The organism is Streptomyces cyaneofuscatus, from assembly GCF_042718795.1.
GTDB classification, from domain to species: Bacteria; Actinomycetota; Actinomycetes; order Streptomycetales; family Streptomycetaceae; genus Streptomyces; species Streptomyces cyaneofuscatus_A.
The window spans coordinates 1-56111 of the sequence record NZ_JBHXOX010000002.1 but is presented as its reverse complement, the minus strand read 5'-3'; the positions used below and the strand labels follow the sequence as shown (position 1 = coordinate 56111).

Genomic DNA, 56111 nt, shown 5'->3' with positions numbered 1-56111 from the left:
CGATGATCTCCCAGCTCCGGTCGGTGGCGTACTGCGGCGGGACGGTGAGCCGGGTGACCGGCCCCGCGCTCGGCATGACCCGCTTCACCGGGACGGTGCTCCTGTCTCCCTCGCTGTCCGGGTCGGAGCCGAAGGCGGCCAGGAGGAGGAGCAGGGCGAGGAAGACGACCCCGCCGACCAGGGCCAGCCGCACGACCTTCTGTCTCATGGCTCCCCCGATGGACCTCATGGCTCCCCCGATGGACCTCATGGCTCCCCCGATGGGCCGAACCCGGTCTCGTGCCGTGCGCCGCGCGCCTTGTACCTCTTCGTACCGCTTCCCGATCTCGCGCGGGCCAGCGTAGCAACCACCTTCCGACCGCGTGGAGTTCGCGGAAAACCTGTTCCGGACCGGTGACGCGGACCCGCCGCGGGGACCCCGTACCCCTCCCCGCCCGGGCCGGGCGGAATGCGCCCGAGGCTTCCCCCGCCGCCTACACTTCCCCGGTGAACGTCACCCTCCCCACCGCCCAGTCCCTGCGCGCGGCCCTGGCCGGGCTGCTCGACGGGCTGCCGCCGAAGCAGGCCGCGCAGGCCGTCGACCGGCTGATCGCCAGCTACCGCGGGGAGACCCCGACCGACGCCCCGATCCTCCGGGACCGCTCCGACGTCGTCGCGTACGCCGCGTACCGGATGCCCGCCACCTTCGAAGCCGTACGGTCCGCCCTCGACGCCCTGGCCAAGGCCGCGCCCGACTGGTCCCCGGCCACCCACACCGACGTCGGCGGCGGCACGGGAGCGGCGAGCTGGGCGGTGGCCGGGGCCTGGGAGGGGGCGGCGACCACCGTCCTGGACTGGGCCGAGCCCGCCCTCGCGCTGGGCCGCGAACTGGCCGAGGCGTCCGGGGTGCCGGCCCTGCGGGAGGCCCGCTGGGAGCGGGCCCGGATCGGTGCGGCGCTGGAACTGGCACCGGCGGACCTGGTCACCGTCAGCTACGTACTCAAGGAGCTGACCGCGCGGTCCAGGACCGAGCTGGTCGACGCGGCCGCCTCCGCCGGGCAGGCCGTGGTGATCGTGGAGCCCGGCACACCCGACGGGTACGGGCGGATCATCGAGGCCCGGGACCGGCTGATCGCCGCCGGGCTGCGCATCGCCGCACCCTGCCCGCACGACGACGCCTGCCCGATCGCACCGGGCACCGACTGGTGCCACTTCTCGGCCCGGGTCAGCCGCTCCTCGCTGCACCGGCAGGTCAAGGGCGGCTCGCTCAGCCACGAGGACGAGAAGTTCGGTTACGTCGTCGCCACCCGCTTCCCCGCCACCCCGGCGCCCGCCCGGATCACCCGCAAGCCGCAGCTCCGCAAGGGCCAGGTCCTGCTGGAGCTCTGCACCCGCGACGAGGGCCTGTCCCGCTCCACGGTCACCAAACGGCACGGCGAGCTGTACCGGGCGGCCAGGGACATCGCCTGGGGCGATCCCTGGCCGCCGGAGGGCACCGCCTAGGAGGCCGGGTCGCGGAGCGGAACCAGCCGGCTCAGGCCGCCGCCTCCCGCGTCCTCCTTCCGCAGCCCCGGGGCGGCGCGCCGGATCCGCTCGGCGATCGGATCCGGCGCGAGCACATGGTCGGGGGCCGCCGGAACATGCGTTCCGTCCCACAGCGCGATCGAATCCCAGTCACCGGGATCGGAGATTCCGCGCCGGTCGACGATGACGGCCCGGGTCGGCACGGGCAGCCGGGTCGCGGCGGCCATGACGGCCGACTCGACGCGCTGTGCCTCGTCGGGGCGGAGGCCGTCCAGCCACAGCGTCTGCGTCTCACGGCCGACCGGTACGGCCTCGTACGTGTCGACCACATTGGTGTCCGCCGTCAGCCACCAATTGAACGTGAGCGTGGCGAAGCGCCGCCCGATCAGGACGCCCAACTCCTCCTGGCTCATGAGGACGTCGTCACCTTCGATGTCGAGCACCACGGCCGCGTTCTTGTTCGGATGGATGAGCTTGAGCCCGAACTCCGAGAAAAGCTCCACCTGTTCGGCGAAGACCGCGGTGGTCACGTCCTGCCGGTACCACTGGATGAATCCGTCAGCCATGGCTAACAGCTCGGCAGGGTGAAGATGTGGACATTCTCTTCTCCAAAGGCCTTCTTGGCCTGTTTGATGGCTGATTCCGGGGTGTTGTCAGCCAGATAGTAGATGGCTTTGACGCCTGCCTGGTCGGCCGCGTACTTGTTGATCTGGAGTGCCCTTCCGAACCTCGACGGGTTCCTGGCCTTGGCGCCGCCGCCGACGAAGATGTATTCGCCGTTCGGTCCGATGACGTCGAGACCGCTCGACCCCACGTTGGGCATGACGATTTCGATGTCCTGCCCCTTGTCGTTCTTGGCGAGTGTTCCACCGACCAGCTTCGCGATGAACTCCTCCCGCTTGGGACCCACACCGCCGGAGTCATGGCCGCCGCCGTCCGCCTTGGCGAACGCCTGGAACGCGCCGGCCGCCGCCGGTGCCGATATCAGCGCCGAACTCCGCGCCACGGAAGCGCTTTTCTTCTTCTCGTCCGTCACACAGGCCGGAAGCTTCTTCCACGCCTTGTCGAGGATCTCCTCGCTCTTGTCGACCAGCTTCCGCGCCTTGGCCGACTTGTCGAGGAACGCGCCGATGCCCCGGATCGCCTTGCTGATCTTCGGAATGCTCCCGGCGATCTTGGCCGCCTTGCCGATCGGCAGCGCCGTGACGATCGCCCACAGACAGGTCGGGATGTCCGGGTCCTCGACACACGCGATGATGTCCCCGGCGACCATCTCGACGAGGAGTTCGGCGCCGTTCTCCAGCAGGTAGTCGAGAAGGTCCTCGCCCGCGAGGCATGCGCGGTTCGGTGGAGCGAAAGCCGCTCCACCGATCCCCTCCGGGATGCGTGCCGGTCAAACTGGTCACCGAACCCTAACCGGAGATCGCCGGAATGACCAATGTGTGGATCAAGAGGGTTCACGTCAATGCAAAGGATTCCGGCCGCATGTGACGCGGCGTCCGCGAATGGACGCCGTATTCCTCAGGGAAACGGCGTCCATTCGCGGTGGAGAAGTGACGGGGCGCTTCCCCGGTCGGAGCGATTCCCCCGGAGCGGGCTGCTTCCCCGGCCGGGGCGCTCGCGCCTACCCCCGCAGCTCCTGCGTGCAGCACTTCACGCTGCCGCCGCCCTTGAGCAGCTCACCCAGGTCCATCGGGACCGGCTCGAAGCCCCGGTCCCGCAGCGGGTCCAGCAGCCCCGTCGCCGCCTGGGGCAGCAGGACGTGGCGGCCGTCGCTGACCGAGTTCAGGCCCAACGCCGCCGCGTCCGCCTCCCCGGCGAGCAGCGCGTCCGGGAAGAGCCGGCGCAGCACGGCCCGGCTGCCGGGGGAGAAGGCGTCCGGGTAGTACATGATCTCGTCGCCCGCCGCGTCCAGCACGCACAGCGCGGTGTCCAGGTGGTAGTAGCGCGGGTCTACCAGATCGAGGCCGATGACCGGCAGCCCGAAGAACTCCTGGGCTTCGTCGTGCGAGAGCGGGCTGGAGCGGAAACCGCGCCCGGCCAGGAGGTAGGAGGCGGTGACCGCGAAGTCCCCCTCGCCCTCGTTGACGTGGTCCGGCTCCCGGATGTCGGTGAAGCCGTTCTCCCGGAACCACTCGCGGTGGGCCTCGGCCTCCTCGAACCGCTCCCGGTAGGCGAACAGGGCGCCGAGCACCCGCCCGTCGATCACCGTGGCGCCGTTGGCCGCGAAGACCATGTCCGGCAGGTCCGGGCGGGGGGTGAGCAGCTCGACGGTGTGGCCGAGGGCGCGGTAGCGGTCGCGCAGGTCCTCCCACTGGGTCTGGGCCAGCGGCAGGTCGACGGGTTTGGACGGGTCCATCCACGGGTTGATGGAGTAGGTGACCCGGAAGTGCGTCGGGGCGCACATCAGGTAGCGACGAGGGGTGGCGTCACGGTTCAACTGGGTCTCCTCGCGAACGGCGGCCGGGCCGCGGAACGGTGGGATACGCACGGTCTGCGCGTGAGCCCATGGTGCGCCGTGCGGGCGAGATCCGCAGTGGACCGATCGGGTGGTTCACCGGATCATCCTGTCGCGGCCGTCTCCTGGCCCCCCGCGTACGGATTCCCTGCCCCCGCGTACGGATTCGGGCAAGACGATACGTATCGGCTTGTCCGGCGCTAGATTGGCCGGATGGCACCCCACAAGGCACCCGACTCCAGCCGCCGCAGCGACCGCTCCCGCCGGGCCATCTACGACGCCGCCCTGGCCCTCGTCGGCGAGAGCGGCTACCGGCGTACGACGATCGAGGGTATCGCCGCCCGCGCCGGGGTCGGCAAGCAGACGATCTACCGCTGGTGGCCCTCCAAGGCGGCCGTCCTGATGGAGGCCTTCCTGGACCTGGCCGCCCGGGCGGCCGAGGAGGCGGGCCCGCAGGCGGACGGCGGCGCGGACCCGCAGGCCGGCGCCGCCGAGTACGGCATCCCCGACACCGGCGACCTGGCCGCCGACCTCAAGCTCGTCCTCCGGGCCACCGTCGACGAGCTGAACGACCCGCTGATGGAGGCCCCCACCCGGGCACTGACCGCCGAGGGCATCGTCGACGCGAAGCTGGGCGCCGAATTCGTCGAGAAGCTGCTCGACCCGCAGCTCGCGTTGTATGTCACACGGCTGGAGGCCGCGAAGGAGGCCGGACAGCTCCGCCCCGACGCCGATCCGCGCATCGCCCTGGAGCTCCTGATCGCGCCACTGACCCACCGCTGGCTCTTGCGGACCCTCCCGCTCACCCATGCGTACGCCGACACGATCGTCGACTACGCCCTCGGCGGGCTGACTCCGCGACCTTGATCTTTATCCGTTATGTGGCGACATCGGGCGTGATGGTGCTCACTCGGTGCAGTGGTACACGGCCCCGCTGGTGAACTCTGGCCACCCCCGTCGCCAGATGGTGCGACGATGGAGAGGCAACGCTGAGGTGAAATGCTGAGGTGAGGGGATAGATGGGCGCCGATTCCGGCCGTTTCCGCGGCACAGAGAGCAGGATCTCCCAGTGGCTGCGGCGACGTCCCACATCACCGGGGGCCGAAGCCGAGGAGACGGCCAGAGTGGCGCTGCTCCTGGCGGTCGCCGACGCGGGCATGCCCATCGCCCCCGCCGCCCACCCCCTCGGATACCGGTGTTCGTGCGAACGCATCGGCTGTCCCACCCCCGCCCGGCACCCCATCTCCTTCGCCTGGCAGACGCAGTCGACCACCGACCGTGCCCAGATCGAGCGCTGGGCCGGCAGCCAGCCGCTGGCCAACTTCATCACCGCGACCGGCATGATCCACGACGTGCTGGACGTCCCGCTCACCGCCGGCCGCAGCGCCCTGGAGCGTCTTCTCGCGGCGGGCATCGACGTCGGCCCGGTCGCCCAGTCCGGCGAGGACCGGATGCTCTTCTTCACCGCCACCCGCGGCACCCCCGAGGACGAGGACGAGTGGTGGCCCTGCGAGCTGGACTGCCACCCCGAGACCATGGACGCCCACCCGGGCCTGCGCTGGCACTGCCGCGGCAGCTACGTCCTGCTGCCGCCCGCCCGGCTCCCCGGTGAGTTCGACGTCCACTGGGTGCGCGGCCCCGAGCACGAGCTGCCCGACCCGCTGACCCTGCTGGAGACGCTCACCGACGCCTGCGCGCGCTATGCGGGCAGCGCCGAGCAGAGCGAGCTGGACCACGACTCGATCGCCTGGCCGCTGAGCCGTTGAGCGGTTACGAAGGTTGAGCGGTTACGAAGAGGGAGGGCCCGGGATTCAGGCCCTCCCCGTCCCGCTCTCTACGCGCCTTTCGCCGCCACCAGACCCGGCAGCCGGTTCAGCAGCCGTACCCGGCCGCCGCCCGAGCCCGCGGTCTCGCCGCGCGCCGGCACATGGACAAGCTGGCTGGAGATCCGCTCCTTGGTGAGGCTGTTGGTGACCTCGCCGGTCATCAGCGCCTTCACATCCGCGTTGACCTCCGGCTTCAGCCCCTTCGCCGTGACCTGCCGCTCGAAGTGCTTGCTGCTGAAGAAGACCAGCGCCCCGCCGTCCTCGGTGCGCAGCCCGAGCGGCCCGAACGTGGAGCCGGTCAGCGGCTGGTCGACGTACTGGTACGAGAACCCGGCCCGCCGGGTCGTCCGGCGCGCCTCGCGCCACTGCGAGGTCGCCGTGCTCGGGGCGAAGACGTCCGGGGTGCCCTTCTGCAGGTACTCGGTGTACGCGATGCTCAAGTCGGCCGGAGACACGGTCAGTTCACCGCTCTGCGGGTCCACCGGCGTGGCGAGCCCGTCCTTGTCCCGGGTGAACTCCGGCACCTGGGACGGCGGGACGACCCCGAGATAGGACGCCTTCCACAGCGCGCCGGGGCCACTGCGTACGAACACGACCAGCCAGCGGGTGTCCAGCTTCCCGCCGTCCGTGTCCCGGTTGGAGTCGGTGTCCGCCAGGAACCAGCGCGGCCAGCCTGCCTTCTTCGGGATGACGTAGGTGGCGTCCGTCAACTCCAGCGGTTTGTGCGCCTTGTTGCCGCCGGGGCTGTACGTCTGCCGCGCCTTCAGCCCGGCCTGGTTGATCGCCCCGAGCGACCCCGTCACCCGGTCGGCGTCCAGCGCCGGATCGTACGCCTTGTCCGCCGCGTTGTAGGCGGTGATGAAGTCCGTCAGGGCCTGGGCGGCCTCGGACTCCGTCGCCCCCGGCAGCACCGCCAGCTCGCCGTGCACGGTCACACAGCCGCTCGCGGTCACGCACAGCACCGTGGCCGTCGCGAGCGCCGCCGTCAGCCGACCCACCCCAGGGACTCTCGTCATTCGTTGCTTCTGCGCCTTCCGCATCCGTCGCCCGCACTGACCGTCGAAACCCTACCGGGGCGGCGAACGGCGTGCGGGCGCGGTCCGGATACAGCGTCCGCACCGTGACCCGGCGCCCCGGAGACCGGAGTTCAGGCCGGACGGCGTACGGGAACGACCAGCGGGGCCCCCGTACGCGGATGGGGGAACACCTCGACCGGCTGCCGGTACACCTCGCCGAGCAGCTCCCCGTCGAAGATCTCCCGAGGCGGCCCCACCACCGCGATCCGCCCCTCGTGCAGGACGGCCACCCGGTCCGCGTACGCCGCTGCCAGCCCCAGATCGTGCAGGACCACCACCACCGCGTCCCCGGCGGCGGCCCGCTCCCGGCAGATCCGCAGCACCAGCTCCTGGTGGCGCAGGTCCAGGGCGGCCGTCGGCTCGTCCAGCAGCATCAGCGGGGCCCGTTGCGCCAGCACCCGGGCCAGCGCCACCCGGGCCCGCTCACCGCCGGACAGCTCGGAGAACGGGCGGGCGGCGAACCGGGTCACCTCGGTGGCCGCCATCGCCGCCGCCACGGCCGTATCGTCCTCGTCCTCCAGCTCCGTACCGGCCCAGGGCGCCCGCCCCATCCGTACGACGTCCTCCACCGGGAAGGGGAAGGAGAGCACGGCGGACTGCGGCAGCACCGAGCGGCGCAGGGCCAGTTCGGGCGCGGTCCAGGCGGTCGCCGGGCGGCCGCCGATGAGGACCTCGCCGCTCCCGGGGGCCAGGTCGGCGGCGAGCGCGGCCAGGAGCGTCGACTTGCCGGCCCCGTTCGGCCCGACCAGCGCCACCACCTCACCCGCGTGCGCGGTCAGGTCGACGGCATCCAGCACCTGCCGCCCGCCCAGCCGCACCGAGACCCCCACGGCCTCGACGGCGGCGGAGCCGGGGGCGACGGGCGAAGGCAGCTCCCGGCTCCGTACCGCGAACAGGTCTCTCAGCGTCCTCATGCCCAACCACCTTGCTTACGACGGGTCCTGCGCAGCAGCCAGAAGAAGAACGGGCTGCCGAAGAGCGCGGTCAGCACCCCGAGCGGCAGCTCGGCGGGGGCGGCCACGGTCCGGGCCGCGAGGTCGCCCGCCACCAGCACCAGCGCACCGCCGAGCGCGCTCCCGGGGACGAGGAAGCGGTGTCCGGGGCCGTTCGCCATCCGCAGCAGGTGCGGCACGAGCAGCCCGACGAACGAGATGATCCCGGCGACGGCCACGGCGGCGGCCGTCAGCAGCGCCACCACCAGCACCAGCGTGATCCGCAGCCGCTCCACGTCCACACCCAGGTGGCGGGCGGGCCGCTCACCGAGGGCCAGCAGGTCCAGCTTGCGGGCGTAGAAGGGGGCGATGAGCAGGCCGGCCAGGGCGCACGGCAGGACGGCCAGCACCTTGGGCCAGGTCGCCTGGGAGAGCGAGCCGAGCTGCCAGAAGGTGATCTGGGTGATCTGCGCGTTGTCCGCGAAGAAGATGAACAGCCCGATCAGGGCGCCCGCGAAGGCGTTGACGGCGATACCGGTGAGGATCAGCGTCACGACTTCGGTCCGGCCGCCCGAGCGCGAGAGCGTGTAGACGAGCAGCACGGTGGCGAGACCGGAGATGAACGCGAAGACGGTGATCGTCCAGTTGCCGAAGAACGTCAGCCCCAACGCGATCGAGGCGACCGCGCCGACCGCCGCGCCCGCCGAGATCCCGATGACACCGGGCTCGGCCAGCGGGTTGCCGAACACGCCCTGCATCAGGGCGCCCGCGCAGCCGAGCGAGGCGCCGACGAGCAGCGCGAGGACGACGCGGGGGAGCCGGACGTTCCACAGGACGCTCTCGCCGACCCGGTCCAGCGGCTGCCCGCCGAGCCCGATCCGGTGCTGGAGCGAGGAGAGGACGTCCCCGATGGGGATGGAGTACGCGCCGATGGCGGCGGAGAGCAGACAGCCGGCGAGCAGGGCGAGCGAGAGCCCGACCGTGAGGACGAACGCCTTGCTGCGGGGCGACTTGGGGGCGGCGGCCTTCAGGTCGGCCGCACCGGGCCCGGGGGCCTCCTTGGCTGGTGCGGCCTCGGCCCCCGGGCCCGTGGACTCCGGGTTCGCGGCCCCCGGGTTCGCGGACTCCGGGCCCGCAGACTTCGGGCCCGCAGACTTCGGGCCCGTGGACTCCGGCTCCCCGGTGCGTTCCTCGTACGAGGTGGTCACTGGCCCTTGCCGCCCTTCGGGTACAGCTGCTCGACGATCTCGGCGAGCACCCGGTCGGTGCGCGGGCCGTAGTTCAGCAGCACGCCGTCGTCGATCGAGACGACCCGGCGGTCCATCCCGGCGGGCGTCTCCGCGATGCCGGGGATCTTCACCAGACCGTCCATGCCGCCCACCGAGTCGAGCCCCTTGCTCATCAGCAGGATCGCGTCGGGCGCGGCCTTGGCGAGCGCCTCGCTGGTGATGGCGGTGAAGTCCTTGTCCAGCCCGGACATCTTGCCGGCGTCGACCGCGCCCGCCGCCTCCAGCAGCGAACTCGCCCCCGACTCCGCGCCGCCCAGCAGATAGACGGAGGCCGAACCGCGCAGGTAGAGGAAGGCCACCCGGGGCTTCTTGCCGTCCGCGTGGTCCGGGATGGTCTTCTGCACGGCGGCGATCCGGGACTCGGTCCGCTTCTTCAGCTCGGTGCCGGCCGCCGGTACGCCGAGCACCTCGGCGACCGTGTCGATCCGGCGGCCGACGTCGTCCAGTCCCTTGGCGGGCTCGACGACGACCAGCGGGATGCCCGCGTCGCGGATCTGGTCGATCGCCTCGCTCGGTCCGGTCGTGGTGTCGGCGAGGACGACGGTCGGCTTCAGCGAGAGCACGCTCTCCGCCGAGACGTCGTGGGCGCGGGTCACCACCGGGAGCTTCTCGGCCTGTTCGAAGGTGGCGGTGATGTCCCGGGCGACGACCTGCTTGCCGAAGCCGAGGGTGAAGACGATCTCGCTCAGCGATCCGGTCAGCGGCACGATCCGGTCGGTGGAGTCGACCGTGACCTTCGTACCGTCCGCCGAGTCCACCGTCACCGGCAGCTTCGGCGCGGGAGCGGCGGCCAGCGGCTCGACCCGGTCCGCGTCGGCGGAGCTCGTGGCGCCCTTCGTCCCCGCCGATGCGGAATCGTTGCCTCCGCCGCAGCCCGTCAGCAGCAGGGCGAGGGCCATCGCGGCAGTGAGGGCGGCGCCCGCCCGGCCGCGGACCGGCCGACGGCCGAAGGCCTGCCCGCTGCCCGGGCCCTGAGGGCCTCTCGGGGCGAAGTCCTGCGTGATGCGCACTGGGCACCGTCCTGTCGTTCTGCGGCCTGCGATGGGTGATGAGTGGGTGGAGCGGCGGGTCGTTCGGATGTGACGGATGTGTCAGTTGTGTGGAGATGGCGGAGGGGTTCCGGCACGGGCTGCGAATACCTTAGGTTAGCCTTACCTGCACTTCCAGCCCTCGGAGGGGTCCCTCATGCTGTCGTCCAGATCCGCCCGCGCGCTCGCCGTCGCGCTCCTCGCGGTGCTGCTGGGAGCCCTGCTCCCCGCCACCACCGCGCAAGCGGCCAGCCGTACGGTGCAGGGCGGACGGCTGGACTGGGGCATCAAGTCCTCCTTCCAGAGCTACGTCACCGGCCCCATCGCCCAGGGCAGTTGGAGCCTCACCGGCGGCGCCGCCACGGTCGGCGGCAGCCAGTTCCGCTTCCACTCCGCGAACGGCTCCTACGACCCGGCGACCGGCGCCCTCAGCTCCGGCTTCTCCGGCGGGGTCCACTTCACCGGCCACAAGAAGGCCGACGGGACCAACGAGCTGGACCTCGTCATCAGTCGCCCCACCATCAAGATCAACGGCGGCAGCGGCACGCTCTTCGCCGACATGGTCAGCAAGGAGCGGGGGACCGGCAAGGTCAGCAACCGCTCCCAGGTGCCGCTCGCCACGCTCGGCCTCGGCGGCATCAACATGAAGGGCGGCTCCACGCCCATCGCCCTCACCAACGTCCCCACGACGCTGACCGCGCAGGGCGCGTCCGCCTTCGCCGGCTACTACACCGCCGGTACGCCGCTCGACCCGATCAGCCTCTCCGTGGACAGCAACGCCCCGGCCGAGCAGCCGAAGCCGGCCCCGTCCGAGACGAAGGACGAGGGCGCCAAGAAGGGCGAGGACGAGAAGGAGAAGGAGAAGGACGCCGAGAAGGCCAAGGACAAGGAGAGGGCGGGCCGCTTCGAGGACGCCGCCGTCGACTGGGGCGTCCGCCGCACCTTCCGCGAGTACGTCACCGGCTCCATCGGCCAGGGCAAGTGGACGCTCGCCGACGGCGCCCAGGACGGCGGGGCGCTCTTCCGCTTCCCGCAGGGCAAGGGCACGTACGACGCGAAGAAGCAGACGCTGGACGCGGACTTCGGCGGCAGCATCCACTTCACCGGCGCCCACGACCTCGACCTCAAGTTCGCCGGTGTCACGGTCGCCGTGACCAAGGGCGAGGGCACCCTGTCGGCCGACGTCACGAGCGCGGGCACCACCCGCGAGGACGTCCCGCTGATCACCTTCGCCGCCAAGGACTTCGCGCCGAAGGAGGGCCTCGCCGTCCTCACGGAGGCGCCCGCCACGCTCACCGAGGACGGGGCCAAGGCGTTCGGCTCCATGTACAAGGCGGGCACGGAGATGGACCCCGTCTCGCTCGCCGTCGCCGTGGACGGCAAGGCCGAGCTGCCCCCGCTGCCCGACCTCGGCAGCGAGCCGACGGCCGCCGCCGAGCCCACCGCGAAGGCCTCGGCCGAGCCCTCCGCCGCACCGGCCGCCGCCGCTTCCGATTCGGGCTCGGGCGCCGGTACGTACGCCGCGATCGGCGGCGGTCTGCTGCTGCTCGCCGCGGCCGTGACGTTCTTCGCGCTGCGCCGCCGCAAGGCCGGCCAGGCCCCCGACGCCGCCTCCCCGGGCTCCGACGCCACCTCTACGGGCCCCGACGCCCCCCAGACCTCCTGACGGCGCCCCTCATGAGCGCTTTACGGTTTCTCATCCCCTCCCCCCACGCCTCCCTTCCTCCCCCGTTGCCTTAGGAGACCCACCGACATGGCAGCAACTCGCCGCCCCATAGCCCTCGCAGCAGCCGTCGCCACGGCTGCCGCTCTGGGCGCGACCTTCGCCCTCCCGGCCTTCGCGGCCGACGGCGCCCGCGCCGAAACCGCGGCTGACGCTGCCGCCGCGGCCGGTGCTCCCGCTGCGGCCGGCGCCCCCGCCGCAGCCGGTGCTCCCGCACCGTCCGTCTTCAAGCTGGAGTCGGGGACCCTGGACTGGGGCCTCTACCACGGCTGGCGCGACATGATCGGCAAGATGAAGGGCACCGCCACCCTGGCCGACGGCGTTACCCAGAACGCGGACGGCACGTACAAGTTCCCCTTGGACAAGGGGGAGTACGACCTCGGCAGCCACGGCGTGACGTCCTCCTTCAAGGGCAGCGTGCACTACGAGGCGCACGGCGGGATCCTGGACATCAAGCTGTCCGACGTCAAGGTCGTCACGGTCGGCAAGACCGGGAAGATCACCGTCGATGTCACCACCAAGTCCCCGGGCAAGGAGCCCGTGGTCAGCAACGACCTGGCGATGGTCACGCTCGACCTCAGCGGTGTCGACCCCACCAACGGTGCCGAGGGCATGAAGTACGCGGACATCCCGACCGCCTTCACCAAGGAGGGCGGCGCGGTCTTCGTCCACTACACCGAAGGCATGCCCGCCGACCCGGCCACGCTGGCCGTCAAGCCGGCCAAGCCTCCGGTCGAGCCGCCGCCGCCCGTCGACCCCCCGGTCGACCCGCCGGTGAAGCCCCCGGTCAAGCCGCCTGTGGACCCGCCGGTCAAGCCCCCGGTGAAGCCGGCCCCCGGCGAGGCCGCCAAGCCCACCAGCGGCCCGGTCGTCGACGGCACCCTGGACTGGGGCCTCAAGAAGTCATTCCGCTCGTACGTCGTCGGCCCCATCGCGCGCGGCAAGGTCGAGACGAGCGACGGCGCCACCGCCAACGCCGACGGCTACCGCTTCACCAAGGCCACCGGCCGGCTCGACGCCGAGAAGAACAGCCTCGACGCCCAGTTCCAGGGCAAGGTGCGCTTCCTCGGCCACGAGACCGCCGGTGCCTACAAGCTGGACCTCTCCCTCAGCAACCTGAAGATCGACATCCAGGGCACCACGGGCAAGCTCATCGCCGACGTCTCCAGCAAGGACATGACGTCCGGCGAGGTCGACACCTCCACCGCCCTGCCCTTCGCCGACCTGAAGGTGCCCGCGGGCGCGCTCACCGCCAAGGAGGGCATCGTCACCCTCAAGGGCATCCCGGTGACGCTCACCGAGGAGGGCGCCGAGGCCTTCATCGGCCAGTACGACAAGGGCGACGAGCTGGACGCCCTGAGCGCCGCCGTCTCGCTCGACAAGGACGCCACGCTGCCCCCGGGCGGCTCGACGGGCGGTTCGACGGACTACGAGAACTGCGCCGCGGCCGAGGCGGCCGGCGTGACGCCCATCAAGAAGGGCGAGCCCGGCTACGCGGCCCACCTCGACGGTGACGGCGACGGCGTGGCCTGCGAGTCCGGCGAGTCCGGCGGCTCGGGCTCCACCGGCGGTTCCACCACGGGCGGTTCCACCACCGGCGGCGGCACGGTCGGCGGTTCGACCACCGGGGGCTCCACCACCGGCGGTTCGGTCGGCGGCTCCGGCGCCCTGGCCGCCACCGGCTCCGACGTCCCCACCGGCGTCCTGATCGGCGCCTCCGGCCTCGTCGTGGCGGCCGGTGCCGGCCTCGTGGTCGCGGCGCGCCGCCGCCGTGGCGCCACCGCCTGATCAACTCCGCACCAGCCGCGGGGCCGTATCCACCGGGTACGGCCCCGCGGCCGTTCCCCGGTGGTGCTTGAATGCGCACGTGAACGACTACGACGTACCCCGGGGCATCGACGTCCTGCGGGTGTTCTGCGGACCCGACGGACGCCACGGCAACGCCCTCGGCGTCGTACGCGACGGACTCAGCCACCCCGACGAGGCGTCGCGGCAGCAGCTCGCCCGGCAACTGGGCTTCAGCGAGACCGTGTTCGTCGACGACCCGGAGCGCGGCCGGGTGGACATCCACACCCCCGGCCTCCGGCTGCCGTTCGCCGGGCACCCGCTGGTCGGCGCCGCCTGGCTGCTGGACCTGGAGGTCCTGGAACTGGCCGTCGGGGACGTGTTCGCCCGCCAGGACGGGGAGTTCACCTGGATCACCGCCCGCCCCGAGTGGGCCCCGCCGCGCACGTTCCAGCAGTACGCGAGCGCGGACGAGGTGGAGGCACTGCCGGGACCGCCGCCCGGGGAGGGCTGGCTCTACACCTGGGCCTGGGAGGACGAGGCCGCCGGACGGGTCCGCGCGCGGGCCTTCCCGAGGCGCGGGGAGGGCGTCGAGGAGGACGAGGCGACGGGCGCGGCGGCCCTGCTGCTGAGCGCACACCTCGGCCGGGCCCTGAACATCACACAAGGACGCGGCTCCCAGATCCTCACAGCACCCGCGCCGGACGGCACGGTGGAGGTAGGGGGCCGCGTCCTGATGGCCGTCCGGGGCTGACCCCGGACGGCCTCGCAAGCAGTACGACGTACGGCAGGAATTACGCGCTGAGCGGGAACACCTCGCCCAGCTCCCGGAAGACCGCGGTGTTCAGCGCGAAGGCGCGCTTGCACTCCTCGACGATCCGCTGCTTCTCCAGGTCGTCCGCGTTCACCCCGTCCAGCAGCTCCCGGTAGCCCCGCTTGAAGGCGGCCGGGTTGGTGATCTCCTCGAAGACGTAGAACCGCACGCCGTCGCCCTTGCGCTCGAAGCCCCAGGTCTTCTCCGCCTTGTCGCGGATGATCTGGCCGCCGGAGAGGTCGCCGAGGTAACGGGTGTAGTGGTGCGCTATGTAGCCGGCGGGCCAGGTGCGCGCGCACTCGGTCACCCGGGCGGCGTACGCGGCGGTCGCCGGCAGCGGCTCCAGGCCCTCGCGCCAGTCCTCCCCGCGCAGGTGCGCCAGGTCGCGCTCCAGCGCGGTGGAGCGCATCAGCTCGGGCTGGATGAAGGGCCCGGCTACCGGGTCGTTCCGCAGGGCCTCCGCGCCCTCCTCCAGTGCCTGGTAGACGAACCACAGCTGCTCGGTGTAGCGCGTGTACGCGTCGACACCCAGCCGCCCGCCGAGCAGGTCACCCATGAAGGTCGAGGTCTCGGCCTCGGTGTGCTGTTCGTGCGACGCGGTGCGGATGAGCGTCGAGAAGGGAGTGACGGTGGCGGTTGCGTCCAAGGCGGGCCTCCGGGGACCGAGGGGGACGGGAAGTCCAGAAACAGACGGAGATATCGGCAGGCGACCGCCGCAACGCTGCGGCGGCGCGTGCCGTACGCCGATCCTCCTACTTAGGTTTACCTAAGTCAATTGGTTCCCGACTGTCTGTCGGTAAAAAAATACGCGACAAGGCAGGGTGCTGCCCCTTTGCGAATAATTTGTCCTGATTACGGCAGGGTGAGGATCTCCGCACCGGTCTCCGTGACCACCAGCGTCTCCTCGAACTGCGCGGTCCGCTTACGGTCCTTCGTCACCACGGTCCAGCCGTCCTCCCACATGTCGTACTCGTGGGTGCCCAGCGTCAGCATCGGCTCGATGGTGAACGTCATGCCGGGCTGCATCACGGTGGTCGCGTTCGGGCTGTCGTAGTGCGGGATGATCAGACCGGAGTGGAACGAGGAGTTGATCCCGTGCCCGGTGAAGTCGCGCACGACGCCGTAGCCGAACCGCTTGGCGTACGACTCGATGACCCGGCCGATGACGTTGATCTGCCGCCCCGGCTTGACCGCCTTGATGGCCCGGTCCAGCGACTCCCGGGTGCGCTCGACGAGCAGCCGCGACTCCTCGTCGACGTCACCGCAGAGGTAGGTGGCGTTGTTGTCGCCGTGCACCCCGTTGATGTACGCGGTGACATCCAGGTTCACGATGTCCCCGTCGCGCAGCACGGTGGAGTCGGGGATGCCGTGGCAGATGACCTCGTTGAGCGAGCTGCACAGCGACTTCGGGAAGCCCCGGTAGCCGAGGGTGGAGGGGTACGCGCCGTGGTCGACCATGAACTCGTGCGCGACCCGGTCGAGCTCGTCCGTGGTCACGCCCGGGGCGATGTGCTTGGCGGCCTCCTCCATCGCCTGCGCGGCGATGCGGCCCGCGATCCGCATCCGCTCGATGGTGTCGGCGTCCTGGATCTCCGGGCCGGTGTACGGCTTCGGGCCCGGCTTGCCCACGTACTCGGGGCGCCGGATGTTTCCGGGTACGGAACGGACGGGAGTGATCTCCCCTGGTACGAGAAGCGACTGGCCAGACATGCCAGCGAGTCTAACCAGGGGTCCCGGGGGCACCATGGCGATAAGGAAAGGAGCAGTCGATGGCCCTGTTCAAGAAGCGCACGGTCGGCAAGCCGGGCGAGTGGTACTACTGCCTGGAGCACAAGAAGGTCGAGGAGGGCCCGGAGTGCCCTGCCCAGAACCGGTTCGGCCCCTACACCTCCCGCGAGGCGGCCCAGCACGCGATGGACACGGCCCGCGACCGCAACCTGGAGTGGGACACGGACCCGAAGTGGCACGACGAGGACAAGGGCAAATCAAGCCCGCCCGGCGATTGAGGCCGTCTTTCCCAGCCGCCGGCGCCTGAGGCCGCACCCTTTCAGCCCGTCCGGCGATTGAGGACGTCTTCCCAGCCCCTCCGGCGTTCGAGGAGCGGGGTACGGGGCGGAGCCCCGGGTCATCCCTCCACCCGGGCCTCCCGCCTCCGCACCGCATCCTCATCCGTCTCCGAGTCGTACCGCACCAACTTCGGCAGCGCCGCCGTCAGCAGCGCCACCGACGCCACACACGCCACCCCGCCCGTCCAGATCGCCGACCGGGTCCCCGTCCAGCCCGCCATCGCCCCGGCCCGCACCTGCCCGAGCTGCGGTCCCACGCTGTACGAGAGCACCTCGATGCCCGCCAGCCGCCCCCGCAGCTCCTCCGGAATGGTCTGGTTCCAGATGGTGGACCGCCCCAGCCCGCTCAGCATGTCGCCCGCCCCGGCCACGCCCAGGCAGAGCAGCACCACCCACACGCTGGAGAACCAGCCCGCGGCCGCGATCGCCAGCCCCCACACCGCCGCCCCGAACACCACGAACAGCCCGTGCCGCCGCACCCGGGACGTCCAACCGCTGGTCAGCCCCAGCGCCAGCGAGCCCACCGAGCCCGCCGCGTACATCAGCCCCAGCGACCACTCCGCGTCCAGCTCGTCCGCCAGGAACGGGAAGATGGTGTTCGGGAAGGCGAAGAACATCGCCGCCAGATCGATCGCGTACGTCCCCAGCAGCACCGGCCGGCTCCAGGCGTACCGGGCCCCCTCCGCGATCCCGCGCAACGACGGCTTGGCCGCGTCCCGGGACGGCGGTGCGGGCGAGAGCCGCAGACAGAGCAGGACCGAGGCGGCGAACGTGCACACCGTCACCGCGTACGCCGTGCCGTGACCGGCGTACGCCACCACCAGGCCGGCCAGCGCCGGGCCCGCGATCGCCCCGATCTGCCAGCGCAACGAGTTCAGGGCGGCCGCCGCCGTCTGCTGGGCATGCGGCACGATCCGGGCCATCAGGGAGTCCAGCGCGGGCCGCTGGAGCCCGGCCAGGGCGGCGACCCCGCCGGCCACCACGTACAGCGGCCACAGCAGCGGCTCCGGGAGCAGCGCGTTGACCAGCAGGATCGCGGCGAGCACGCCGAGCCCCGCCTCGGTGAGCAGGATGACCCGGCGCCGGTCCACGGCGTCGGCGAGCGCCCCGCCGTACAGCCCGAAGACCACCAGCGGCACCAGCTCCACCGCCCCCATCGCCCCGACCGCGAGCGGCGAGCCGGTGAGGTGCTTGATCTGGAGCGGCAGCGCGATGAGGGCCATGAAGCTGCCGAAGTACGTGATCAGCCCCTGGATCCACAGCAGCCGGAAGGCGGGCGAGGAACGCCACGGCGAGAGGTCCGGCAGCAGGGCGCGGAACCGCGACGGGGGCGGGGAGGCAGGGGGAGCTTCGGTCACAAAGGGCCATGTTCGGTACGGGAGGGTGCTTCGGGCAAACCGATTTCCCCGCCGGACGTACGGCGAGGCGGGCCGGGGGGCGTACGGCGAGGCGGATCGGGGGTCGTAAGGCGAGGCGTACCGGACCGTACGGCGAGGCGGACCGGGGGCCGTACGGCGAGGCAGACCGGGCTGTGCGGCGGGGGAGATCGGGCCTCCGGGGCGGCATACCCGGCCCTACCTGGCAGTAGGGTCGGCCCATGACTACACAGGACAGCGGCAGCGCGCCCAAGCCCCCCGCCAAGGACCCCTGGGACCTCCCCGACGTCTCCGCCCTGAGCGTGGGCGTGCTCGGCGGGACCGGCCCGCAGGGGCGCGGCCTCGCCTACCGGCTCGCCCGCGCCGGACAGCGGGTCACCCTCGGCTCCCGGGACGCCGGACGCGCCGCCGAGGCGGCCGCCGAGCTCGGCCACGGCGTCGAGGGCACGGACAACGCGGAGTGCGCCCGGCGCAGCGACATCGTGATCGTCGCCGTGCCGTGGGACGGCCACGCCAAGACCCTGGAATCCCTGCGCGAGGAACTGGCGGGCAAGCTCGTCATCGACTGCGTCAATCCGCTCGGCTTCGACAAGAAGGGTGCCTACGCCCTCAAGCCGGAGGAGGGCAGCGCCGCCGAGCAGGCCGCCGCCCTGCTGCCGGACTCCCGGGTCACCGCCGCCTTCCACCACCTCTCGGCGGTGCTGCTCCAGGACGAGTCCATCGAGGAGATCGACACCGACGTCCTGGTCCTGGGCGAGGCGCGGGCCGACACGGACCTCGTGCAGGCGCTGGCGGGCCGCATCCCCGGGATGCGCGGCATCTTCGCGGGCCGGCTGCGCAACGCCCACCAGGTCGAGTCGCTGGTGGCGAACCTGATCTCGGTCAACCGCCGCTACAAGGCCCACGCGGGCCTGCGCACCACCGACGTCTGATCCGTACGGACCGGGCCCGGGGATCCGTACGGACCGGGCCCGAGGCGGGGCACAACGGGGCATGGGGGACACTGGACGGGACCACGCCGTTCGTTCTCCCGGACCGTCCCCCGACCCTCCCCGACCGTCCTCGACCGTTCCCCGACAGGAGCCGCTCCCCATGCCCCGCCTCGCTCTCTACGCCCTCGTCGTCTGCGTGCTCGCCGTCGCGGCGGCCGTGGTCTCCTTCGTCCAGGGCAGCCTGCTCGGGATCATCTGGGTGCTGATCGCGGGGCTCTCGTCGAACATGGTGTGGTTCTACGTGCGCAAGCAGCGCATGGAGGCGGCGGCCGAGGCCAACTGACGCCTCCACCTCCACCTCCTCCTCCCACCTCCCCTCGCGTCCCCTCGCGGCCCTGAGCCGTTCGGGTCGAGGGCCCTCCCTCGCGGGCGCGCCCCGGACCCCGGACGCCGCCCGGGGCCGACCATGTGACGGCCTCGTCACGGCCGTGGCGAGGCCGACGAGGGAGGACCGCGTGGCAGAGGCGAGGGACGACGGGTACGGATCCGCACCCGTACCGGCATCCGGATCGACCGCACGGACGAACGACGGGGACCGGGACCGGGATCGGGACCGGGGCATCCTGGGGGAGGTGCGCGACGCCGTCACCACCCGGGCCGCGCTCGTCATGCTCGGGGTGCTCCTGCTCCAACTGGGCTTCGCGCTCTCCTATATGGGCGCCTTCCACGCGCCCAAGCCGCACCAGGTCCCGATCACGCTGGTCGCCCCGCCCGCCGTCGAGAGCGATCTGGTGGCCCGCCTCGACGCGCTCCCCGGCGACCCCCTCCACGTCACCCCCGTCGCGACCCGCGCCGAGGCACGGGCGCGGCTGCTGGACCGGCGCACCGACGCCGCCCTCGTCGTGGACCCGGCGAGCCGCACCGACATCCTGCTCGTCGCCTCGGCGGGCGGCCCGTCGGCCACCACGGCGGCCACGGAGATCCTCCAGGAGGTCGCCCGCGCCCAGCAGCGCACGATCGTCGTGACCGACCTCCGCGCCCCCTCGGCCGGCGACTCACGGGGCCTGTCGTCCTTCTACCTCGTCCTCAGCTGGACCATCGGCGGCTACCTCGCCGCCTCGGCCCTGAACATGGCGGCCGGCTCCAAGAAGCCCACCCTGAGCCGCACCCTGATCCGGCTGGCGGCGATGCTCCCGTACGGCCTCGTCTCGGGCATCGGCGGCGCGATCATCGTGGGCCCGGTGCTGGACTGCCTGCCGGGCGCGTTCTGGGAGCTGGTCGGCATCGGGACCCTGGTGGTCTTCGCCTCCGGGGCCGTGGGCGTCGCCCTCCAGTCGGTGGCGGGGACGGTCGGCCTGGGCCTCACCATCCTGATCTTCACGATCCTGGGCAACCCCAGCTCCGGCGGGGTGTACCCGTCCTCGCTGCTGCCACCGTTCTGGAGCGCGATCGGCCAGGCGCTGCCTCCGGGGGCCGGTACGACGGTGGTCCGCAACACCGTCTATTTCGACGGCAACGCCACCACCGGCGCCCTGTGGATCCTGGGTGCCTGGGCGTTCGGCGGGGTCGTCGTGGCGATCCTGGCCGCCGCCCTGCGCGATCGGCGGCGACGGGGCCCCCGCCCGGAGCCTGAGCCCGTGACCGCCCCGGTGTGAGGACGGTGAGGACGGCGGTGCGCGGTCACCCCACCGCGCACCCCGGGTTCTGCTCGTCGAAGAACGCCTTCCAGAAGCGGTAGAGGTCGTACCCGCAGTACCGCTGGAGGTCGTCGACGCCCAGGACGCCCAGCAGCGCGTCGATCACGTCGAAGAACGCGATGTTCACCGCCGGGATCCACAGGATCGCGAACACGGCGATGAGCCCGAACGGCGCGATCGGCTCGACCTGGCGCCGGATCCTGTACGACAGCCAGGGCTCGATCACGCCGTACCCGTCGAGACCCGGGATCGGCAGGGAGTTCAGGATGGCCGCCGTCACCTGGAGCATCGCCAGGAACGCCAGGGCGTATTGGAAGGCGAGCGGGACCCCGTCGAGCGCGTCCAGCCAGAACGGGGCCGTACAGACGATGGCGAACGCCACGTTCGTCAGCGGGCCCGCCGCGGAGATCAGGCTGTGCTTCCACCGCCCATGGATCCGGGCCCGCTCGATGTAGACGGCGCCGCCGGGCAGGCCGATCCCACCCATGACGACGAAGAGGACCGGCAGCACGATGCTGAGCAGGGCGTGGGTGTACTTCAGCGGGTTGAGCGTCAGATAGCCCTTCGCCCCCACCGAGAGGTCCCCGCTGTGCAGGGCGGTGCGGGCGTGGGCGTACTCGTGGAGGCAGAGCGAGACGATCCACGCCCCGGTGACGAAGAGGAAGACCGCGAAACTGGTGGCGCCCGCGAAGCCGGCCCACACGGCCCAGCCCGCGACGGCGGTGACGGCGGCGATCCCGAGGAAGACCGGGCTGATCCTCCGGTCCCCGCGGGTGGCTGCGGTGGTCATCGGCACAACTCCTGGGACTGTGGGACTGGGGGAGACGGCGGCGACATCGTACGTACGGCGAGCACCTGGGCCGGCAGGCACAGCCCGGCACGTACGCCGACACGTACGCCGACACGGCGGGAACGACGGCGACCCCGGCAGGAGTTCCACCCGGTCAACACCGTGACCGCGTCCGTCGCGGACAATGGGCCCGTGCGCTACTGCATCCTCGGCACCACCCGGGCACTCCGCGACGACGGTACGGCCGTCGCCCTCGGCGGGGCGCGGCTGCGCGCCCTGCTCACCGTCCTCGCCCAGCACCCCGGGCGGACCGTCCCGGCCGGGGTCCTCGTGGGCGAGGTGTGGGACGGCGACCCGCCCGCCGACGCGGCCGGCGCGCTCCAGGCGCTGGTCGGCCGGCTGCGGCGGGCGCTGGGGCGGAGTGCCGTGGAGTCGGTGGAGAGCGGCTACCGGCTGGCCGCCGAGCCGGACGCCGTGGACCTGCACCGGTTCGAGCGGCTGGCGGGGGAGGGGAGCCGGGCCCTGGAGCAGGGTGACCCGGTCAAAGCCGTCACCGTCCTGGACGAGGCCCTGGCGCTCTGGGGCGGGCCGCCGCTCGACGACCTGCCCGACCGTACGGCGCCCGCCTCCCGGCTGGAGTCCCGCCGGCTCGCCGCCCGGCGGGCCCGGCTGGAGGCGCTGCGCCTCCTCGGGCGGGCGGACGAGGCGCTGTGGGAGCTGGCCGCGCTCTGCGCCGCCCACCCGCTCGACGAACCGCTCCAGGCCCTGCGCATCAGGGCCCTGCGGGACGCGGGACGCACGGCCGAGGCGCTGGCGGCGTACGAGGAGGTCCGCACCGTGCTCGCTGACCGTCTGGGCACCGACCCCGGGCCGGAGCTGCGCGGCCTGTACGCCGAACTCCTCCACCCGGAACCCAAGCACCCGGAACCGAAGCACCCGGAACCGAAGCACCCGGAACCGAAGCACCCGGAACCCAAGCACCCGGAACCCAAGCACCCGGAACCGAAGCACCCGGAACCGGCGGAGCCGAAGCACCCGGAACCGGCCACACCCACCGTCGTGCGGCAGCCCGCCCCTCGCAAGCCCGCCCCCGGCAACCTCCGCGCCCGGCTCACCAGCTTCGTCGGCCGGGACGGCGACATCGCCGCCCTCCGCGACGACCTCACCAACACCCGCCTCGTCACCCTCCTCGGCCCCGGCGGCGCGGGCAAGACGCGGCTGTCGCAGGAGACCGCGGAGGCCGTCGCCGGTGACTGGCCCGACGGGGTCTGGCTCGCGGAGCTGGCCCCGCTGGACGACCCGGACGCCGTACCCGAGGCCGTCCTCAGCGCGCTCGGCGCCCGGGAGACCGTGCTGCGCGGGGCCGGCGCCGAGGAGCTGCGGGTCCTGGCCGAACACGGCGCCGACGACCCCCTCGTACGGCTCACCGAGTACTGCTCCCGGCGCCGCATGCTCCTCCTGCTCGACAACTGCGAGCATGTCGTCGAGGCGGCCGCCGCCCTCACCGACCACCTCCTCACGCACTGCCCGCAGCTCACCGTCCTCGCCACCAGCCGCGAACCCCTCGGCGTGCCGGGCGAGTTCGTCCGCCCGGTCGAACCGCTGCCCGACCCGATGGCGCTGCGCCTCCTCGCCGAGCGCGGAGCCGCCGCCCGGCCCGGCTTCCGCACCGACGCCGACGAGGAGACCGCCGCCGCCTGCGCCGAGATCTGCCGCCGGCTCGACGGACTGCCGCTCGCCATCGAACTGGCCGCCGCCCGGCTGCGGATGCTCACCCCCCGCCAGATCGCGGACCGGCTGGACGACCGCTTCCGCCTGCTCACCACTGGCAGCCGGACCGTCCTACCGCGCCAGCAGACACTGCGCGCGGTCGTCGACTGGTCCTGGGAGCTGCTGGACGGCACCGAACGGGCCGTCCTGCGCAGCCTCGCCGTCTTCGCCGGCGGCTGCTCCCTCACCGCCGCCGAGGAGGTCTGCGCCCTGCCCGACGCGGCCGACGGCATCGCCGTCGACTCCCTCGACGTCGCGGCGCTGCTCGGCTCCCTGGTCGACAAGTCGCTCGTCGTCGCCGCGCCCGGCGAGGACGCGGAGATGCGCTACCGGCTGCTGGAGACCGTCGGCGAGTACGCCGCCGAGCGGCTGGCGGAGGCGGGCGAGCGGGACGCCGTCGAGCGCCGCCACCTGGTCCACTACCGGGAGTTCGCCCGCACCACCGGCCCGAAGCTGCGCGGCGCCGGCCAGCGGGAGGCCATCGGGCTCTTCCGCCGCGAGTACGAGAACCTGCGCACCGCACTGCGCCACGCCGTCGCCGCCCGAGAGGAGCAGGAAGGGCTCTGCATCGTCCTGTCGCTGGCCTGGTACTGGATGATGCACGACCTGAACGCCGACGCCCGCCAGTGGTCCGGTGCGGTGGCCGCGCTCGGCCCCGACCCCTTCGCCCCACCCGGCACGAAGGCCCCGTCCCTGCTGGAGCGGACCACCGACCGGCCGCCCCCGTGGGAGCCGGAGCAGGTCGAGGAGGCGCGGCGCGGAGCGGGGCTGATCCGGATGGTCAGCATGGACCACGCGATGGAGGAGTGGCTCACCCCGCCCGGCCAGGAGCGGATGCGGATCATCGCCCGCACCTACCGGGCCGGGCAGCCGCAGGCCTGCCGTGCGCCCGCCTCGCTCTGGATGTTCGCGGTCCTGCTCACCGGCGAGGCCGAAGAGCTGCGCGAGCTGATGGACGAGACGGTCCGGGCCTCCCGGGAGTTCGGTTACGAATGGGAGCTGGGCGCCGCGCTGGAGGTCCGGGCCAAGATCCTGGCCAACCGGCCCGACTGGGCGGGCGAGGCGGTGGCCGACGCCGACGAGGCCCTGGAGATCTTCGTCCGGCTCGGTGACGACTGGGGCGCCGCGGAGGCGCTGTCCTCCCGGGGCGAGGCGTACGAACGGCACGGCCGGTTCACCGAGGCCGCAGCGGACTACCTGGCCGCGGTCGACCACGCTCAGGCGCTCAGCGCCCATGCCCAGGTGGCCGTGTTGCGCGCCCGGTACGCCGGAGCCCTCACCGAGCTCGACCGGTTCGACGAGGCCGAGGCCATCCTGCGCGAGGTCGTCGACGGAGGCCGGTTCGCGGGCCACGGGGCGATGCCGACCGCCCGGCTGCACCTGGGGTTCCTGTACGGACGCCAGGGCCGCGTGACCGAGGCGCGGCGGGAACTGGTGTCGCTGCGCGAGGAGTTCAGCTCCCGTACGATCGGCGTCTTCGACGGTTTCGTGCTCGGGGTGCTGGCCTGGCTGGACAACCTCGTCGGGGACCACGCCTCCGCGCTCGCCACCGGACTGGCCTCGCTGGCCCGCTCGCAGGACCGGCTCTCCCGGATGATGGCCCCGCAGATGGCGTCCATGCAGCTGATGACCATCGCCAGGGCGCTCGCCGGCCTCGACACGGCCGGACCCGGCGGTGTCACGACCGGACCTGACGGTGTCACGGCTCCGGAGGCCGCCGCCCGGCTGCTCGGCCTCCAGGCGGCGCTCCTGCCCGCCGGACACGTGCCGACCGCCCTGGAGCGCCGGAACCTCGCCGAGGCCGAGCAGGCCGTACGGGACCGGATCGGCGACGAGGCGTACGCGGCGGCGTACGAGAGGGGCGGCGGCCTCACCGTCGACGAGGCCACCGCCCTGGCGGAGACGTACCGGCAATGACCCGGCCCCGGCTCAGGCCTTCTTACGGAACTTGGCCACCGCCAGCGGCGCCATGACCACCGTGATCCCGGCCGCCCAGGCGAGCGTCCACCAGACCGAGTCGCCGAGCGGGCCGCCCTGCATGAGCCCGCGCGCCGCGTCCGCGAGGTTGGAGAGCGGGTTGTAGTCGGTGAAGGCCTGGAGCCAGCCCGGCATCGTCTGCGTCGGCGCGAAGATCGAGGAACCGAACTGCAGGGGCATCAGCACGAGCATCGCCGTCCCTTGGACCGCCTGGGCCGTCTTCATGGCCAGCCCGAGCAGGATGAAGATCCACATGATGGCGGCGCCGAACGTCGCGGCCAGCGCCACCGCACCGAGGAGCCCGAACACCGAGCCGTTCAGCTCCATGCCGAGCGCGAACCCCATGGCGAGCAGGATGACCGTGGCGACCATCAGCCGGCCCAGCTCCACCACGATCTTGGCGATGAGCACCGAGGACCGGGCGATCGGCATCGTCCGGAACCGGTCCATGACCCCCTTGCGGAAGTCGTCGTTGACGCCGGTGCCGACGGCCATGGCGATGTTCATGCCCATCATGGCCATCAGCCCGGGCACCAGGTAGTTCACATAGTCCTGCCGGTTCCCGCCGAGGCTGGCGCCGACCGAGCCGCCGAAGACGTACACGAAGAGCACGATGAACACGATCGGCATCAGAAGGACGTCGAACATCGACTCCGGGTCCTTCTTGATCTGGAGCAGATTGCGCCGGACCAGAGCCCCGATGTGCCGCAGATTGGCCCGCAGCCCGATCCCGCCCTCCTCGGCCGCCACGGCCTTCGTCGGTACAGGACCCGCGGGTCCGGCGGGTGCGGGCGTCAGTGTGGTGGTGGTGCTGCTCATGCGGCGACCTCCTGAGGGGCGGCGTCGGTGAGGGGGGTGGCCTTGTCGCCGGTGATCGCGAGGAACACCTCGTCCAGGCTGGGCAGGGCGGTTGCGACATGGGCCAGGGAGAACCCTCGTACGCCCAACAGCCCGATGACGGCAGTCAGTTGCTCATCGCTGAGGATCGGGACGTACAGCAGCCCCTCGTCCGGCACGGCCTGCGCCCCGGCGACGCCGTCGAGTCCGGCCTCCCGGATCGCCTGGGCCATCGCGGCCAGCTCCGCCGGGTCCGAGGGCCGGATGTGCAGCGTACGGCCGCCGACCTTGGCCTTCAGCTCGTCGACCCCGCCACGGGCGATGATCTTCCCCTGGTCGATCACCGTCAGCTCCTTGGCGAGCTGCTCGGCCTCTTCCATGTACTGCGTGGTCAGCAGGACGGTCGCGCCCTCGGCGACCATCCGCTGCACCTCGTCCCAGACCTCGTTACGGGTCCGGGGGTCGAGGCCGGTCGTCGGTTCGTCCAGGTAGAGGACGGCCGGGCTGCCGATCATCGAGGCGGCCAGGTCGAGCCGGCGGCGCATGCCGCCGCTGTACTCCATGCAGGCCCGCTTGGCCGCGTCGGTGAGCGAGAACCGCTCAAGGAGTTCGTCCGCGCGGGCTCGTGCCTGCTTGCGGGGCAGATCGAGCAGCCGCCCGATCATGTAGAGGTTCTCCCAGCCGGAGAGCTTCTCGTCGACCGAGGCGTACTGCCCGGTCAGGCCGATCCGGCGGCGCAGCTCGCGCGGCTGCTTCACCACGTCGAAGCCCGCGACGACCGCGTGTCCGGCGTCGGGGGTGATCAGCGTGGAGAGGCAGCGTACGAGGGTGGTCTTGCCGGCGCCGTTGGGGCCGAGCACGCCGAGGACGGTGCCTTCGCGGACGTCGAGATCCACGCCGTCCAGTGCCTTGGTCTCGCCGTAGTGCTTGACCAGCCCCCGTACCTCGACGGCGTTTCCGCCGCTCCTGGGGTTCATGTCGATGCGTTCCATGCCCACCAGGGGACCAGCGCCGACCGACAGCTCACCGACAGGCGACCGATACGCGCTCCGATACGTGCTCCGGGCGTGCCCCGTACGTGCTCCGGACGCGCGACAGCCCGCCGATGGGGGATGTCGGCGGGCTGTCGGTGGTGCGGGAAATGGCTGATGCGGGCCCTGGAGTGGAGGGCCGGTGGGTCAGTGGAAGGTGTGCTCCGGCGCGGGGAACGTACCGCCCACGACCTCCTCGGCGAACTCCTTCGCCGCGTCACCGAGCACCTGGCGCAGGTTCGCGTACTGCTTGGTGAAGCGCGGGACCTTGCCGCCGGTCAGCCCGACCATGTCGGTGTAGACGAGCACCTGCGCGTCGGTCCCGGCGCCGGCGCCGATGCCGATGGTCGGGATGTGCAGCGTCTGGGTGACCTGGGTGGCCAGCTCCTCGGGGACGAGCTCCAGCACCACGGCGAACGCGCCCGCGTCCTGGACCGCCTTGGCGTCCCGCAGCAGCCGGTGGGCCGCCTCGTCGCCGCGGCCCTGCACCCGGTAGCCCATGGCGTTGACGGACTGCGGGGTCAGGCCGATGTGGGCCATGACCGGGATGCCCGCCTCGACGAGCAGCCGGATCTGGTCGAGGGACCGCTCGCCGCCCTCCAGCTTGACCGCGCCGACGCCGGACTCCTTGATCAGCCGGGTGGCGTTGCGCAGCGCCTGGACGGGGCCTTCCTGGTACGAGCCGAAGGGCAGGTCCGCGACGATGAGCGCGCGCTGGGTGCCGCGTACGACGGCGGCGGAGAGGATGGCGATCTCGTCCATCGTGACCGGCACGGTGGTCTCGTAGCCGAGGTGGACGTTGCCCATCGAGTCGCCGACGAGCATGACCGGGATGCCGGCCTCGTCGAAGACGGACGCGGTCATCGCGTCGTAGGCGGTGAGCATGGGCCACTTCTCGCCGCGCTCGGTGGCGGCGGCGATGTCGTGGATCGTGATGCGACGGGTGGACTTCCCTCCGTACAGCGCCTTGCTGCTGTCGGGGGCGGAAGCGGTGGTTCCTGCGGGGGAGGACTGGTTCTGTGCAGCCGAAAGTGACATGGCTGGTGAACTCCTTCGTCATCTCGAGGCGCCCTGACGGCGTCCCCGGATCCCTTCCATGGTGGCATCCCGCCCGGGCAAACGGGAAGTGGGCCCGCACGACACCGGTCGGCCGCCTTCTGTCGGCCCCTGTCGCCGCCCTGTCGACTCCTGTTGGGCAAAGCTTTAACAATACGAGACGGTCTCGTATCGAAACACCGTTAGGCTCGCCCCATGTCCTCTCCTTCCGTCTCCGAGCCCCGCATACCCGAGGCGATCCACCGCCGCCGCTGGTGGATCCTCACCGTCCTCATGTTCAGCCTGCTCATCGTGGTGCTGGACAACTCGATCCTGAACGTCGCGGTCAAGACGATCGCGAGCCCCGCGCCCACCGGCATCGGCGCCACCCAGAGCGAGCTGGAGTGGGCGATCAACTCCTACACGCTCGTCTTCGCCGGACTCCTCTTCACCGCGGGACTGCTCGGCGACCGCATCGGCCGCAAGAAGGTCCTCCTCTTCGGCATCCTGGTCTTCGGCATCGGCTCCGCCCTGGCCGCCCTGTCCGCCTCGCCCGGCGAACTCATCACCTGGCGCGCCCTGATGGGCTTCGGCGCGGCCTTCGTGATGCCCGCCACCCTCGCCGTCCTGATGAACGTCTTCGAGCGCGACGAACAGCCCAAGGCCATCGGCATCTGGGCCGGCAGCGTGGGCCTCGGCATCGCGATCGGCCCGATCACCGGCGGGCTGCTCCTGGAGCACTTCTGGTGGGGCTCGATCTTTCTCGTGAACGTCCCCGTGGTGATCATCGCGCTGGTCGCCATGGTGATCCTGGTCCCCGACTCCCGCGACCCGAAGCCCGGCAAGGTCGACCCGGTGGGCGTCGCGCTCTCCATCGTGGGCCTGGTCCTGCTGGTGTACGGGATCATCCGGGGCGGCGAACTCGCCGACTTCACCGACACCACCGTGTTGCTCTCCATCGTCGGGGGACTGCTGGTGCTGGCCGGATTCGTGTGGCACGAGAAGCGCAGCAGCCACCCGGCGATCGACATCACGTACTTCCGGAAGCCCGCGTTCTCCGCCGCCGTCGCCGCGATAGCGCTGGTCTTCTTCGCGCTCATGGGCGTGACGTTCTTCTCCGCCTTCTACCTCCAGAGCGTGCGCGGCTACAGCGCCCTCCAGTCGGGCCTGCTGATCGTTCCGCTTGCCGCCGCCCAGATGATCTTCGCGCCCCGGGCCCGGCTGGTCGTGGACCGCTTCGGCGCCCGCGCGGTCTGCACGGTCGGCATGCTGCTGGTCGCCGCGGGGCTGGCGTGCTTCGCCCTGTTCGACGCCGGTACGCCGGTGTGGGTGCTCTGCCTCGTCTTCTTCGTCCAGGGCACCGGGATGGCGCACATCATGCCGCCCGTCACCGTGGCCGTGATGCAGGCGCTGCCGCGCGAGAAGGCCGGTTCCGGATCTGCTATCAACAACACCTTCCGCCAGGTCGGCGGGGCGCTCGGGATCGCGGTGCTCGGCTCGGTGCTCTCCACTGTCTACCGGGGTGACATCGAGGGCCACCTCGGCGCGGTCCCGGCCGGGGCCAGGGACGTGGCGGGCGAGTCCATCGAGGCCACGCTCGGGGTCGCCGAGAAGCTCGGCCCGGTGGCCGGAAAGCCCCTGGTCGCCGCCGCCCACGACGCCTTCATCAGCGCCATGCACGTGACCGCGCTCGGCTCGGCGGCCGTCGCCGTGATCGGCGCCGTCGTCGTCGGCCTGTACCTGCCGGGACGGGCCCGGCCGGGCGCGGACGAGCCGGCGGACCCGGCGCCCCGGCCCGCGGAGGAGCCGGTGGGCCGCTGACGGTACACGGAACGGAGGGCCGCTGACGGTACGGAGGGCGGTGGCCGGTACGGAGGGCCGTGGCCGGTCGCCCCGCCCCCGTCGGCGAGAATCGGGGCGGGACGGCCGTACGGCGACGGTCGTACGGCTCCAGGGCGACACGGCTCCACGGCTCCACGGCGAGAGGCGGCTTCAGGTGCGGGACCAGGACGACGACGGCGGCGGCGTGCGACGCGACCGCGTCACACGGGCCGACGGGACACCGGACGGGGCCGACGGGACACCCGACGCCGAGCCCCGGCGCGGCCGCCCCCGCTCCGCCGCGGCCGAACGGGCGATCCTGGACGCCGTCATCGCCCTCCTGGAGGCGGGCGAACCCTTGGCAGGCCTCTCCATCGAACGCATCGCGCGCACGGCCGGCGTCGGCAAGGCCACGATCTACCGCCGCTGGACCGGAAAGGAGGACCTCTTCGTCGACGTCGTACGGGACATGGAACCCGACGACCCGCCCCTCTCCGGCACCGAGGGCCTCGCCGACCTCCGCATCATGCTGGAATCCCTGCGCACCCGGGGCCTGGCCCAGCGCTCCTCGGTGCTGCTGCACAACATCTTCGCCCAGATGAAGAGCCACCCGAAGCTCTGGGCCGAGTACTCCGGCCGGGTCATCGCACCCCGCCGCGCCGCGATGCTCGCAGCCGTACGCCGGGCCGTCGCCGCCGGAGAGCTCCGCGACGACCTCGACGTGGAGCTGATCGACGACCTCTTCGTCGGCCCGGTCCTCGTCCGCACCGTCCACCGCCCCGACGCCCCCCTCCCCGACGATCTCGTCGACCGCATCATCACGACGCTGCTCCAGGGACTGGACCCGGCGGCCGGGCGAGTGTGATCGTTCTGTCACAAGGCCCCACCGGCCGGACCCGAACCGGAACCTCCCGTCCCGTTCGGCTCGTCCTGATGACGGAGAGCCGCCGCCGACAGGGAAGTCGACAGAGCGAAGTCGACACAGGGAAGTCGACACAGGGAAGTCGACTGAAGGAAGTCGACTGATGGACGTCGACGGCGGGAAAGACGCCACCCATCACCTAGGGTCGAGGGGCGCGGCGATGTGTACGGCAAGGCAGTGAGGACGACGCGATGGTGCAGGCGTACGGGGCGGACACGGGCAACGGCAGCGCGGAGCGGCCGCAGCCCGACGGATCCCGCTTCCGGAGCCTCCTGAAGAGAGCGAACCGGGACCGGGGAATCTGGCGGCGCGGGATCGTGCTGGCCCTCTGCTCGGTGGTGCTGACCCTCGTGATGGTCGTCCACGCGCAGATCCCGAACCGGGTCGGCAACCTCGGCAGCCTCATCGAGACGTTCCTGCCGTGGATAGCGCTGTTCATCCCCCTCCTGCTGCTCCTGGCCCTGCTGCGGCGCTCCGCCACCGCGCTGATCGCCCTGCTGCTCCCGGCGGTGATCTGGGCCAACAACTTCGGCGGCCTGATCACCGACAAGTCCGGCACCGGCGGCGACCTGACCGTGGCCACCCACAACGTCAACGCCGACAACCCCGACCCCACCGGCACCGCCCAGCAGGTGGCGGGCTCCGGCGCCGACGTCGTGGCCCTCCAGGAGCTGCCGGGCGGGCAGGTGGCCACGTACGAGAAGTCGCTGGCCGCCCGCTACCCGTACCACTCGGTCCAGGGCACCGTCGGGCTGTGGAGCAAGTACCCGCTCAGCAACACCAGGCCGGTCGACATCAAGATGGGCTGGACCCGGGCCATGCGTTCCACGGTCAAGGCGCCGCAGGGGGAGGTCGCGGTGTACGTGGCCCACCTGCCGTCGGTCCGGGTGAAGCTGCACGCGGGCTTCACCGCCAACCAGCGCGACAACAGCGCCGACGCCCTCGGCGAGGCCATCGCCGACGAACCGGTCGAGCGGGTCCTCCTCCTCGGCGACCTCAACGGCACGATGAACGACCGCTCGCTGAGCGCGGTCACCTCCCAGATGCGCTCCACCCAGGGCGCGGCGGGCGACGGCTTCGGCTTCAGCTGGCCCGCGTCGTTCCCGATGGCCCGGATCGACCAGATCATGGTGAAGGGCGTGGAACCCAAGTCCTCATGGACCCTGGCGGCCACTGACAGCGACCACCTGCCGATAGCGGCACGCGTGGAGCTGTGAGCACGGCCACGCAACCGCCCGTTCATCGCGTGGCATAAATCGTCTGCGACAATTTGTTTCAGTCGCATACATAAGCGAAGACTGAGCCGTCGCCCCGGTGCGGATACCGGGCGACGGCTCTTCGTTCTGCCCCCGCCCTCCCCCCGCCCCGAGATTGCGAAGGTTCCCCATGCCCCTGGCCCTGCTCGCCCTGGCCGTGAGCGCCTTCGGCATAGGCACGACCGAGTTCGTCATGATGGGCCTGCTGCCCAATGTGGCGGACGACCTGGACACGTCCGTGCCGACCGCCGGCTACCTCGTATCGGCGTACGCGATCGGCGTCGTCCTCGGCGCACCGCTGCTCACCGGCCTCGGCTCCCGCGTCCCGCGCAAGAAGATGCTGCTGCTCCTGATGGCGCTGTTCACCGTCGGCAACCTGGCCTCGGCGCTCGCGCCCGACTTCGGCTGGCTGCTCGCGGGCCGGTTCCTCGCCGGACTCCCGCACGGCGCGTTCTTCGGCGTCGGTGCGGTCGTCGCCGCCCGGCTGGTCGCCGAAGGCCGCCAGGCGCGGGCGGTGGCGACGATGTTCCTCGGCCTGACGGTCGCCAACATCGTCGGCGTACCCGCCGCCACCCTGCTCGGCCAGCACCTCGGCTGGCGGGCCACCTTCCTGGTGGTCGCGGCGATCGGCCTGGCGGCGATGGCGGCCCTGGCCCGCCTGGTGCCGCGCATCCCGGTCGAGGCCCACCAGGACGTACGCCGCGAACTCCGCGCCCTCGGCAACCGTCAGGTGCTCCTCGGCCTGCTCACCGCGGTCTTCGGCTTCGCCGGGGTCTTCGCGGTGTACTCGTACCTCTCGGCGATGACCACGAAGGCGATGGGCTTCGGCGAGTCCTCGGTCACCGTCGTCCTGGCCCTCTTCGGCATCGGCATGACCCTGGGTGCCCTGGCCGCGGGCCCCCTCACGGACCGCGCCCTGCGCCCGACCCTGTACGGCTCGCTCGGTGCCCTCGCGGTGGTCCTGGTGGCGTTCCCGTTCACGGTGCACGTGCAGTGGGCGGCGCTGGTGATGGTGGTGCTGCTGGGCGGCGTCGGCTTCATGACGACGACCCCGCTCCAGATGCTGGTCATGAACAAGGCGAAGGACGCCCCGACCCTGGCCTCCGCCTCCAACCACTCGGCCTTCAACCTGGCCAACGCGGGCGGTGCCTGGCTGGGCGGCGTGGCGATAGCGGCCGGCTGGGGCTGGACGTCCCCGGCCTTCGTGGGCGCGGTGCTGGCGGTGATCGGTCTGACGATCGCGGCAACGGCGGGCTTCCTGGACCACATCAAGCCCGTCCGGCGTTTGAGGACGGAACCGTTGCGTGGGGGTGGCCACGCAACCGTCGGAGGGCCCGCACATCAAGCCGGTCCGGCGTTTGAGGACGGAACCGTTCGGCCGGACGGGCCAGGCACCCGCGACCGGGCTGCCGAATCCAGCCGGTCCGGCGTTTGAGGACGGAACCGACACGCCGGGCGGGCCCGAGGCCACATCGACCCCGGGCCCGCCCGGCCACCTCAGCCCGTCCGGCGCTTGAGGACAAAGGCGGCCACCGGACGCCCCCGGTAACCACCCCACCCCGCTAGGACGACTCGCGCCACCGGTTCGTGATCGGCAGCCGCCGGTCCTTCCCGAACCCCTTGGGCGAAATCTTCGTCCCCGGCGGGTACTGCCGCCGCTTGTACTCCGCCGTATCCACCATCCGCAACGTCTTCGCCACCAGCCCCGCATCGAACCCGGCCGCCACGATGGCATCCAGCCCCTGATCCCGGTCCACGTACAGCTCCAGGATCCCGTCCAGCACGTCGTAGTCCGGCAGCGAGTCCGTGTCGACCTGCCCCGGCCGCAGCTCCGCGCTCGGCGGCTTGGTGATCGAGGCCTCGGGGATCGGCGGCGTCTGCCCCCGCTCCTCCGCCGCCCGGTTGCGCCACTTCGCCAGCCGGAACACCGACGACTTGTACACGTCCTTGATCGGCCCGTACGCGCCGACCGCGTCCCCGTACAGGGTGGAGTAACCGACCGCCAGCTCCGACTTGTTGCCGGGCGCCAGCACGATCTGCCCCTCCTGGTTGGAGATGCCCATCAGCGTCGTACCGCGCAGCCGCGCCTGGAGGTTCTCCTCCGCCAGCCCGGTGAGCCCCAGGGCACCCATGTACGCGTCGAACATCGGCGCGATCGACACCGTACGGAAGTTGAGCCCGGTCCGCCGCGCCAGCTCCGCCGCGTCCCCCTTGGAGTGGTCCGAGGAGTACTTGGACGGCATGGACACGCCGTACACGTTCTCCGCCCCGAGCGCATCGCACGCGATGGCCGCGCAGAGCGCCGAGTCGATCCCGCCGGAGAGCCCGAGCAGCACACTGCTGAAACCGTTCTTCGCAGCGTACGCACGGAGCCCGACCACCAGCGCCGAGTAGATCTCCTCGTCGTCGTCCAGCCGCTCCGCGTACCCGCCGGCCAGCTCCGGCTCGTACGGGTCGACAGGCCGGTCCGACAGCACCACATGGTCGATCCGCAGCCCGTCGTCCACGACACCGGACGGCGCCTCGGCCTGTGCCGCCGGCAGCTCCAGATCGAGGATCACGCTGCCCTCGGAGAACTGCGGGGCACGGGCGATGACCTCGCCCTCCTTGTCGACGACGATCGAGTCACCGTCGAAGACCAACTCGTCCTGCCCGCCGATCATCGCCAGATAGGCGGTCGTGCAGCCGGCCTCCTGGGCCCGCTTGCGGACCAGGTCGAGCCGGGTGTCGTCCTTGTCCCGCTCGTACGGCGAGGCGTTGATGGAGAGCAGCAGCCCGGCCCCGGCGGACCGGGCGGCCGGCACGCGCCCGCCGTCCTGCCAGAGGTCCTCGCAGATCGCGAGGGCCACATCGATGCCGTGGACGCGTACGACGGGCATCGAGTCGCCCGGCACGAAGTACCGGAACTCGTCGAACACCCCGTAGTTCGGCAGGTGGTGCTTGGCGAAGTTGAGCGCGATCCCGCCGCGGTGCAGCACGGCCGCCGCGTTGCGCGGGGACCCGGCGGGCTGCCCGTACCGCGCGGCGTCGTGCTCGGAGCGGTCCAGGTAGCCGATGACGACCGGCAGCTCGCCGAAGCCCTCCGCGTCGAGCCGGGCGGCCAGCGCGCGCAGCGCATCCCGCGAGGCCTCCACGAAGGACGACCGCAGGGCCAGGTCCTCGACGGGGTATCCGGTCAGCACCATCTCGGGGAACGCCACGAGGTGGGCGCCCTGCTCGGCGGCGTGCCGGGTCCAGTGGACGATCGCCTCGGAGTTGCCGGTGAGGTCGCCGACGGTCGAGTCGATCTGATTCAGTGCGAGACGTAGTTGAGGCACGTCCGCCAGTGTAATCGTCTTTCTGACGCGATGTCCCGGTGGTTCCCGGTGGCCCGGGCAAAATCTGCCCGGGCCACCGGGAAGCGCAGGTCAGCCCCGGTACCCCAGGACCGTCATCATCCCCGCCTCCGCGTGGTAGACGTTGTGGCAGTGGACCATCCACAGCCCCGGGTTGTCGGCGTCGAACTCCACCGTCAGCGACCGGTGCGGCAGGACGATCGCGGTGTCCTTACGGGCCCCGGCGGCGTTCCCGCCCAGCGCGAACGTGTGCCCGTGCAGATGCAGCGGGTGCCACATGGCGGTCCCGTTGTCGAAGACGACCCGCACCCGTTCGCCCGCCTCCACCGGCCGCCGCTGCTTCGCGTCGTACGGCTGCCCGTCGAAGGCCCAGTCGTAATCGGCCATCCCCCCGGTGAGCCGCATCCGCATGGTCCGGTCCGGCGCCCGCCGGGCCAGCGCCACCGACGGATCCGGCACCAGCCGTCCCGCCTGGACGAGCTCCCCGTCCAGCTCCTTGGGCCGTACGGAGGCGCCGGGCGCGGCCCCGCCCCCGGTCCGCAGCACGGCGAGCGCGGACGCCTTCTTCCCCTCGGCCAGGGCGACGAGCGGGAAGACCCCGTCCCCGGCGGTGACGAGGACGTCGTACCGCTCGCCCATCCCCAGCAGCAGCGCGTCCCCCTCGGCGTGCCGAACGGGGAAGCCGTCGGTGTGGGTGACGGTCAGCCGGTGCCCGCCGAGCGCGACCCGGAAGGCGGTGTCGCCGCCGGCGTTGATGATCCGCAGCCGGATCCGGTCGCCGGCCCGCGCCGGGAAGATCTCCGGGTCGTCCGCCACCCGCCCGTTGACCAGGTAGTACGGATAGGCGACATCACCGGCATCGCCACCCAGCACCTCACTGCGGGCGCCCATCATCATCCGCGAGGGCGAGCCGCCGTCCGGATCCTCCGCTTCCGCGGCCTCGACCCCGGACATGCTGTGCGCACCATGATCCATCCCACCGCCACCCATCCCCCCGGACAGCTCCTTGAGCACGGCGTCGGGCGTCGACCCGTCCACCCCGTCGACCCAGTCGTCGAGGACGACGACCCACTCCTTGTCGTAGGCCAAGGGCTCCTTCGGGTCCTCCACGATCAGCGGCGCGTACAGCCCCCGGTCCTGCTGGACGCCGGAGTGCGGGTGGAACCAGTACGTCCCCGGGTGCGGCACCGCGAACCGGTACCGGAAGTCGCCCCCCGGCGCGACGGCCCGCTGGGTGAGCCCGGGGACCCCGTCCATGTCGTTGCGCAGGGCGAGCCCGTGCCAGTGCATCGAGGTGGGCTGGGGGAGGTGGTTGGCCAGGGTCAGATCCAGGGTCTCCCCGGCGGTCACCCGCACCTCACGGCCGGGCAGCCGGTCCCCGTACGCCCAGGAGGCGACGGTGGTCCCGCCGCCCAGATCGAGCCGGGTGCGGGTGGCGGTGAGGGAGACCTTGCGTACGGGACCGGAGCCGCGCGCCTTCTCGGCCGCCGCGACCTCCTTGCCGCCGGGGGAGACGTACGTACCGGAGTCCTGGGCGCCGCCGGGGGCGTGGGCCCCGCCGTGGCCGCTGCCGCCGTCGGAACAGGCGGCGAGGGCTCCCGTACCGGCGACGGCGAGAGCGGCGCCGAGCACGGCGCGTCGGGTGGGTCGTTGCATGGGCATGCTGAAGACACCTCTGGAGTGCTGTATTTCGGGTGAAGGGGCGGAGGTGAACGCCCACTCCTAAATACGCAGTACCGAGATGCTGTCGAGCACCGATATAGGGGGCGGCGGATTCGCCCGCAGCACCCGCGGAACTCCCGCACCCACCGGCGCACCGAGGGGCCGCCCGTCCGCGCGCAGCCCGAGCAGCAGCCAGGCACCGATGAGGGCGAGGCCCCAGGCGCCGAGGACGGCGAGGCAGACGGAGAGCGGATCCATGCCGCTCATGGGGGAGTGGTCGGGGGAGGAATGCGCGGCGTCGGACACGGGCATGGCCACCGCGTCGGACACGGACGCGGACACCGGCACCGAAGCCGAGGGGGCATGCTCGGCAGCAGGGTGCCCGACGGTATGCATGGTGACGATGCCGAAGAGCAGCGCGGCGAGCAGCAGAAGCTGCCCGTACACCGCGCTGCCGCTCCCGCCCCCGCTCCGGACTCCGCCGACCGTACTCACCATGCCGGCCACCCTACCCCCCGTGGGTATACGGACGAACGGCGGCCCGGCACCCCTGCGGGCACCGGGCCACTCAAGGACACCGGCCTCTCAGCCGCGCGAGTACACCTTCTCCGCCCAGGCGGCGATCTGCTCCTCCGTGAGGTGCTGCGCGAGATCGGCCTCACTGATCATGCCGACGAGCTTCTTGTTCTCGACGACGGGGAGCCGGCGGATGCGGTGGTTCTGCATCTCCTCCAGGACCGCGTTCACATCCGCCTCCGCGTCGATCCAGCGGGGCGTGCCCTGGGCGAGGTCGCCCGCGGTCACCTTCGACGGGTCGTGGCCCTTGGCCACACAGCCGACGACGATGTCCCGGTCGGTGATGATGCCGACCATCCGGTCCGAGTCACCGTTGGCGGAGACGGGCAGCGCGCCCACGTTGTGCTCACGCATCAGTTGCGCCGCACGGTCGAGGGTCTCGTGGGCGGGGATCCAGCGGGCCCCGCTGTGCATGATGTCTTTGGCGGTCGTCATGGGGTATTTCCTCCTGCGTGCCGATGGCACTGCCGTACGGCCCCGAGCGCAACCCATCGTCATCGGCGCGCCCGGCCCCCGCGACCGCAATCACCCGTTCGGGTGCGCTGAGACGGGACCGGGCGCTGACGCGTATCCCGCTCAGGTACGGGGCGTGGCCCCACGCGCGGCCAGCATGTCGCGCATGAGCCCCAACTCCGACTGCTGCCCTTCGACCATCCCCTTGGCGAGCCGCTTCTCCACGGGCACGGCACACAGCGACACACACGCCTCGGCCATGGAGACGCCACCCGTGTGGTGGTCGGTCATCAACTGAAGGAAGAAGACCTCGGCCTGCTCACCGTTCAGGCGCCCGAGCCGTTTGAGCTCGTCCTCGGTGGCCATCCCCGGCATGAGCCCGACGCCACTGCCCACCGCATGATCACCGTGGCTGTCCCCACTCCCCATCCACGCCATGGGACCGGCTCCACCCGGGGCGACCTTGGGCAGCTCCCACAGATCGAGCCAGCCGAGCAGCATGCCGCGCTGGTTGGCCTGGGTGTTGGCGATGTCGTAGGCGAGCCGGCGTACGTCCTCGTCGTCCGTACGGTCGCGGACGATGAAGGACATCTCCACGGCCTGCTGGTGGTGGACGGCCATGTCCCGGGCGAACCCGGCATCGGCGGAATCGGCACCGGGCACACGCGGCTCCTCCTCCCCACGCGCGGAGGCGACAGCGGCGACCCCGGCGAGAAGCAGGGCAAGGACCACCACGCCACCGGCCACCCACCGCACACGACGCGTCCGGCCCCGCCCCTCGCCCTCGCTTCCGGCCTTCCGTACGGCCTCGGCGGTCATGACTGCGTCGTCTCCAGCCCGCCGGTGCAGGGGGCGCCGGGCTCGGGGGTCTGCGGCCCCTGGACGTACTGCGCGAGGAACTGGTCGACGCGCCGGTCGTCGGCGCTGTCGACGGTGACCTGCTTGCCCCAGGCGGTGAGCGTGATGGCGCCTTCCTGGCCGGCGTACGGGCTCATGAGGGTGAACGGGGTGCTCCGGACGCGCTCGGCGAGCTTGGTGACGTCGGCGTCGTCGGCCTCGGTGTTGTAGGTGACCCAGACCGCGCCGTGCTCCAGGGAGTGCACCGCGTTGACGTCGGGGACGGCCTTTTCGTATACGTCGCCGTCGCAGTTGAGCCAGGACGCGTTGTGGTCGCCGCCGACGGGAGGCGCCATCGGATAATCCACGTCCCCGGGCGCATGGTTGCGCCCGAGCGACTCCGCGTCCCAGGACTTGAGCCCAGCGATGGTCCCACCGCTATCGCCGTCGCCGCCGCCGGACGGCTTGTCGTCCTGCCCGGGGGAACTGCTGCTCCGGTTCTCCTTGGCCTCGGAGGTCTCCAGCACCATGTACGTACCGAAAACGGCCAGACCGGCCACGACGGCGGCGCTGAGCCCTATGGCGATGGCCCGGTTACGGGTGGAGCGCGCACCGTCGGAGGGCTGCTGGGGCGGGGTGGCGTACAGGGGATCGCTGGGGCCGAAACTCATGGCGACGAGTCCTTCTGCGAAGGGGCGGGAGAGGCGGTGGCCGGTCCGACGACCGATGGGCGCGGGCGGGCGGGGAAGCCGTCGCGGCTGTCGCGCGCCACGGTCGCCGATCGTAGTGGGTGGCCGAGTGCTCTCTCTCACACCGTGTGCGTAATCTGGGGGAAATCCCGGGTCGCGATACTGAAGTGTCCCCCTACCCCGGGCGGTGGTGCACGGACCGTCTGAACTGCAAGGATGTGGCAATGGACAAGCAGCAGGAATTCGTCCTCAGGACCCTTGAGGAGCGCGACATCCGCTTCGTGCGGCTGTGGTTCACCGACGTCCTCGGGTTCCTCAAGTCCGTCGCCGTGGCCCCGGCCGAGCTGGAGCAGGCCTTCGACGAGGGCATCGGCTTCGACGGCTCGGCGATCGAGGGCTTCGCCCGGGTGTACGAATCGGACATGATCGCCAAGCCGGACCCGGGCACCTTCCAGATCCTGCCGTGGCGCGCGGAGGCGCCGGGCACCGCGCGGATGTTCTGCGACATCCTGATGCCGGACGGCTCCCCGTCCTTCGCGGACCCGCGCTATGTCCTGAAGCGCATCCTCGCCAAGACGTCCGACCTCGGCTTCACCTTCTACACCCACCCCGAGATCGAGTTCTTCCTCCTGAAGAACAAGCCGGTCGACGGCACGCGCCCGACCCCGGCGGACAGCTCGGGCTACTTCGACCACACGCCGCAGAACGTGGGCATGGACTTCCGCCGCCAGGCGATCACGATGCTGGAATCGATGGGCATCTCGGTGGAGTTCAGCCACCACGAGGGCGCCCCGGGTCAGCAGGAGATCGACCTCCGCTACGCGGACGCGCTGTCGACGGCGGACAACATCATGACGTTCCGCCTGGTGATGAAGCAGGTGGCACTGGAGCAGGGCGTGCAGGCCACGTTCATGCCGAAGCCGTTCTCGGAGCACCCGGGTTCGGGCATGCACACCCACCTCTCGCTCTTCGAGGGCGACCGCAACGCGTTCTACGAGTCGGGCGCGGAGTACCAGCTCTCCAAGGTGGGCCGCTCGTTCATCGCGGGCCTGCTGACGCACGCGGCGGAGATCTCGGCGGTCACCAACCAGTGGGTCAACTCCTACAAGCGCATCTGGGGCGGCTCCTCCCGCGCCGCCGGAGCGGGCGGCGAGGCCCCCTCGTACATCTGCTGGGGCCACAACAACCGCTCCGCCCTGATCCGCGTCCCGATGTACAAGCCCGGCAAGACGGGCTCGGCCCGCGTAGAGGTCCGCTCCATCGACTCCGGCGCCAACCCGTACCTCACCTACGCCGTCCTGCTCGCCGCAGGCCTCAAGGGCATCGAGGAGGGCTACGAACTCCCGGCCGGCGCCGACGACGACGTCTGGGCCCTCTCCGACGCGGAACGCCGCGCGATGGGCATCGAACCGCTCCCGCAGAACCTGGGCGAGGCGATCTCCCTGATGGAGAAGAGCGAACTGGTCGCCGAAACGCTGGGTGAGCACGTCTTCGACTTCTTCCTCCGCAACAAGAAGCAGGAGTGGGAGGAGTACCGCAGCGAGGTGACGGCCTTCGAGCTGAAGAACCTGCTGCCGGTGCTGTGATCGACCGATACTCCGGGCTGGTGGCCGATCGGCTACCAGCCCGGCGGCATGTCCGGGGTCCTACGGGCCGCCCGAGCCGTGGGGTCGGTGACGGCTCCCGTAGCGCGGTACGCCTGCCCTCCTCACCGCCTGGCGCAACCTGCATCAGGCCCGGAGCGTAGGAAATCGGACAACGGTTGCTCACGACCGGACAGCGAACTGGCTCAACTTGGTCCCGACACGGGCCTTTCCGGGGCCGGAACTCACTTGTTGTGTGCTGCCCATGTGACGTTGGCAACTCAGCGGTCGGGAACTGCGTCTCCGCGTTCGACGTACCGTCACAAAGGTTCGCAGCTAGGGGGCTTGGAGTGACCACGCGGTGGCTCTCCGTGCCACTCGAATCAGCCCCTCTGGGCACCGAGTGCCCCAAGAGGTCTGATCGGGTGACGTGTTGACGGGAACGCGCGGTGCCCGTCACCCGGGTAGAGTACGGCCCACTCACTCGCTCTGAGGGCTCGGAATTCTCGTGCCTCCCGCGGAGTCCACGATCCTTGTGGGCCCCATCAGGCGGGTTCTGCGAACAGCGCAGACCCATCGGAAGAGAGGGTGAGTTCTCCGAATGGCCAAGAAGAAGATCAAGAAATCCCGGCCAAAGGGAGAGCATCAGGACTGCGGCCAGCGGGACCGGGCCTACCGGACCGCCCGATGGCTGGGGCCGATCTACGCGGCGTATCGCGCCGTGAGGGATCTGCTCCTCTGACGCGAAAAGCCCCGACCTGAACGGCCGGGGCCTTCGCTGCAGTCGGTGTACGGGAGGGCCTCACCTAGTGCTTCGCGGGCGCGGGTGGGGCCTTCCTTGTGTTCGATGCCGAACGGCCTACTGACTGGTACCGCAATGCCCGGAAGAGTGATTCACATCACATTCGGGCCCGGGCGACGCCCCCATCTTGCCTTGCTTTGCGGGCAATGTGCACCCGGGGATCGCATGTTGATCAGTGCGACCCGTTCGTAGAAACCGGGAAGGATGCTGCTCAATGGGATTTCGTAGGCCGATTTGTGACGCAAGTCACTCGGTTTGAGTGACCTAAAGCACACACGGTCGAGCGACCCCTGTGTAGCGCTTAGTCCGTAATGCTCCGGACTCCACACCCGGAGTGGGTGGTTCCGTTTGTGGGGCGTCCACGTTACCCGAGACCACTGACATCAGTCCGTCCCGGGGTCTCTCCTTCTGTGGGTGGCGTGGACGTCAGGTTCGCGTTGTGCGTCGGGGGTCTACACCGGCGGTGTCCCCGGCGGCGAAGGCTTTGGCGGGGGGTTGGGCAGCGGCGGACCCGGGTTGGGTGGGGGCTCCGGGGGGCCTTCCCTGTGCCTGCCGTCGATCCGCAACCTGCGGGGTGGCAGGCCGTAGATGCCGAGCGGGGGGAACAGGTCCACGCGGCGCGGGTAGTCGCCCGCCGCGCACTCCTCGCAGAGCAGGTCGCGGCCGGTCTCCGTGTGGCGGGCCGCCGTGACCGGGGCGGTCCAGCAGGCCTCGCACGTGCGGACGTCCGTGGCGGACAGGGTGATCATCGGTGCCTCCCGGGCCGGGCCGGAAGTAAGGCATGAGGGGCGGGCGTACGCATGAGATGTCTCCGTCTCTGAGGGAGTGGGCCGGTGGTGGCGCTCGGCGGTCGGGCCCCTATGCGCGGGTCTCGCGCCACGCGCGGACGAGCTTCGCCGCGGTGGAGCAGACCGAGCCCGCGCGGCAGTCGCCGCACGTCGTCGTGTGGGCCAGCAGGTCGCGGTAGGCCGCGTCGGGGGATTCGGTCGTGGTCACGGTCGCCTCTCTGCTGATCTCGGCCCAGACGAATTCGGCGGTGCGGGTGAGGGTGTGCCCGAAGTGATCGGCCGTGGCCAGGGCGGCGAGGACCGCCGTGTGCTCGGCCTCGGTGAGCTCGGTGGGGAGGTCCGCTTCGACACGGATGCCGGCCTCGGTGTCGGCTACGCGCGGCTCGGTGCCGATGGCGGCGGTGAGCATGCCGGTCAGTGCCGCTGCCCGCGCTTGTGCTGAGCGCACACTTCTCCCCTGCGAAGTCGATGTCACTCCATGTAATGCTGAATATTCAGCTTCAACCTGATGGGTTAGCTTTGTCAATATCGAGCCCTGAACGCCGCACCCTCACGGAGCCGCCGAAATGCCTCGCGATACCCCGTACTTGCAGGTGGCCGACAAGATCCGTACCCGGGTGCTGTCGGGTGAATGGGCCGTCGGTGACAAGCTGCCGTCCCGCGCCCGGTTCGCCGAGGAGTACGGAGTCGGCCACTCCGTCGCCCAACGGGCCATGGAACGCCTGATCATCGAGGGCATCCTCGAAGGTCGCGCCGGTTCCGGTACCTACGTCCGCAAAGCCCGCCAGCGCCTCAGGATGGTCCGCTCACGCCTCCGTCAGGAGCGGACCGGCTCCCCGTTCCGTGCCGGCCTGAAGGACCAGGGCGGCGATGGCACCTGGGAGTGCAACAGCCGGGCACGGGTCCCCGCCACGGATGACATCGCCGCCCGGCTGGCGATCGAGCCCGGCGACCTCTGCGTCATGACCCACTACGAGTTCCTCGCGGACGGTCAGCCGGCGCAACTCGCCACGAGCTGGGAGCCGATGGCCATCACCGGCGGTACGGAGGTGCTGCTCCCGGAGATGGGGCCGCGGGGCAAGATCGGCGTGGTCGCCCGTATGCGCTCCATCAACGTGGACATCTCCACCGCCCTCGAAATGCCACGACCGGCCCGCGCCACGCGCGAGCAGGCCAACTTCCTCAACATCTCCGTGGGCGACCTGGTCACCCAACTGGAGCGCATCTACTTCGACTCGGAGGGCCGTCCGGTGGAGACCGCCGACATCATCGTCCCGGACATCCGCTGGGAGATCGCGTACGAGATCGACGTCGACGACTCCCGGTTCTGAGCGGTGGACGGTTCTCGGTGAGAGCCGTCCTCCGAGGGCGGCTCCTGCGCGACAGCGCGGTGAGCCGCCTCCGGCCTGTCAGGCTGTGATGACCGGCCGGCCCGTGATGTGGGCGCGCATGCCTGTCGTGATCCCGAATTCCGCGCGCCGTTGCCGGAGCCCCGCGAAGGCCGGGAGCCGGCGGGCGATCGCTGCCGCCGCGCTGCGAAGCGGATCGATCAAGCGCTGACCGGGTGTCCGTCGCGGTGGCAGGGCCAGCTCTGCCCAGACCCGTTTGCCGTACACGGTGTTCTCGGCGCCACAGGCGATCGCCAAGTGCTCGACAAGGACCATGCCTCGACCGCTTTCGGCGTCCGGGCAACCGAAGTGGGAGCGCGTACCAGGAAGAAGCTCTCGCTGTTCACACGCTTCACGGGTGACCCCTTCGGCGGAAGACGAGATGACCTGCGGACGGATGGGCGACTCGCCAACGGGAAAGGTCCCCCTTCGCATGGCCGTCCTGTCTGCTGGTGTTGAGTCAACTCCGTTGACGGCAAGAGGTCCTGGGCCATCCAGTGGTGCACATTCCCGCAGGGGGCCGCCTTGGGGGGGGGTCAGAATCCGGCACGGAACTTCCAGAAGCTTGGGGGACCGGCGATGATGGCACCGGAAGGCATCGGCGCGCTGCTGAGGGGAATTCGGGAAGCTGCTGGTCTGACGCGTGAAGAGCAGGCCGCGGTCTTACAGGCGGCCCAGGGCGGGAAGTGGTTCGACCCGGAGAACCTGAAGCGGTGGGAGACTGGGAAGCGCCTGCCCACGCCGATGTGGCACGCACTCCTTGCCGAGTGCTACGGCACGTCGACGGAGGAGATCGTTCGCGCGGTCGTGGCCAGTCGGCGCCGACGAAGGCTTCACCGGCTGATCGATGAGGAAGCGCGGGAGGAGGGCTCGGCAGTGGACCGACGGAAGTTCCTCGGTGTGGCGGCGGCCACCGGAATGGCCGGGCTACCCGACATCGCGGAGGCGCGGCAAGGCATCAATGCCGGTCTGTCCACTGCGGACGGCGGCGATCTCGCCTATCTGAGTGGGGCCTTCGAACGTCACCGCGGCGGGTATCGAGGGCGTCCGCCGAACGAGGTGCTGGGGCAGATGAAGGCTGATCTCGACCTGCTGCGGGAGATGTTCGGCCGTCCCCATCCTGCCTCTGTGCGAAAGGACTTGGCGCGTACGGCCGCCGGCATCACCGGGTTGGTGGCCATCATTCAGCATGATCGGGGCGATCAACGCGACGCGGTCGGCTGGTTCGCCACGGCCGAGCAGGCGCCGCGCGAATCCGGTGACCGGCAGATGCTCGCCTGGGTGCTGAGCCGCCATGCGATGGTGCCGCTCAACTACGGTGCTCCGCACGCCGCCGCGACGATGGCCGTCCGCGCCCGGGCCGAAGCCGGCCGGTCCCCTAGCGCGGCCGGTGCCTTGGCCGCAGCGGTCACCGCTCGGTCGCTCGCCTCCGTCGGAGACAGGGAAGGGGCGTTGCGAGCGGTTGCCGAGGCCCGTGCTGCGGCCGCGCGGCTCGACTCCGTACAGGGGGCCGATACCTGGTTCGGCTATCCGCCGCAGAAGCACCATGTGCACCTCTCCCAGGCGTTCACCCTGATGGGGCGGACCCGCGAGGCCTATGCCGAGCAGGAGTCCGCTCTCGCGCTCACCGCGTCCCCGTCGGCCATGACCCGGGCGCTGATCGCCGTCGACCGTGCGGCCTGTGTTCGGGCGGACGGTGATCCGGTTGCCGCTGCCGACCTTGCCGTCACCGCATGGATGCGGCTGCCTGCGGCATACTGCGACGGTCTGGTCCGCTCAAGGGTCGAGTCGTTGTGCCAGTCGCTTCCCGGGCGCCCGGGGAGCACCCTGCGCGATGCCTTGACGAGCCGCTGAGGCCGCAGCGCCGAAAGTGTCGCTCCTTCACCCGAACCCCCGCCCCATCTCGTCCAGCACCTCGTCGATCACCGCCGCCGGCTCCCGGGCCAGGTCCTCCTCGATCCACATCCGCATCGCGATCCGCAGCGAGGCGAGGAACCCCGCCGCCAGCACGATCGGGCGGACCGGGGCCGACGTCGGGCCCGGGCGGGCGGCCACCGCTTCGGCCAGGTCGCGTTCCAGGGCCGCGTGGTTGGCCAACTGGCGGGCCAAGAGAGACGGGTGGCGCATCGCCAGGCGGGTGCGGACCGCCCAGTCGCGCTCCGGAGGTGCGACGCGTTCCGCGAACTGGGCCACCGCCGCGCGCAGGGCCGGCCAGGCCGGTTCGTCGGCGGGGCGGCCCTGGACCGTGCGGACCAGGGCCCTGATCTGCTGCTCCTCGCCGTAGAGGAGGGCGTCCTCCTTGTTGGTGAAGTAGTTCGAGAACGTCCGGCGGGAGATCCCGGCCGCGTCCGCCACCGCCTCCACCGTCACCTGGTCGAAGCCGTGCTCCACGGTCAGGCGCAGGGTCGCCTCGTGCACGGCCTGCCGGGTGGCTTCCTTCTTGCGTTCCCGGAGTCCCGGGCCCGCGGTGCTGCTGTCCATGGGGGCATTATCCCCCGGGGGTAAAATTGTTGCTCAGTGGGCAAAATTGCTCAGTGTGCATGTATGGTGAAGCCTTATCCCCTACGTACGAACCTTCCGGAGGTTGCGCGTGAGCGCAGCACACACCACCGCCGCCCCGGCCGGGGCACCCGCACCCGCCCCCGTACCGATGGACCACCGCCACGTCCTGCGGGCCCTCAGCGGGCTGCTCATCGTGCTGTTCGTCGCCATGATCAGCACCACCGTGGTCTCGGTCGCGCTCCCGCAGATCATCGGGTCCCTCGACGGCACCCAGTCGCAGTACACCTGGGTCGTCACCGCGACCCTGCTGGCCTCCACCGCCTCCACCCCGATCTGGGGCAAGCTCGCCGACCTCTTCAGCAAGAAGCTGCTGCTCCAGATAGCCATCGGCCTCTTCATCGTCTCGTCCGTCGCCTGCGGCTTTGCTCAGTCCACCGAGCAGCTCATCGCCTTCCGCGCCGTCCAGGGGCTCGGCATGGGCGCGCTCCAGGTGCTCGTCCAGGTGATCATCGCCGCGATGATCAGCCCCAAGGAGCGCGGCCGCTACAACGGCTACCTCGGCGGTGTCATGGCCGTCGCCACCGTCGGCGGGCCGCTGCTCGGCGGGTTCATCACCGATGCCTCCTGGCTCGGCTGGCGCTGGTGCTTCTTCATCGCCGTGCCCTTCACCCTGCTCGCCTCCGTGATGCTGGCCCGCACCCTCCACCTCGCCGAGGTCCGCCGGCCCGACACCAAGGTCGACTACCTCGGCGCCTCGCTCATCGCCGCCGGCGTCAGCCTCCTGCTCCTCTGGGTCACCTTCGTCGGCGGCGACTTCGACTGGGTCTCCTGGCAGACCGGCCTCATGGTCGGCGGGAGTGTCGTCATCCTCGGCGCAGCCGTCGTCGTCGAGGCGCGCGTCAAGGAGCCCGTGGTCCCGCTGCACGTCGTCCGGCGCCGCGATCCCGCCCTCGCCATCGTCGCGAGCCTCGCCGTCGGCATGGCGATGTTCGGCGGCGCGGTCTTCCTCGGCCAGTACTTCCAGATCGGGCGCGGCTACTCACCGACCGAGGCGGGGCTCCTCACCATCCCGCTCATGGCGGGCGTCCTCGTCTCCTCCACCGTCGCCGGACGCCTCGTCTCCAAGACCGGCAAGGTCAAGCCGTACATCGTCGCCGGTGTCGTCGTTCTCGCCCTCGGCTTCTTCGGGCTCTCCTTCATCGATCACGAAACGCCCCTCGTCGCCGTGTCCTTGGGGATGCTCGGTGTGGGGGTCGGCGTCGGTATGTCCATGCAGAATCTGGTGCTCGTCCTCCAGAACACCGTGCCCCTCAGCGAGATCGGCGCGGCCAGCGGGGCCATCACCTTCTTCCGCTCCCTCGGCGGAACCATGGGCGTCTCCGTCCTCGGCGCGGTCCTCGCCCACCAGGTCGCGAACAAGATCGCCGACGGGCTCACCCGGATGGGCATCGATCCGGCCGCCTCCGGCTCCGGCGGGTCCACCCTGAACGTCGCCGCCATGCCGCCGCAGATCCAGGAGGTCGTCCGGGCCGCCTACGGGGACGCCACCGGGCACATCTTCCTCATCTCGGCCTGTATCGCGGTGGTCGGTGTTGTCGCGTCGTTGTTCCTCACGCCGACCAAGCTGCGGGACAGCGTGGACCTGTAGCCGGTCGGACAGCAGCCCGCGCCACCCGGCGCGGGCTGTTGTAGTGTTACCACCCCCCGTGCACCGGTACGGGGACGGACCGAGGAGGTGAGACCCATTACCGCTGGATCAGGCCGGGTGCTCACCTCGCACGATCGCGTCGACAGGCCGCAGTAAGTCGGCCGGACGGCTCGAACCGATCGCGGAGCGCCCATCGGATTTCCCGAAAGGCGTTCCCCCGCATGTCGGTTCACCCCGTGAGTTCCTTCTCCGCCACCGTCGACGCCCTGCGTCGCGCCGGATGTGTCTTTGCCGAGGACGAGGCCGCCCTTCTCCATGAGGCCGCCGCTTCCCCCGGTCACCTGTCCTCGCTCGTCGAGCACCGCGTCGCCGGGCTTCCGCTCGAACACGTCCTGGGCTGGGCCGAGTTCCGCGGCCGACGCCTTGCCGTGGACGCGGGTGTCTTCGTGCCCCGCCGGCGTACCGAGTTCCTGGTGGCGCAGGCGGCCGCCGTCGCCCCGGAGCGGGCCGTCGTCGTCGACCTCTGCTGCGGCTCCGGAGCGCTCGGCGTCGCCCTCGCCACCGAGGCGTCCACCGCCCTGGGCCGGGTCGACCTGTACGCCTGCGACGTCGAACCCGCCGCCGTACGGTGCGCCCGGCGCAACGTCGGTGACCTGGGGCAGGTCTACGAGGGCGACCTGTTCGACCCCCTTCCCGCCGCCCTGCGCGGCCGCGTCGACGTGCTGCTGGCCAACGTTCCGTACGTGCCGACCGCCGATGTCGAGCTGCTTCCCGCCGAGGCCCGCGTCCACGAACCCCGGGTCGCCCTCGACGGCGGCGGCGACGGCCTCGACGTCATGCGCCGGGTCGCCGCCGAGGCCCCCGGGTGGCTCGCCCCGGGCGGCAGCCTGCTGGTGGAGGCCAGTGAGCGGCAGCGGGACGCGGCCGTGCGCATTCTCCGCCGCGCCGGACTCGTCCCGCGCGTGGAGGTCTGCGAGGCGCTGTACGCCACCGTCCTCATCGGTACGGCCCGGACACGGTCGCCTGAGGCCGGTGAACTGAGTTCGCTCACCTGAGGCCGGTCAGCTGAAGCGGTGGCGCGTCTGGCTGTACGGCTCCCCCTTGCCGAAGCCGAACACCGTACGGGGGTGGACCGCGAACACGTGGGCGTGGCCCGCCTCCGCCTGGACGAAGCTGCCGTCCGCGACGTCGAAGTGCCAGTCGGCGCCGTACTTCTCCTCCCACTCCCGGGCCAGCGCCGTCAGCCGGCCGTGGTCCGTCACCCGGTCCGCCGGGCCCTCGACCACCACGTCGAGGCCGGAGTCGAGGGTGTTGGCCCCCGTCGTCAGGACCACCTCGGGGTTGGCCGCGAGGTTGCGCGCCTTGCGTTCCGCCGGGCCCGTACAGAAGTGGAGAGCGCCCTGTGACCAGACGCCGATGAGCGGGGTGACGTGGGGGCGGCCGTCGGGGCGGACCGTGGAGAGCCAGTACAGCGGGGCCGCGCCCAGCAGGGCCGCCACCTCCGGCCATGAGCGGGCCGTCGCGCCCTCGCTGCTGTAGCGGGCGTCCAGCTCGGTCGTCGGGGGCTGCTGGGTGGTGGACATGATTCCTCCGTCGGATGCGGTGTCAGGGGTGCTGTCAGGGCGCTGTCAGGTGCTTCACCCGGTGGGTGGACTCCGCCCCCGCACCGAAGTCATCGGTACAGGACTACGCTCGGAGAACTGGGCGCGGCGAGGGAGCGGCGTACCGGCGGAGACGCAGATCGGGTCGGGCGGCAGGAGAGCGGGCAATGACGACGGTGCCGGGGCGCAGGAGCAGTACGTTCACCAGGCTGCTGCGGCACGGATTCACCGACCCGTCCGCCGCCGAGCGGCTCCTGGAGCTGGACGGCCTCGCCTCCGTACGGTCCGATCCCGTCCTCCTGGAGGCGCTCGGCGCCACCGCCGACCCCGACCTGGCCCTGCGCGGCCTCGTCCGGCTCGTGGAGGCCGAGGAGGAGGGCGAGCGGCAGGTGCTCCTCGACACCCTCATCACCGCCAAGCCCCTGCGCGACCGGCTCCTCGGCGTGCTCGGCGCGTCCGAGGCGCTCGGCGACCACCTGGCCCGGCACCCGCGCGACTGGCAGGCGCTCGTCACGTACGAGGCGGTGGACCTGCACCCGGGCGTCGCCGAGTTCGAGCGCGGGCTCGCCGACGCCGTCGACCCGGACTCGCTGCGCGTCGCCTACCGCCGCTGCATGCTCACCCTGGCCGCCCGCGACGTCTGCGGCACCACCGGCATCGCCCAGACCGCCGCCGAACTGGCCGACCTCGCCACCGCCACCCTCCGCGCCGCCCTCGCCATCGCCCGGACGGCGGCCCCCGAGGACGCGGCGCAGTGCCGGCTCGCCGTCGTCGCGATGGGCAAATGCGGCGGGCACGAGCTGAACTACGTCTCCGACGTCGACGTGATCTTCGTCGGCGAGGCGCGCGACGGGGTCGAGGAGCACAAGGCCATGCAGGCCGCCACCCGGCTGGCCGCCCATATGATGCGGATCTGCTCCGAGACCACGGCCGAGGGCACCATCTGGGAGGTCGACGCCAACCTCCGGCCCGAGGGCCGCAACGGGCCGCTCGTCCGCACCCTCAGCTCGCACCTCGCCTACTACCAGCGGTGGGCCAAGACCTGGGAGTTCCAGGCGCTGCTGAAGGCGCGCGCGGTGGCCGGAGACCCCGAGCTCGGCGCGGAGTACGTCGACGCCGTCTCACCGCTCGTCTGGCAGGCCGCCGACCGCGAGAACTTCGTCCCCGACGTGCAGAAGATGCGCCGCCGCGTCGTCGACAACATCCCCGTCGACCGGATCGAGCGCGAGCTGAAGCTCGGGCCCGGCGGGCTGCGGGACGTCGAATTCGCCGTCCAGCTCCTCCAGTTGGTGCACGGGCGCAGCGACGCCTCGCTCCACAGCGGGACCACCCTGGAGGCCCTGCGGGCGCTCGCCGAGGGCGGGTACGTGGGGCGCGCGGACGCCGCCCAGCTCGATGAGGCGTACCGCTTCCTACGCTCCATGGAGCACCGCATCCAGCTCTACCGGCTGCGCCGCACCCACCTGGTCCCCGAGGACGAGGCGGACCTGCGGCGGCTCGGGCGGTCGCTCGGGATGCGGACCGACCCGGTCGCCGAGCTCAACAAGGCGTGGCGGCGGCACGCCTCCGTCGTGCGGCGGCTGCACGAGAAGATCTTCTACCGGCCGCTGCTGGACGCCGTCGCCCAGTTGGCCCCCGCCGAGTCCCGGCTCAGCGCGAAGGCCGCCGCGATGCGGCTGGAGGCGCTGGGGTACGCGGACCCGGCGGCCGCCCTGCGCCACCTGGAGGCCCTGTCCTCCGGGGTCTCCCGCAAGGCGGCGATCCAGCGCACCCTGCTGCCGGTGCTGCTCGGCTGGTTCGCGGACTCCGCCGACCCGGACGCCGGGCTCCTCGGCTTCCGGAAGGTGTCCGACGCGCTCGGCAAGACCCCGTGGTACCTGCGGCTCCTGCGCGACGAGGGCGCGGCGGCGGAGAACCTCGCCCGGGTCCTCTCCGCCGGCCGCCTCGCCCCGGACCTCCTCATGCGGGCCCCGGAGGCGGTGGCGATCCTGGGCGACCCGGAGGGGCTCACACCCCGCACCCGCGAGCACCTGGAGCAGGAGGTGCTGGCGGCGGTGGGGCGCGCCGGCGGCGCGGAGTCGGCGATCGCGGTGGTACGCGGGGTGCGGCGGCGGGAGCTGTTCCGTACGACGGCCGCCGACATCATCGGCTCGTACGGCACCGAGGACAGCCCGGCCGAGCAGGACCACGGGGCCCTCGTCGACCGGGTCGGCTCCGCCGTCACCGACCTCAACGCCGCCACCATCGCGGGCGCGCTGCGGGCCGCCGTACGCGAGCAGTGGGGCGACACCCTGCCGACCCGGTTCGCCGTCATCGGCATGGGCCGCTTCGGCGGGCACGAGCTGAGTTACGGCTCCGACGCCGACGTCCTCTTCGTGCACCGGCCGCGCGAGGGCGTGAGCGACGAGGAGGCGGCCCGAGCGGCGAACGCGGTCGTGGGGGAGATGCGGCGGCTGCTGCAACTGCCCACCGCCGACCCGCCGTTGCTCATCGACGCCGACCTGCGGCCCGAGGGCAAGACCGGGCCGATGGTCCGGACGCTCAAGTCGTACGGGGCGTACTACCGGCGCTGGTCGCTGGTCTGGGAGAGCCAGGCGCTGCTCCGGGCCGAACACATGGCGGGCGATGAGGAGTTGGGGCGCGACTTCATCGAGCTGGTGGACCCGTTGCGGTATCCGGCGGAAGGGCTCGGGGACGACGCCGTACGCGAGATCCGCCGGCTCAAGGCGCGGATGGAGTCCGAGCGGATGCCGCGCGGCGCTGACCCCACACTCCACGCGAAGCTGGGGCGGGGCGGGCTGAGCGACGTCGAGTGGACCGTGCAGCTGATGCAGATGCAGCACGGGTCGGCGGAGCCGGGGCTGCGGACGACCCGTACGCGCGAGGCGCTGGCGGCGGCGTGTGCGGCGGGCCTGATCCCGGGTGAGGACGCCGAGATGCTGGACGAGGCGTGGGTGCTGGCCACGCGGGTGCGGAACGCGGTGATGCTGGTGCGCGGGCGGTCCGGCGACACGTTCCCGTCGGACCCTCGGGAGCTGGCCGCGGTGGGGCGGTACCTGGGGTACGAGCCGGGGCACGTCGGGGACATGCTGGACGACTACCGGCGGATCACGCGGAGGGCGCGGGCGGTGGTGGAGGAGCGGTTCTACGGGGCGGTGGGCTAGGGCCTGCGGGCGAGCGCTGCCGTGTGCCCGTCGGCCCGTGTGCCTCCTGCTATCTGATGCCTGATGCCTGACGGGTGCCGTCTGCCGGCTGCCGTGCGACGCATCCGCCTCAAGGGACGAGTCCCTCAACGCCGACTGATTCGAGCCGCGCGTGCCCGTACCGTTATCGCGCGAAGTGTGAGGCACCTGAGCGACTCGGTTACCGTGCGATGGCTTGGAGTTGGCCGCACGTTGTAGAGGGGCGTTACCCATGGCACAGTCTCTCGCCGATCTGGCATCGGCAGGAGCCCGGAGGACCTTGCGGTTCTTTCCCGAGAGCTCGGAGGCCGAGCGCGAGGAGTTGCGTGCCACGGCGCGGGAACTGCTCGACACCCACGGTGAGAAGGCGCTCACCGGCCTCCGCCCGGTCGAGCGTGTCCTGTGGTACCTCGCCTCCGAGGGCCGTGCCGAGGATCTCGTCGAGGTGGTCCGGAACCAGCGCAGGGACCCGGGCGCCTTCCTCGTGAAAGGCGGCCGGCGCCCCCGGCTGGTGCTGCCGGGGCTGCGCGGTCTCGCGCTGCCCGAACGGATCACCGCGCTCGAACGCCCCGACCTGAAGATGACGGCGCAGCTCACCTCGGTCGAGTGGCGCGGCGACGATCTGGTGTGGGGCGGGTACGCGTTCGTCGCGAACCTGCCGCGTCCGTCGGGCCGCATGATCGGCCGGTTCGCGGTGCTGGAGCAGGCTGATACCGGTGATCGCGTCAAGCTGCGTCTGCGCCGTACCAGGAACGAGGAGGCGACGGTCGCCTCCGGACAGGCGCTGCACTCCTACGACCGGGCGGGCTTCGAGGTCGTCGTCCCCGCTCGCCGGCTGCGCGAGCTCGCCGGGCACGGTGCCGGTCAGTGGTCGCTGCACATCGGCATACCGGGACCGGGCGGAACGTACGAGGCGCGGGTGCGTCAGCGCGAGGTGGGGACGGCCGGGCACAACCAGGTGCGTCATCTGGCGGACGGCTCACGTCTCGTGGTGGGGTTCACCAAGGAGGGGGTGAGCATCACGGTGCAGCAGCCCCCGGTCGAGGTCGAGTCCTGCGCCGTCGTGGACGGCGAGCTGGTGCTGGTCGCCCGGGTGCGGAGTGACGCCGCGGCTCCCACCGCCGTGAGCGTCGTCGAAGGCGACACCCGGCTCGACGGCCCGCTCACCGCGCTGCCCGGTTCCGCCGACACGGTCCGGCGCTACCGAGCGGTGATCGGCCTCGACCGGCTCACCGCGGACGATCTGCCGGGAATCAAGACCCGCACCTTCAAGGTGACGTTCAAGGGTGCCGACGGCCGGGGCCGGCCGGCTCCCCTCGCCGAGGGCTTCACGACCGGCAGGCACCGGTTCGCCGCCGGCCGCGAGCTGGCCGTCCACCGCGACGGGCCTGGCAGGCTGGTGCTGGCCACGCGGGCCGTCCGGCCCGTGGTCGACGCGATGACCGTGACGGATGCGGGAGAGCTGGTGCTCACGGGCGCCTATCCCCGTGAGGAGGCGGCCGGGAAGAAAATCATCCTGCGGCACGGCACCCGCTTCGAGGAGAAGGAGCTGCCGGTCGAGTGCGCCGACGGGCGGTTCACGGTCCGGATCGACCCCGAGGCCGCCCCTCAGGTGTACGGCCCCGCGCTCCCTCTCTGCCCCGGCCGCTGGTATCTGTTCTTCCGCGCCGCGGACGCCTGGGACAAGTCCGAAGATGTTCCGGTGACCTTGCGTCCCGAGCAGGTGGGGGAGCTGCCCCTGCGCTTCAGCGGCCCGCAGCGCTTCGCCGGACAGTCGCGTGCCTTCACCGTGGACCGCCGCAACTTCGACCGGATCTTCATCGAGCCGGAACGGCTGCTCGCCCCCGACGAGCACGGCACCTACCAGCAGCGCATCCTGCGCGAGGCGTACTTCCAGGAGCAGCGCAAGCTTCCCCTGCGCGACGCGGTGCTCTACCTCAGCTTCGGCGGTAAGCAGTTCTCGGACTCACCTCGGTTCGTCTACGACGAGCTGGTACGCCGAGGGGTCGCGGTCGAGCACATCTGGACCCAGGACGAAGGGCTGCCGGAGATGCCGGCGGAGGCGCGGGTGGTGGGCTGGGGCAGCCGCGCGTGGTACGAGGCGCTGGCGCGCAGCCGTTACGTCGTCGTCAACACGCCGGTGGGTGACTGGTTCGTCACCCGCCCCGGGCAGAAGGTCGTGCAGACCTGGCACGGTACGCCGCTGAAGAAGGTCGGCAAGGACCTGCTCGGCTCTCCGCAGTCGAGCCCCGCCTACATCGCCGGTCTGCCGCACAGCTACCGGCAGTTCGACTTCGTGGTGTCACCGAACGCACACACCACGGAGATCATGCGCCGGGCGTACTCCATCGAAGGCGAGATGCTGGAGAGCGGATATCCGCGCAACGACATCTTCCACGCCGCCGACCGTGACGTACGGGCCGCGCGGGTCAGGGAGCAGCTCGGGCTCCCCGAGGGCAAGAAGGTGTTGCTCTACGCTCCCACCTGGCGTGAGGACCAGCGGCACGCGAGCAAGCTGTACAAGCTCGATCTGCGGATCGACCTGGCCGCGGCGCAGGCCGAGCTCGGTGACGATCACGTGCTGCTCTTCCGCAAGCACTCCAGCGTGCACGGCAACGTACCGGGGGCCGGCCGGGGCTTCGTCTGGGATGTCACCCGCTATCCGGACATCGCCGATCTCTACCTCGTCGCCGATGTGCTGATCACGGACTACTCCTCGGCGCTGTTCGACTTCGCGCACTCCGACAAGCCGATGCTCTTCTTCACGTACGACCTGGAGCACTACCGGGACACGCTGCGCGGCCTGTACTTCGACTTCACCACCCGGGCCCCCGGGCCGCTGCTGGAGACCTCCGAGGAGCTGGTCAAGGCCCTGCGCGGCATCGACGCCGTCGAAGCGGCGTACCGGGACAAGTACACCCAGTTCAAGAAGGACTTCTGCGAGCCCAGGGACGGTCTGGCTACGGCGCGGGTCGTGGACCGCATGCTCGCATGAGTGAGGGGCGGGTGTTCGTGACGATCACCCCCCCCACCCCCTACCCCCCCCGGTCTCCGCGGACCGCGTACGCCAACCGTCGCCCCGCCCCCGCCCGCACCGGCTCCGGCTCGGACACCTCGGGCG

49 protein-coding genes (1 of these 49 running past the window's edge) are annotated in these 56111 nt (G+C 71.4%); 23 read left to right on the top strand and 26 right to left on the bottom strand.

The features are described 5' to 3' along the window. Positions 1-208 carry the beginning of a hypothetical protein gene (locus ACFWRT_RS01920; protein WP_380949529.1) on the bottom strand. 1106 nt of this gene lie to the left of the window's left edge, so 208 of the gene's 1314 nt are visible here — the first part of the coding sequence; its start codon is at positions 206-208; its stop codon lies off the left edge, out of view. A 278-nt stretch (positions 209-486) separates the two neighbouring features. Between ACFWRT_RS01920 and ACFWRT_RS01915 the strand changes: the two genes are divergently transcribed. After that, positions 487-1482: a small ribosomal subunit Rsm22 family protein gene (locus ACFWRT_RS01915; RefSeq protein ID WP_380949531.1), complete on the top strand. Its 996-nt coding sequence runs from the start codon at positions 487-489 to the stop codon at positions 1480-1482. Here ACFWRT_RS01915 and ACFWRT_RS01910 read toward each other — a convergent pair. The 3 genes from ACFWRT_RS01910 to ddaH all read right to left on the bottom strand — a co-directional run bounded on the left by ACFWRT_RS01910 (position 1479) and on the right by ddaH (position 3988). Next, positions 1479-2069: a hypothetical protein gene (locus ACFWRT_RS01910; RefSeq protein ID WP_380949532.1), complete on the bottom strand. Its 591-nt coding sequence runs from the start codon at positions 2067-2069 to the stop codon at positions 1479-1481. The genes ACFWRT_RS01915 and ACFWRT_RS01910 overlap by 4 nt on opposite strands. A gap of 2 nt (positions 2070-2071) precedes the next feature. Continuing rightward, entirely contained in the window at positions 2072-2776 is a 705-nt protein-coding gene (locus ACFWRT_RS01905; protein ID WP_380949534.1) for a hypothetical protein, read from the bottom strand. Positions 2777-3127: 351 nt separating this feature from the next. Further along, on the bottom strand, positions 3128-3988 hold the full coding sequence (ddaH, locus tag ACFWRT_RS01900) for a dimethylargininase (protein WP_380949598.1): 861 nt from the start codon (positions 3986-3988) through the stop codon (positions 3128-3130). A gap of 186 nt (positions 3989-4174) precedes the next feature. On the opposite strand from ddaH, the gene ACFWRT_RS01895 reads away from it, so the two are divergent. Further along, entirely contained in the window at positions 4175-4828 is a 654-nt protein-coding gene (locus ACFWRT_RS01895) for a TetR/AcrR family transcriptional regulator (RefSeq protein WP_380949535.1), read from the top strand. Positions 4829-4980: 152 nt separating this feature from the next. Next, complete coding sequence (locus ACFWRT_RS01890) at positions 4981-5727, top strand: bifunctional DNA primase/polymerase (protein ID WP_380949536.1); 747 nt, start codon at positions 4981-4983, stop codon at positions 5725-5727. 68 nt (positions 5728-5795) lie between these two features. Here the strand turns inward: ACFWRT_RS01890 and ACFWRT_RS01885 are convergent, their stop codons facing one another. The 4 genes from ACFWRT_RS01885 to ACFWRT_RS01870 all read right to left on the bottom strand — a co-directional run bounded on the left by ACFWRT_RS01885 (position 5796) and on the right by ACFWRT_RS01870 (position 10094). Next, complete coding sequence (locus ACFWRT_RS01885; protein ID WP_380949537.1) at positions 5796-6803, bottom strand: SCO2278 family lipoprotein; 1008 nt, start codon at positions 6801-6803, stop codon at positions 5796-5798. A gap of 131 nt (positions 6804-6934) precedes the next feature. Next, complete coding sequence (locus ACFWRT_RS01880; RefSeq protein ID WP_380949538.1) at positions 6935-7777, bottom strand: heme ABC transporter ATP-binding protein; 843 nt, start codon at positions 7775-7777, stop codon at positions 6935-6937. Then, a complete protein-coding gene (locus ACFWRT_RS01875) occupies positions 7774-9003 on the bottom strand; it encodes a FecCD family ABC transporter permease (protein WP_380949539.1) in 1230 nt (409 codons plus the stop codon). The genes ACFWRT_RS01880 and ACFWRT_RS01875 overlap by 4 nt, the downstream gene beginning before the upstream one ends. After that, positions 9000-10094, bottom strand: a complete 1095-nt coding sequence (locus tag ACFWRT_RS01870) for a heme/hemin ABC transporter substrate-binding protein (RefSeq protein ID WP_380949540.1) — start codon at positions 10092-10094, stop codon at positions 9000-9002. The genes ACFWRT_RS01875 and ACFWRT_RS01870 overlap by 4 nt, the downstream gene beginning before the upstream one ends. 175 nt (positions 10095-10269) lie before the next feature. On the opposite strand from ACFWRT_RS01870, the gene ACFWRT_RS01865 reads away from it, so the two are divergent. From ACFWRT_RS01865 to ACFWRT_RS01855, 3 genes are all read left to right on the top strand, one after another. Beyond that, positions 10270-11778, top strand: coding sequence for an HtaA domain-containing protein (locus tag ACFWRT_RS01865; RefSeq protein ID WP_380949541.1), 1509 nt, complete (start codon positions 10270-10272; stop codon positions 11776-11778). An 87-nt stretch (positions 11779-11865) separates the two neighbouring features. Next, entirely contained in the window at positions 11866-13623 is a 1758-nt protein-coding gene (locus ACFWRT_RS01860) for an HtaA domain-containing protein (RefSeq protein ID WP_380949542.1), read from the top strand. 79 nt (positions 13624-13702) lie between these two features. Continuing rightward, entirely contained in the window at positions 13703-14374 is a 672-nt protein-coding gene (locus tag ACFWRT_RS01855) for a PhzF family phenazine biosynthesis protein (RefSeq protein ID WP_380949543.1), read from the top strand. A gap of 40 nt (positions 14375-14414) precedes the next feature. Here the strand turns inward: ACFWRT_RS01855 and ACFWRT_RS01850 are convergent, their stop codons facing one another. Together ACFWRT_RS01850 and map are read right to left on the bottom strand one after the other, a co-directional pair. After that, a complete protein-coding gene (locus ACFWRT_RS01850) occupies positions 14415-15080 on the bottom strand; it encodes a biliverdin-producing heme oxygenase (protein WP_380949544.1) in 666 nt (221 codons plus the stop codon). Between the two features lie 206 nt (positions 15081-15286). Next, positions 15287-16144: a type I methionyl aminopeptidase gene (gene map, locus ACFWRT_RS01845; protein ID WP_380949545.1), complete on the bottom strand. Its 858-nt coding sequence runs from the start codon at positions 16142-16144 to the stop codon at positions 15287-15289. Positions 16145-16203: 59 nt separating this feature from the next. Here map and ACFWRT_RS01840 point away from each other — a divergent pair, with 59 nt between their 5' ends. Further along, positions 16204-16440, top strand: a complete 237-nt coding sequence (locus ACFWRT_RS01840) for a hypothetical protein (protein WP_326706170.1) — start codon at positions 16204-16206, stop codon at positions 16438-16440. 119 nt (positions 16441-16559) lie between these two features. Here ACFWRT_RS01840 and ACFWRT_RS01835 read toward each other — a convergent pair whose 3' ends face one another. Continuing rightward, positions 16560-17858, bottom strand: coding sequence for an MFS transporter (locus ACFWRT_RS01835; protein ID WP_380949546.1), 1299 nt, complete (start codon positions 17856-17858; stop codon positions 16560-16562). A gap of 239 nt (positions 17859-18097) precedes the next feature. Here ACFWRT_RS01835 and npdG point away from each other — a divergent pair, with 239 nt between their 5' ends. The 3 genes from npdG to ACFWRT_RS01820 all read left to right on the top strand — a co-directional run bounded on the left by npdG (position 18098) and on the right by ACFWRT_RS01820 (position 20463). Continuing rightward, positions 18098-18808 (top strand): NADPH-dependent F420 reductase, encoded by a 711-nt coding sequence (npdG, locus tag ACFWRT_RS01830; protein WP_380949547.1) that lies wholly within the window; start codon positions 18098-18100, stop codon positions 18806-18808. Positions 18809-18968: 160 nt separating this feature from the next. Continuing rightward, complete coding sequence (locus tag ACFWRT_RS01825; RefSeq protein WP_015608174.1) at positions 18969-19151, top strand: hypothetical protein; 183 nt, start codon at positions 18969-18971, stop codon at positions 19149-19151. A 172-nt stretch (positions 19152-19323) separates the two neighbouring features. Further along, a complete protein-coding gene (locus ACFWRT_RS01820; RefSeq protein ID WP_380949548.1) occupies positions 19324-20463 on the top strand; it encodes an ABC transporter permease in 1140 nt (379 codons plus the stop codon). A gap of 25 nt (positions 20464-20488) precedes the next feature. Here ACFWRT_RS01820 and ACFWRT_RS01815 read toward each other — a convergent pair whose 3' ends face one another. Beyond that, a complete protein-coding gene (locus tag ACFWRT_RS01815) occupies positions 20489-21295 on the bottom strand; it encodes a site-2 protease family protein (protein WP_380949549.1) in 807 nt (268 codons plus the stop codon). A 192-nt stretch (positions 21296-21487) separates the two neighbouring features. On the opposite strand from ACFWRT_RS01815, the gene ACFWRT_RS01810 reads away from it, so the two are divergent. After that, positions 21488-24982, top strand: a complete 3495-nt coding sequence (locus ACFWRT_RS01810; RefSeq protein WP_380949550.1) for an AfsR/SARP family transcriptional regulator — start codon at positions 21488-21490, stop codon at positions 24980-24982. A 12-nt stretch (positions 24983-24994) separates the two neighbouring features. Here the strand turns inward: ACFWRT_RS01810 and ACFWRT_RS01805 are convergent, their stop codons facing one another. The 3 genes from ACFWRT_RS01805 to panB all read right to left on the bottom strand — a co-directional run bounded on the left by ACFWRT_RS01805 (position 24995) and on the right by panB (position 27948). Continuing rightward, positions 24995-25861, bottom strand: coding sequence for an ABC transporter permease (locus ACFWRT_RS01805; protein ID WP_380949551.1), 867 nt, complete (start codon positions 25859-25861; stop codon positions 24995-24997). Further along, positions 25858-26871: an ATP-binding cassette domain-containing protein gene (locus ACFWRT_RS01800; protein ID WP_380949552.1), complete on the bottom strand. Its 1014-nt coding sequence runs from the start codon at positions 26869-26871 to the stop codon at positions 25858-25860. Before ACFWRT_RS01800 ends, ACFWRT_RS01805 begins: the two co-directional genes overlap by 4 nt. 186 nt (positions 26872-27057) lie before the next feature. Continuing rightward, positions 27058-27948, bottom strand: a complete 891-nt coding sequence (gene panB, locus ACFWRT_RS01795; RefSeq protein ID WP_380949553.1) for a 3-methyl-2-oxobutanoate hydroxymethyltransferase — start codon at positions 27946-27948, stop codon at positions 27058-27060. 213 nt (positions 27949-28161) lie between these two features. Between panB and ACFWRT_RS01790 the strand changes: the two genes are divergently transcribed. The 4 genes from ACFWRT_RS01790 to ACFWRT_RS01775 all read left to right on the top strand — a co-directional run bounded on the left by ACFWRT_RS01790 (position 28162) and on the right by ACFWRT_RS01775 (position 33379). Next, on the top strand, positions 28162-29766 hold the full coding sequence (locus ACFWRT_RS01790) for an MFS transporter (protein ID WP_380949554.1): 1605 nt from the start codon (positions 28162-28164) through the stop codon (positions 29764-29766). 205 nt (positions 29767-29971) lie between these two features. Then, complete coding sequence (locus ACFWRT_RS01785; RefSeq protein ID WP_380949599.1) at positions 29972-30631, top strand: TetR/AcrR family transcriptional regulator; 660 nt, start codon at positions 29972-29974, stop codon at positions 30629-30631. 248 nt (positions 30632-30879) lie between these two features. Further along, entirely contained in the window at positions 30880-31905 is a 1026-nt protein-coding gene (locus tag ACFWRT_RS01780; protein ID WP_380949555.1) for an endonuclease/exonuclease/phosphatase family protein, read from the top strand. Positions 31906-32074: 169 nt separating this feature from the next. Continuing rightward, on the top strand, positions 32075-33379 hold the full coding sequence (locus tag ACFWRT_RS01775) for an MFS transporter (RefSeq protein ID WP_380949556.1): 1305 nt from the start codon (positions 32075-32077) through the stop codon (positions 33377-33379). A gap of 127 nt (positions 33380-33506) precedes the next feature. On the opposite strand, the gene ACFWRT_RS01770 is transcribed toward ACFWRT_RS01775, so the two are convergent. From ACFWRT_RS01770 to ACFWRT_RS01745, 6 genes are all read right to left on the bottom strand, one after another. Next, positions 33507-35261, bottom strand: coding sequence for an NAD+ synthase (locus ACFWRT_RS01770; protein WP_380949557.1), 1755 nt, complete (start codon positions 35259-35261; stop codon positions 33507-33509). 90 nt (positions 35262-35351) lie between these two features. Further along, positions 35352-36941, bottom strand: coding sequence for a multicopper oxidase family protein (locus ACFWRT_RS01765; RefSeq protein ID WP_380949558.1), 1590 nt, complete (start codon positions 36939-36941; stop codon positions 35352-35354). 60 nt (positions 36942-37001) lie between these two features. Further along, positions 37002-37439 carry a hypothetical protein gene (locus ACFWRT_RS01760; protein WP_380949559.1) on the bottom strand — a complete coding sequence of 146 codons (438 nt, stop codon included), beginning with the start codon at positions 37437-37439 and terminating at the stop codon, positions 37002-37004. Positions 37440-37526: 87 nt separating this feature from the next. After that, positions 37527-37952 carry a CBS domain-containing protein gene (locus ACFWRT_RS01755; protein WP_380949560.1) on the bottom strand — a complete coding sequence of 142 codons (426 nt, stop codon included), beginning with the start codon at positions 37950-37952 and terminating at the stop codon, positions 37527-37529. A gap of 141 nt (positions 37953-38093) precedes the next feature. Beyond that, complete coding sequence (locus tag ACFWRT_RS01750) at positions 38094-38789, bottom strand: DUF305 domain-containing protein (protein WP_380949561.1); 696 nt, start codon at positions 38787-38789, stop codon at positions 38094-38096. Beyond that, the gene (locus tag ACFWRT_RS01745; protein ID WP_380949562.1) at positions 38786-39478 is read right to left on the bottom strand and encodes a DUF3105 domain-containing protein; all 693 of its coding nucleotides are present in this window, start codon (positions 39476-39478) and stop codon (positions 38786-38788) included. The genes ACFWRT_RS01750 and ACFWRT_RS01745 overlap by 4 nt, the downstream gene beginning before the upstream one ends. Before the next feature lie 242 nt (positions 39479-39720). On the opposite strand from ACFWRT_RS01745, the gene glnA reads away from it, so the two are divergent. Beyond that, positions 39721-41082, top strand: coding sequence for a type I glutamate--ammonia ligase (gene glnA, locus ACFWRT_RS01740; RefSeq protein ID WP_380949563.1), 1362 nt, complete (start codon positions 39721-39723; stop codon positions 41080-41082). Between the two features lie 598 nt (positions 41083-41680). Next, positions 41681-41821 (top strand): hypothetical protein, encoded by a 141-nt coding sequence (locus ACFWRT_RS01735; protein ID WP_380949564.1) that lies wholly within the window; start codon positions 41681-41683, stop codon positions 41819-41821. 512 nt (positions 41822-42333) lie between these two features. Here ACFWRT_RS01735 and ACFWRT_RS01730 read toward each other — a convergent pair. Together ACFWRT_RS01730 and ACFWRT_RS01725 are read right to left on the bottom strand one after the other, a co-directional pair. Beyond that, positions 42334-42630 (bottom strand): hypothetical protein, encoded by a 297-nt coding sequence (locus tag ACFWRT_RS01730; protein ID WP_380949565.1) that lies wholly within the window; start codon positions 42628-42630, stop codon positions 42334-42336. 109 nt (positions 42631-42739) lie between these two features. Continuing rightward, positions 42740-43078 carry a hypothetical protein gene (locus ACFWRT_RS01725; RefSeq protein WP_380949600.1) on the bottom strand — a complete coding sequence of 113 codons (339 nt, stop codon included), beginning with the start codon at positions 43076-43078 and terminating at the stop codon, positions 42740-42742. A gap of 157 nt (positions 43079-43235) precedes the next feature. Between ACFWRT_RS01725 and ACFWRT_RS01720 the strand changes: the two genes are divergently transcribed. Beyond that, on the top strand, positions 43236-44000 hold the full coding sequence (locus ACFWRT_RS01720) for a GntR family transcriptional regulator (protein WP_380949566.1): 765 nt from the start codon (positions 43236-43238) through the stop codon (positions 43998-44000). A gap of 78 nt (positions 44001-44078) precedes the next feature. On the opposite strand, the gene ACFWRT_RS01715 is transcribed toward ACFWRT_RS01720, so the two are convergent. Continuing rightward, positions 44079-44333 carry a hypothetical protein gene (locus tag ACFWRT_RS01715; RefSeq protein WP_380949567.1) on the bottom strand — a complete coding sequence of 85 codons (255 nt, stop codon included), beginning with the start codon at positions 44331-44333 and terminating at the stop codon, positions 44079-44081. 303 nt (positions 44334-44636) lie between these two features. Here ACFWRT_RS01715 and ACFWRT_RS01710 point away from each other — a divergent pair, with 303 nt between their 5' ends. Continuing rightward, complete coding sequence (locus ACFWRT_RS01710) at positions 44637-45911, top strand: helix-turn-helix domain-containing protein (protein ID WP_380949568.1); 1275 nt, start codon at positions 44637-44639, stop codon at positions 45909-45911. Positions 45912-45938: 27 nt separating this feature from the next. On the opposite strand, the gene ACFWRT_RS01705 is transcribed toward ACFWRT_RS01710, so the two are convergent. After that, complete coding sequence (locus ACFWRT_RS01705; RefSeq protein ID WP_380949569.1) at positions 45939-46538, bottom strand: acyl-CoA-like ligand-binding transcription factor; 600 nt, start codon at positions 46536-46538, stop codon at positions 45939-45941. A 169-nt stretch (positions 46539-46707) separates the two neighbouring features. Here ACFWRT_RS01705 and ACFWRT_RS01700 point away from each other — a divergent pair, with 169 nt between their 5' ends. Beyond that, positions 46708-48207 carry an MFS transporter gene (locus ACFWRT_RS01700; RefSeq protein WP_380949601.1) on the top strand — a complete coding sequence of 500 codons (1500 nt, stop codon included), beginning with the start codon at positions 46708-46710 and terminating at the stop codon, positions 48205-48207. A gap of 221 nt (positions 48208-48428) precedes the next feature. Next, on the top strand, positions 48429-49262 hold the full coding sequence (locus ACFWRT_RS01695; RefSeq protein ID WP_380949570.1) for a putative protein N(5)-glutamine methyltransferase: 834 nt from the start codon (positions 48429-48431) through the stop codon (positions 49260-49262). Between the two features lie 6 nt (positions 49263-49268). Here ACFWRT_RS01695 and ACFWRT_RS01690 read toward each other — a convergent pair whose 3' ends face one another. After that, positions 49269-49790: a pyridoxamine 5'-phosphate oxidase family protein gene (locus ACFWRT_RS01690; RefSeq protein WP_380949571.1), complete on the bottom strand. Its 522-nt coding sequence runs from the start codon at positions 49788-49790 to the stop codon at positions 49269-49271. Positions 49791-49975: 185 nt separating this feature from the next. Between ACFWRT_RS01690 and ACFWRT_RS01685 the strand changes: the two genes are divergently transcribed. Together ACFWRT_RS01685 and ACFWRT_RS01680 are read left to right on the top strand one after the other, a co-directional pair. Next, positions 49976-52972: a bifunctional [glutamine synthetase] adenylyltransferase/[glutamine synthetase]-adenylyl-L-tyrosine phosphorylase gene (locus ACFWRT_RS01685; RefSeq protein WP_380949572.1), complete on the top strand. Its 2997-nt coding sequence runs from the start codon at positions 49976-49978 to the stop codon at positions 52970-52972. A 250-nt stretch (positions 52973-53222) separates the two neighbouring features. Next, positions 53223-55985, top strand: coding sequence for a CDP-glycerol glycerophosphotransferase family protein (locus ACFWRT_RS01680; protein WP_380949573.1), 2763 nt, complete (start codon positions 53223-53225; stop codon positions 55983-55985). Positions 55986-56111 lie beyond the last annotated feature (126 nt).

Excerpts from the sequence above, each read along its gene's own strand:
- ACFWRT_RS01880 (WP_380949538.1), bottom strand. The coding sequence starts at position 7,777 with ATGAGGACGCTGAGAGACCTGTTCGCGGTACGGAGCCGGGAGCTGCCT.
- ACFWRT_RS01730 (WP_380949565.1), bottom strand. The coding sequence starts at position 42,630 with ATGATCACCCTGTCCGCCACGGACGTCCGCACGTGCGAGGCCTGCTGG.
- ACFWRT_RS01725 (WP_380949600.1), bottom strand. The coding sequence starts at position 43,078 with ATGCTCACCGCCGCCATCGGCACCGAGCCGCGCGTAGCCGACACCGAG.
- ACFWRT_RS01750 (WP_380949561.1), bottom strand. The coding sequence starts at position 38,789 with ATGACCGCCGAGGCCGTACGGAAGGCCGGAAGCGAGGGCGAGGGGCGG.
- ACFWRT_RS01760 (WP_380949559.1), bottom strand. The coding sequence starts at position 37,439 with ATGGTGAGTACGGTCGGCGGAGTCCGGAGCGGGGGCGGGAGCGGCAGC.
- ACFWRT_RS01720 (WP_380949566.1), top strand. The coding sequence starts at position 43,236 with ATGCCTCGCGATACCCCGTACTTGCAGGTGGCCGACAAGATCCGTACC.
- ACFWRT_RS01800 (WP_380949552.1), bottom strand. The coding sequence starts at position 26,871 with ATGGAACGCATCGACATGAACCCCAGGAGCGGCGGAAACGCCGTCGAG.
- ACFWRT_RS01905 (WP_380949534.1), bottom strand. The coding sequence starts at position 2,776 with ATGGTCGCCGGGGACATCATCGCGTGTGTCGAGGACCCGGACATCCCG.
- ACFWRT_RS01765 (WP_380949558.1), bottom strand. The coding sequence starts at position 36,941 with ATGCCCATGCAACGACCCACCCGACGCGCCGTGCTCGGCGCCGCTCTC.
- ACFWRT_RS01865 (WP_380949541.1), top strand. The coding sequence starts at position 10,270 with ATGCTGTCGTCCAGATCCGCCCGCGCGCTCGCCGTCGCGCTCCTCGCG.
- panB (WP_380949553.1), bottom strand. The coding sequence starts at position 27,948 with ATGTCACTTTCGGCTGCACAGAACCAGTCCTCCCCCGCAGGAACCACC.
- glnA (WP_380949563.1), top strand. The coding sequence starts at position 39,721 with ATGGACAAGCAGCAGGAATTCGTCCTCAGGACCCTTGAGGAGCGCGAC.
- ACFWRT_RS01890 (WP_380949536.1), top strand. The coding sequence starts at position 4,981 with ATGGGCGCCGATTCCGGCCGTTTCCGCGGCACAGAGAGCAGGATCTCC.
- ACFWRT_RS01715 (WP_380949567.1), bottom strand. The coding sequence starts at position 44,333 with ATGGTCCTTGTCGAGCACTTGGCGATCGCCTGTGGCGCCGAGAACACC.
- ACFWRT_RS01805 (WP_380949551.1), bottom strand. The coding sequence starts at position 25,861 with ATGAGCAGCACCACCACCACACTGACGCCCGCACCCGCCGGACCCGCG.
- ACFWRT_RS01790 (WP_380949554.1), top strand. The coding sequence starts at position 28,162 with ATGTCCTCTCCTTCCGTCTCCGAGCCCCGCATACCCGAGGCGATCCAC.
- ACFWRT_RS01705 (WP_380949569.1), bottom strand. The coding sequence starts at position 46,538 with ATGGACAGCAGCACCGCGGGCCCGGGACTCCGGGAACGCAAGAAGGAA.
- ACFWRT_RS01745 (WP_380949562.1), bottom strand. The coding sequence starts at position 39,478 with ATGAGTTTCGGCCCCAGCGATCCCCTGTACGCCACCCCGCCCCAGCAG.
- ACFWRT_RS01895 (WP_380949535.1), top strand. The coding sequence starts at position 4,175 with ATGGCACCCCACAAGGCACCCGACTCCAGCCGCCGCAGCGACCGCTCC.
- ACFWRT_RS01690 (WP_380949571.1), bottom strand. The coding sequence starts at position 49,790 with ATGTCCACCACCCAGCAGCCCCCGACGACCGAGCTGGACGCCCGCTAC.
- ACFWRT_RS01780 (WP_380949555.1), top strand. The coding sequence starts at position 30,880 with ATGGTGCAGGCGTACGGGGCGGACACGGGCAACGGCAGCGCGGAGCGG.
- ACFWRT_RS01815 (WP_380949549.1), bottom strand. The coding sequence starts at position 21,295 with ATGACCACCGCAGCCACCCGCGGGGACCGGAGGATCAGCCCGGTCTTC.
- map (WP_380949545.1), bottom strand. The coding sequence starts at position 16,144 with ATGTCTGGCCAGTCGCTTCTCGTACCAGGGGAGATCACTCCCGTCCGT.
- ACFWRT_RS01860 (WP_380949542.1), top strand. The coding sequence starts at position 11,866 with ATGGCAGCAACTCGCCGCCCCATAGCCCTCGCAGCAGCCGTCGCCACG.
- ACFWRT_RS01825 (WP_015608174.1), top strand. The coding sequence starts at position 18,969 with ATGCCCCGCCTCGCTCTCTACGCCCTCGTCGTCTGCGTGCTCGCCGTC.
- ACFWRT_RS01695 (WP_380949570.1), top strand. The coding sequence starts at position 48,429 with ATGTCGGTTCACCCCGTGAGTTCCTTCTCCGCCACCGTCGACGCCCTG.
- ACFWRT_RS01840 (WP_326706170.1), top strand. The coding sequence starts at position 16,204 with ATGGCCCTGTTCAAGAAGCGCACGGTCGGCAAGCCGGGCGAGTGGTAC.
- ACFWRT_RS01910 (WP_380949532.1), bottom strand. The coding sequence starts at position 2,069 with ATGGCTGACGGATTCATCCAGTGGTACCGGCAGGACGTGACCACCGCG.
- ACFWRT_RS01775 (WP_380949556.1), top strand. The coding sequence starts at position 32,075 with ATGCCCCTGGCCCTGCTCGCCCTGGCCGTGAGCGCCTTCGGCATAGGC.
- ACFWRT_RS01680 (WP_380949573.1), top strand. The coding sequence starts at position 53,223 with ATGGCACAGTCTCTCGCCGATCTGGCATCGGCAGGAGCCCGGAGGACC.
- ACFWRT_RS01710 (WP_380949568.1), top strand. The coding sequence starts at position 44,637 with ATGATGGCACCGGAAGGCATCGGCGCGCTGCTGAGGGGAATTCGGGAA.
- ACFWRT_RS01685 (WP_380949572.1), top strand. The coding sequence starts at position 49,976 with ATGACGACGGTGCCGGGGCGCAGGAGCAGTACGTTCACCAGGCTGCTG.
- ACFWRT_RS01755 (WP_380949560.1), bottom strand. The coding sequence starts at position 37,952 with ATGACGACCGCCAAAGACATCATGCACAGCGGGGCCCGCTGGATCCCC.
- ACFWRT_RS01885 (WP_380949537.1), bottom strand. The coding sequence starts at position 6,803 with ATGACGAGAGTCCCTGGGGTGGGTCGGCTGACGGCGGCGCTCGCGACG.
- ACFWRT_RS01700 (WP_380949601.1), top strand. The coding sequence starts at position 46,708 with ATGGACCACCGCCACGTCCTGCGGGCCCTCAGCGGGCTGCTCATCGTG.
- npdG (WP_380949547.1), top strand. The coding sequence starts at position 18,098 with ATGACTACACAGGACAGCGGCAGCGCGCCCAAGCCCCCCGCCAAGGAC.
- ACFWRT_RS01735 (WP_380949564.1), top strand. The coding sequence starts at position 41,681 with ATGGCCAAGAAGAAGATCAAGAAATCCCGGCCAAAGGGAGAGCATCAG.